Here is a 57671-nt window from a genome sequence, read left to right on the forward strand (position 1 = left end):
GGAGGATTAGCTCAGCTGGGAGAGCATCTGCCTTACAAGCAGAGGGTCGGCGGTTCGAGCCCGTCATCCTCCACCATATTTTTTCTTCGCCGGAGTAGCTCAACTGGTAGAGCAACTGACTTGTAATCAGTAGGTTGAGGGTTCAAGTCCTTTCTCCGGCACCATTTTTAGAGCCATTAGCTCAGTTGGTAGAGCATCTGACTTTTAATCAGAGGGTCGTAGGTTCGAATCCTACATGGCTCATCACTTTTTAAGTGAATAATGCATGCGGGTGTGGCGGAACTGGCAGACGCACTAGACTTAGGATCTAGCGCCGCAAGGCGTGGGGGTTCGACTCCCTTCACCCGCACCATTTAATTTAATAACCGAGCGGAAGTAGTTCAGTGGTAGAACACCACCTTGCCAAGGTGGGGGTCGCGAGTTCGAACCTCGTCTTCCGCTCCATAGATTCATTTAAGTGCCGGGGTGGCGGAACTGGCAGACGCACAGGACTTAAAATCCTGCGGTAGGTGACTACCGTACCGGTTCGATTCCGGTCCTCGGCACCACTTTTATGAAATAAATATATGCGCCCGTAGCTCAATTGGATAGAGCGTCTGACTACGGATCAGAAGGTTGTGGGTTCGACTCCTGCCGGGCGCGCCATATAGACGGGAAGTAGCTCAGCTTGGTAGAGCACTTGGTTTGGGACCAAGGGGTCGCAGGTTCGAATCCTGTCTTCCCGACCAGTATTTATTAGTATGGGGCCTTAGCTCAGCTGGGAGAGCGCCTGCCTTGCACGCAGGAGGTCAGCGGTTCGATCCCGCTAGGCTCCACCATATTATAAAAGATTTACAAACTTGGCGGCGTAGCTCAGCTGGCTAGAGCATTCGGTTCATACCCGAAAGGTCGTGGGTTCGACTCCCTCTGCCGCCATCTTAAGGACCTTTAGCTCAGTTGGTTAGAGCAGACGGCTCATAACCGTCCGGTCGCAGGTTCGAGTCCTGCAAGGTCCACCAACAATATTTCGGAGGAATACCCAAGTCTGGCTGAAGGGATCGGTCTTGAAAACCGACAGGCGGGTCAAACCGCGCGGGGGTTCGAATCCCTCTTCCTCCTCCATTTCAAAATTGTTGATGAAAGAATTAATTTCTTCATTCTACAAAACTTAATATATATTATTATCGCGGGGTGGAGCAAATCGTCACACGAAGATGACGATTAACACCGATGCAGACGAAGTCGAAGCAGGTGTCCTACTTTCTTCANGCGTAGTATTAGTAAGGATAGCAAGTATATTATTATCGCGGGGTGGAGCAGTTCGGTAGCTCGTCGGGCTCATAACCCGAAGGTCACAGGTTCAAATCCTGTCCCCGCAACCAAATGGTCCCGTGGTGTAGCGGTTAACATGCCTGCCTGTCACGCAGGAGATCGCCGGTTCGATCCCGGTCGGGACCGCCATTTATTATTTAATAAATTAGAGATTTAGGATAAGCAAGCAAATCGAGGAAGCAATCGAGCGAAAGAAGAAACGTACTAAAGTACGTGACTGACTGAACGAGTGAAGCTGACGAAAAGATGAGCAGTTTAGCGTAAATCAATTAGAGATTTAGGATAAGCAAGCAAATCGAGGAAGCAATCGAGCGAAAGAAGGAGCGTACTAAAGTACGTGACTGAATGAGTGAGTGAAGCTGACAAAGAGTTGCGCAGCTTAGCGTAAATCGAAGAAGGCTCAGTAGCTCAGTCGGTAGAGCAAAGGACTGAAAATCCTTGTGTCGGCGGTTCGATTCCGTCCTGAGCCACCATTTAATGCGGGTGTAGTTTAGTGGTAAAACCTCAGCCTTCCAAGCTGATGATGAGAGTTCGATTCTCTTCACCCGCTCCAATAATGGGCCTATAGCTCAGCTGGTTAGAGCGCACGCCTGATAAGCGTGAGGTCGATGGTTCGAGTCCATTTAGGCCCACCATTATTCCGAAGTAGCTCAGTGGTAGAGCAATCGGCTGTTAACCGATCGGTCGTAGGTTCGAGTCCTACCTTCGGAGCCATCATATGGGGAAGTACTCAAGTGGCTGAAGAGGCGCCCCTGCTAAGGGTGTAGGTCGGGCAACCGGCGCGAGGGTTCAAATCCCTCCTTCTCCGCCATATGTTTGGCCCCTTGGTCAAGCGGTTAAGACACCGCCCTTTCACGGCGGTAACACGGGTTCGAATCCCGTAGGGGTCATATTAAAAAGCATGTTTCCAATTCGGAAGCATGCTTTTTTTTTGTATATTTTTGTTTAATAACTATTTCTTTATTCTTTTCTAACTTACACAAAAGAAAATAGGATTCATTTATATCCTTTTTAATTATTTTGTAGTGGGCAATAAAAAAGCAAGGAAGTGTATAAACTTCCTTGCCTATTTTTGTTTTGCTTAGATGAAATAACCTATTAATAAGCCAATTCCAAGTAAGAAAACAAAAATTGTATTTGTAAGTGCTGTATCTTTCATTGCTAAACCAACTTCAAGAGGGTTTTCTTTCTCTCTAAAAAGTTTTATGGCATGTATTGGTTTCTTCAAACTTAATAGGACTAATAAAGCCCAAGGAGTAACATCTTGTAGAATAACTAACACAACAATCCAAAGGTAGGACACAAGAAAGAAAGATGTTAAAATAGTAATCGCATTTTTTCTTCCTACGAGGATAGCCATTGTTTTTCTGCCACCTTTTTTGTCTTCAACAATATCTCGAATATTGTTAGATAGCATAATTGCAGCTACAAGCAATGCACTTGGTATCGATAATAGGATCGCAGAGTTTGGTACAGAACCTACTTGAATGAAAGTAGATATTAGCACTATTAGCATTCCCATAACAATACCACTAAAAAGTTCTCCAAATGGGGTGTACGCTATCGGATAAGGTCCGCCAGTATATAAATATCCAATTAGCATACTGATTCCACCAACGACTAGTAACATCCAGGAAGATTCGTAGCATATATATATACCTAGTAAAGCTGCAAGTCCATATAACATTAATGCAAGTTGCAAAACAGTTTTAGGCTTTACACCATTTCGGACAATTGCTCCTCCAATCCCGATGGATTCCTCACTGTCTAATCCTCGTACAAAATCATAATATTCGTTAAACATATTGGTAGCAGCCTGTATAAAAAGACAAGCGAATAACATTGCTAAAAAAATAAGCCAGTTAATATTTGTGTAATAAAGTGCAATCATCGTTCCTAAAAATACAGGAGCAAATGAAGCTGTTAATGTATGGGGTCTTGTTAATTTCCACCAAATTCGCCAACCTCTATCGGCTTGAAGTTCATGAGACATAGGTTTTTCTCTCCTTTTAAAGAATCAACCTCAATTTTAGCATATATTCATTGCTAAATGTGTGCCGAAAACGGTAGAAAGTTGTATGATTAAGGGTAGAGTAATTTAATAGATAATGAATGCATCATAAGGTTATTTAACGGAGGTAATATTTATGCCGAACACCACCGGTCAACAGAAAACAACATTACGTTTTTATACAGAAACTATCGAAGTATCAAGATTGTCAGCTCATGCTTTTTTCGAGGCGGGAGATGAAAGCTATAAAGGAAAGCGATTTTTCTGGCAAAATAAAGAGAAGTCTTTTACATTAGTCGGTTTAGGACATGCTCATATACTTACTAATGAACTAGAAGATACTAGATATACGGATATCGCTACTAAATGGAAAGAGTTATGTGAGACTTCATTAAAAGAGAAAATTGACGTTTCTCCTATTCTATTTGGTGCTTTCTCTTTTGATCCTAAAAATAACATTTCATCTGAGTGGGATACATTCCCATCTAGTTTTTTTGCTGTTCCAACATTTCAGCTTGTAATTAAAAATGAACAAGCATTTGTTAGTGTTCATTATATTACAGAGGAAGAAGATAGTATGGAGCCGTTTGAGCGATTACGGATGGAACGTGATGCTTTGATTCATACTGCACAGGTAAAAGAACTAAAAGTTCATGAAAAACCTCATTTAATTGGACGTGAAGACCGATTAAAAAATGAATATTTGCAAGCTGTAGAGAAAGTAACAAATCAAATTCGGAACAACGAAGTTAATAAGGTAGTAATAGGTCGTTCTCTAAAGCTTACCTTTGATAAAAACTTCTCCTCTTCCACAGCAATTTATAATGCATCATTAGAGCAACCGGAAAGTTATTTATTTGGCTTAGAGAAGGATGATAAAATCTTTTTAGGAGCTACACCAGAGAGATTAGTAAAAGTAGAAAGCGGCCACGTATTATCAGCAGGACTTGCTGGTTCTGTTAGACGTGGTAAAAATTCGATGGAAGACAAACAACTAGGCGAAGGCTTATTGGCAGATAGCAAAAACCTTGGAGAACATCAATTTGTTGTTGAGATGATTCGAAAAGTGTTTAATCAATATTGTGAAGATGTTAGGATTCCATCAAGGCCAAAATTAATGAAAATTAGAGATATACAGCACTTATTTACTCCAATTGAAGGGAAAGTAAAAAAAGGAGTATCCCTATTTGAATTTGTTGAGGCGTTGCATCCTACACCTGCATTAGGTGGGGAACCTCGAAAAGAGGCAGTAGAAATTATTAGAGAAGCGGAAAAGATGAATCGTGGTTATTACGCAGCACCTATTGGATGGATCAATACAGATGGTGATGGAGAATTCGCGGTTGGTATCCGATCAGCATTAATAGAAAATGATCAGGCATATCTATTTGCAGGCGGTGGAATTGTTGCAGAGTCATCTTCTATAGAGGAATTTGAAGAAACTCGTGTGAAGTTTCGACCAATGCTTCGAACACTTGGAGGAAACATGAATGAATAACAGCAACTATTTAACAGCTTATGTAAATCATTTTGTAGAAACAGTGAAACAGTCGGGTGTTAAAGACGTTGTTATTTGTCCCGGCTCTAGATCAACTCCGTTGGCATATGGCTTTGCGAAAAGTGAAGGATTTGAGTTCTATCGTCAAATTGATGAAAGATCTGCTGCATTCTTTGCTTTAGGAATTGCAAAAGCAAAGAAATCCCCAGTCGTATTACTTTGCACATCGGGAACTGCAGCAGCGAACTTCTTTCCAGCAATTGTGGAAGCTTATTATGCACGAATCCCTTTGTTAGTTATTACAGCTGACAGACCACATGAATTAAGAGAAGTTGGTGCTCCTCAAGCGATTGATCAAATCCATTTGTTTGGAAAGCATGTGAAATGGACAGTTGACTTTCCGATACCAGAGGCAGATGAAGAAAGTTTGCCCTTTATCGAACGTCATATTCAACGGGCGATTACTACTTCAAAAGCTTTTCCGATGGGTCCCGTGCATATTAATGTTCCATTTCGTGAGCCACTACTGATTAATATGGAGCAGCAACAACCCTTAACTCAGATTAGTCAGTCCGAGGTGGGGCAGCTTGTCCCTAGTCAACAATTTATTTCTTGGTATAAAGAGCAGTTGCAAAAAGAAGACAAAGGATTATTCATTGTTGGTGATTCACTTCCAACAACCGAAGGATTTTGGGAATTTGCTAGAACAGTTCAATGGCCAGTTTTAGCAGATCCGTTATCTAATTTACGAAGTTCAGTTCCAGAGGATTGTTTGCATTTATGTATCGATCAATATGATGCGCTATTAAAGGATAATTCCTTTAAAAAATACGCGGCACCAAATATAGTCATTCGTTTTGGTGCACAGCCTGTTTCAAAACCATTGACACAATTTTTAAAGGCATGTAAACCAAACGTATTCATCGCAGTAGATGAAAGTTCTGTTTTCCGCGACTCCCTACATATTGTGACACAGCATGTGCAAGTCGGTGCAGCTACCTTATGGAATCCAATTGAAGAAAAACAAGCTTCTACTTACTTAAAAGATTGGTCAAAAGCAAATGACATTGCAACAAAACATGTACAAGCTTATTTGGAAACAGAAGAAGACGAAGGTGCACTCGCTGCCACATTGTTTGAAGTATTATCAGATGGCGATTTTTTATTTGCAAGTAGTAGCATGCCAATTCGAGATGTAGATACCTTTTACAATAAAACAACGAAGGATATTCAAATATATGCAAATAGAGGGACTAACGGGATAGACGGTGTAGTTTCTACTGCTTTAGGGGTATATGCAGCTACTAAACGTCCTGGATATTTGCTAATTGGCGATTTAGCTTTTTTACATGATGTAAATGGGTTAATCGTAAGTAGGTTCCAAAAAACGGATCTAACTGTTGTAGTGATGAACAATGATGGGGGAGGTATTTTCTCTTATTTGCCACAATCAACAGAAACAAATTATTTTGAGCACTTATTTGGAACACCTACGGGTCTTAAATTTTCACATATTGCAGCTATGTATGATGCACAATATGATGCTGTACATACAAAAGAAGACTTCCATAAGGTGTTAAGTGAGCAAAAACGAAAAGATATTCGGATTATTGAAGTATTTACAAATCGTCAAGTGAATACAGAAACACACAGAAAGCTATGGACTGCTATTTCGAAGGAGTTAGACTCAGTTTGGAATTAATAAACTTAACTATACGAAATATTAGCATGCAAATAAAACGGTATAATTCGGGAGCAAAAAATAAGGTAGTTTTTCTTCATGGGTTTACTGGCTCTAGTGATACTTGGGAAGAAGTAATTACTTGTCTGCCAACATCTATGGACATCCTTACAGTTGACCTAATAGGTCACGGTCAAACATCAAAGCCAACTGATTTTGAACGCTATTATGTGGAAGAACAAATAGAGGACTTACACAGCCTATTTAAACAAATAAATTGGACTCATTTTACACTCGTTGGCTACTCTATGGGTGGTCGTTTAGCGCTTGCGTATGCAGCTAAATATCCAGTGTATAAATTGATACTTGAAAGTAGCTCACCAGGATTAGAATCTAAGGAAGAACGAATAAAAAGAAAGCAGGCAGATGAGATACTTGCGGAAAGAATAATAAATGAAGGAATTAGATCTTTTGTTGATTATTGGGAGAGTATTCCTTTGTTTCATTCGCAAAGGTCTTTGTCTCTTGGAAAACAGATGAAAATTCGCGAAGAGAGATTAGCAGGATCCAAAACAGGTCTCTCGAATAGTTTAAGGGGATTTAGTACAGGAGTGCAGCCTTCCTATTGGAATAAGTTAAAAGAGCTGAAAAATCCAACGGTGCTGCTTACTGGAGAGTTTGATCAAAAGTTTTATGAAATAGCAAAAAAAATGCAAAAAATACTTCCAAATAGTGCACACAAGCAGGTTAATAATGTTGGACATGCAATTCATGTGGAAAAACCTGAATTGTTTGCTACAATAGTAAAGGATATTATTTTAAAGGAGGAATAAAAATGACTCGTGAATGGACAACATTACATACATATGAAGACATTAAGTATGAATTCTATAATGGAATCGCTAAAGTGACGATCAATCGTCCTGAAGTACGAAATGCGTTTCGACCAAAAACAGTTATGGAGCTTATTGATGCTTTCTCACGTGCTCGTGATGACAAAAATATTGGTGTTATTATTTTGACTGGTGAGGGTGAGCACGCGTTCTGTTCAGGTGGGGACCAAAAAGTCCGCGGACATGGCGGATACGTGGGAGAAGACGAAATTCCTCGTTTAAATGTTTTGGATTTACAGCGTTTAATTCGTGTCATTCCAAAGCCAGTAGTAGCAATGGTAGCGGGATATGCAATTGGTGGAGGTCATGTACTACACGTAGTTTGTGACTTGACTATTGCAGCTGACAATGCAAGATTTGGTCAAACAGGACCTAGAGTTGGTTCTTTTGATGCTGGTTATGGTTCTGGCTATTTAGCTCGTATTGTTGGACATAAAAAGGCTCGTGAAATTTGGTATTTATGTCGTCAATACGATGCACAGCAAGCGCTTGATATGGGCTTAGTAAACACTGTAGTCCCATATGCACAATTAGAGGATGAAACGGTTCAATGGTGTGAGGAAATGCTTGAAATGAGTCCTACTGCACTTCGTTTCTTGAAAGCTGCTATGAATGCAGATACAGATGGTCTAGCAGGTCTGCAACAAATGGCAGGAGATGCTACACTTCTTTACTACACAACAGATGAAGCAAAAGAAGGTCGCGATGCTTTTAAAGAAAAACGTAAACCTGATTTTGGTCAATTCCCTCGTTTTCCATGATTTTTTAATGGAAAAAATGTAAGCAATGAAGCTGTCCTACTTTAGGGCAGCTTTTTTCTCTAAAGGAGATGAAGGTAAAAAATGTACCCAAATTTATTATTAAAACGTGCAAGCTTGACCCCAAATCGAATCGCACTATGCTTTGGGGAGCAAGAATGGACATTTGCTCAATTGAATGAGGAGGCAACTTTATTTGCCAAACGACTACATTCTAAAGGTGTATTACCTGGAATGAGAGTAGCAATCTTAGCATCCTCTAGTGCTCAGTTAGTAATTGTTTTACATAGTTGTATGCAGCTTGGTTGTGAGCTAGTTCTGCTGAATGAACGTTTAACTGAGGAAGAATTAAGCTATCAATTACAAGATAGTAAAGCTGAATTTTTATTAGTTGATTCTTTTGACAAAAGAAATCTTTTTCATGTAAACAAGCTTTCCTTTACAGAGGTTGAAAGTGTAGAAGGAGTTTCGTTCAACTTAGAAACTGAGTGGCCAAAAGATCGCACCGTAACCATTATGTATACTTCAGGTACTACAGGCAAACCAAAAGGGGTACGACAATCGCTTGATAATCATGTAATGAGTGCTACTGGATCCGCATTAAATTTAGGTGTACAACCAAATGATTGTTGGTTATGTACAGTTCCATTATTTCATATTAGTGGCTTCTCTATTTTAATGAGATCAGTTTTGTATGGTATGACTGTCCGTCTTCATACTAAATTTGATGCAGAAAAAGCAGTAGAGGAAATCTTAGGTGGGATAGTTACGGGAATGTCTCTTGTAGCTGTAATGCTCGAAAGAATAATTACCGTACTAGAAGAGAAAGATTTATCTTTCCCAAGTACTTTTAAATCAATGCTTGTTGGTGGTGGACCAGTACCTTTAAATTATTTAGAAAGAGCAATTGAACGGAACATTCCAGTTCTTCAAACATACGGTATGACCGAAACAGCCTCTCAAACAACAACTCTTTCAAGCGAGGATGCTATTCGTAAATTAGGATCAGCCGGTAAACCATTGTTCTTTGCGGACGTCCGAATAGATGGGGAAGAAAACATCGGTGAGATTTGTATTAAAGGCCCGCATGTAACAAGAGGATATGTAGGAGCTTCAGAATCGAAAAATCCATTAGTTAATGGGTGGCTTCATACTGGAGATGTTGGATATATTGATGATGAAGGATATTTGTTTGTTTTGGATCGTCGTTCTGATTTAATCATATCTGGTGGTGAAAATATATATCCAGCAGAAGTAGAGCAGGCTCTAATAGAACATCCAGCAGTAAGAGCAGCGGGTGTTACAGGAAAACGAGATGATAAATGGGGACAAGTTCCAATAGCATTTGTAGTTTTAAAAGAGAACGTGACTGAGGACGAATTAAAAGATTTCATGAAGACGCAAATTGCTTCCTATAAACAACCGGTGGATTACTACTTTGTCGAGCATTTACCTCGAAATGCCTCGAATAAGTTAATGCGTAGAGAGCTGATGAAGCTTATCATCGATTAAATAAAAAAGGAAACAAACCCCTTGTCTTATTGAAATAGAAAAGCCCAAAGAATTTTAAAATTTCTTTGGGCTTATTATTATTGTAAAGCAGTTCTCAATGTTTCTAGATTTTTGTTCATTAATGTGAAGTAGGTTTCCTTGTTTTTAATATCTTCTTTGGATAGTACACCTAAATTGTGTAATACTAAGCTTTTAGCTCCAACTTCTTGTTGAATTACTTCCGTTAGCTTGGATGAGACATTTTGTTCAAACAATATATACGATATGTTTTTATCCTTTGCAATGTCAATTATTTCTGTAAGCTCTTTTTGAGAAGGTTCGTCTTGTGAATTAAGACCAGCAACTGCTACTTGCTCTAAATCATAGGTATTTGCAATATAACCAAATGCTGAGTGTGAAACGAAAAATGTCTTGTTCGGTGAATTTTGTGCCATTTCACTAAAATCTGCATCCAATTGTTGTAACTCTGCAATCAATTCCTCGTAATTATTTTCAAAAGCCTCTTTTTGTGAAGGAGCAGCTTCTATAAGAGAATCTTTAATAGAGAGAGCAAGATTTTGACTTATTTTTGGAGAAATCCATACATGAGGATCTACCCCGCCATGATCGTGATCTTCGTGACCCTCTTCCGTATGCTCACTTGTTTCTTCCGATCCTTCGTCATGCTCGCTATGATGGTCTTCGTCCGTTGTTTCCTCATGCTCGCTATGAGATGCATCTAATTGATCGTCCGAAACTGCATCAATCGTTGCTACCATTTTAACATTCTCGTTTGCTAAAGTTTTTTTGGCATTCTCCACAAATCCTTCTAAACCTAGTCCTATATAGAAAAATAAGTCCGCATCCGCAAGTGACATCATATCTTGTTGAGTAGGTTCAAATGTATGTTCATTGGCACCAGCAGGATATATCGAGGACACAGAGACTGCATCTCCACCAATTCTTTCAGCAAAATATTGAAGAGGATAAACGGTCGTATAAATTTGTATTTCCTCGTTCTTTTCTTGAGTTGTTGCTTCTTCGACTTTATTATTACCGCAAGCTGCTGTAAATAAAATCAGTAGAACTATAAAAAATAGTAGAAGTGTCTTTTTCATTTGGTCATCTCCTAAATAGTAATGATTACGTTTTAATATTTTTGAACTTTTTAATCTTACAAGACAATATAAATAAAAGCAAGAAAAAAAACCTTTGAAGTTATTTTTTCTTCAAAGGCCATTCATCTGGAACAGGATCAATACCACCTTCATGAAATGGGTGACATTTAGATATTCTTTTTACAGTCAAGTATCCACCCTTAATTGCTCCATGCTTTTGTACAGCTTCTACACCATAATGAGAACATGTTGGATAAAATCGGCAATTTGGTCCTGTCATAGGAGAGATAAACTTTTGATAGAAACGAAAAATTCCAATGATAATATATTTCATGACTTATTCAGCATCCTTAGGTTTTGCATTAATACCAGTTGGCTTTTCATTCATCGCTATTTTATATAAAAAGATAAATCCGAATATACTCAATATAATTGCGCAACCTAAAATCCAAAATACCATATTATTTTCACTCCAATGTACTATTCGTTATGTTTATTGTAAGTAATTGAGTGGTATATGAAAAGTGATTACAACTATTTGTCTAAGGAGAGTGTCGAAATTATGTCAGCAGCACTAAATAAAGAATTAAATAAACAAGTAGCAACTTGGTCGGTGATGTATACCAAATTACACAACTTTCATTGGTATGTAAAAGGGCCATCCTTTTTTACTTTACACGCAAAATTTGAAGAGCTTTACAATGAAGCAACGCTTAATATGGATGAAATTGCAGAGCGTCTTTTAACTCTAGGTGGTAATCCAGTTGCAACGTTAAAAGAACATTTAGAGCTTTCAGATGTAAAGGAAGCTACTAACCAGGAATCTGCCGATCAAATGGTAGAAGCAGTAGTAGCTGATTTTGATAAAATTATGAAGTCTCTAAAAAAAGGGATGGAAGAGGCAGCGAAAGATGAGGATGACATGACTGAAGATATTTTAAATGCTATTTACCAAAAAATCGAAAAACATCAATGGATGCTAAATGCATTTTTAGGTGATTCAAATAAATAAACTTTTTACTAAAGTTTCCGATATTAAACTTGTAAAAAGGAGGAATGATTATGGATATTAATTCCATTATGTCTTCACAGTTAATGGAGCTACAACAAACGGTTCAAATGAGCGTGTTGAAAAATGCTTTGAATATGGAAACAGTAGCTGCTGTAGGACTTTTAGAAAACATGCCTCAAACTTCTGCTCCACATCCTTATAAAGGGTCTGTTGTAGATATTCAAGTTTAATAAAAAAACATGTACCCAAGTGGTGCATGTTTTTTTTATTTGGAGACATACTTAACAAAAAGGATGTGTGCAAATGGATTTGAAGAAAGTGTATGTTTCAGTTTCACACCGGAAAGTTTATATTTATCCGGATGAATCTCCATGGGAATATGAAATAGTAGCGGATCGTGAAATAATTCCTGTATTTCAAAAGCTTTTTGAGCAATTAAGTGATGCAGAAATGAGTAACTTTTGGAGAGCACATATTCCAATAAGATTATATCATTTAGATAAAGAAAATGATGAGTATGATATAAGAATGAAGAAATTATATGCGCTGATTCATGAATTTAGCAATGAAGAATCAAGATCACTAATTGAGTCACTTCCATATTTTAATGAAAGTAGGAGAGTATTCGTTGAGTAGAAAAAGTGGTTATATCAAACGCAAAGGCAATGAAAATAATACGAACTATCGTAATGTGAGTTCCCTATTGAACCAATCGCCTCAACTTAAATCGAAACAAAATATTGCACAAAATAGAGAAGAAGGAAATGAACATTATAAACTAGACCAACAATCGGAATAAGAAGCGAAAAGACTTAGCAGGAAGCTAAGTCTTTTTTCATATTTATGCTAACATAGTTAAATAAGGATACACTGGGAGGGCCTATGATAAAACAAATAATATTATTGATTGCTCCAACGATTATGATTTTCCTTGGGCTTGCTGTATTAGATAATGTTTTAATCACTTTCTTTCTTTTTTATGGGTGGTTATTGTTTGTTCCTCTAATTATCAGATTTTGGGATAAAAAAAGCAGATATCGTGTAATGCTACCACTAACCAAAAAGAATATTTTAGTGGGGCTTATTAGCGGTTTAGTGTGTTTAATTTCCATCTATAGTTTTGTATCTTATTTTCCAGTTATTGATATTACACATTTGAAGAGTTTGTTGGAAAAATGGGACTTTGTAGGAGCAAAGGTTATTTTATTTGTGCTAGTGTTAGTACTAATCAATCCTATTTTAGAAGAATTTTATTGGAGAGAATTTATCTATTCTCGATTATTGGATAGAGTAGGCAATATTATGTCTATATTCATTCCCTCTTTTTTCTACAGCTTATATCATTTAATCATTGTAATAGAAATTTTTACTTTTCCTTTTAATGTGTTAGCAATACTCCCCGTTTTTTTAGCAGGCTGTATGTGGGGAATATTTCGATTTAAATTAAATTCTTTAACAGCACCAATTATCAGTCATAGTTTAGCTGATATAGGAATCATGCTCGGATATTGGTCTATTATCAATTAATTATTACGGTTAAATAGAGAACATGGATGTAAGCTCGACATACGAAACGTATGTAAATTCAGAGAATCAGTAGGTTCCCGGTACCTATCCTTTTCATCAACATTACACGTTTGCGATGAGCTTTGCACAGTACCGTTTAATAGCTTGGCATATCAACAATGAAGTATAACTAGGCGTAAAAAAAGACTTAGTAGTGAGGGAAATGATGATAATTTCTTTTAAAGATTTAAATGGAATTCAAGTGGATTTGTCTTTTGAAAAAAATACTTTCTCTATTGAAGCTCGACATGTTTTAGTGTTAGCAAAACATCAAAAAAAATCGCTATTAACAAAGCATCCAAAGAGGGGTTTAGAGTTTCCTGGAGGAAAAGTGGAAGGGAACGAATCTATACTAGAAGCTGCTATAAGAGAAACTTGGGAAGAGACAAATGTGGAGATAATAAATGTAGAATGGTTGGCAGAATACCTTGTACATGATGAGAAACCATTTTGTAAGGCAGTGTTTATTGCAGAGGTTGGGTATATTGAAGAGAAGAGACCAAATTTCGAAACTGACGGTGCTCTTTGGTTAAGTACAGATGATTTTTTACATAATAATAATTTAAGCTTTCACATGAGAGATGCTGGTATGAAGGCGATATTAGAAAAGGTGAGCGCGCTTGAAGGAAAATGGAACAATCGAGAGAATTAAAAGTTATCCATCACCAAATCCGCGTATTAAGCTATCTGAAATTACTTATTGGTCCTGCGGGTATCGGGTAAAAGGAATGCTTGCGGAGCCTATAAAAAATGGTTCTTACGAGGGTATTTTATATTGTAGGGGCGGTATGCAAAGTATAGGAATGGTAAGACCAGCCAGAATTGCACAAATTGCCTCTGAAGGTTTTGTCGTATTCGCTCCTTATTACCGTGGAAACCGAGGAGGGGAAGGAAGAGATGAATTTGCTGGCGAGGATCGGTGGGATGCAGTTTATGCAGTAGATGTTTTAAAGCAGTTTTGTCTTATAAATCGAATTCACTTATTTGCCTTTTCAAGAGGTGGTATTATGGCTCTTTGGATTGCAATTTTACGAAATGATATTACTTCCCTTGTAACATGGGCTGGTGTTTCAGATATTTTTTTAACCTATGATGAACGAACCGACATGAGACGAATGATGAAGCGTGTTATAGGAGGTACACCGACTAAAAACGTAGAAGCATACGAAAATCGTAATGCCCTTGCACATATTAATGAAATAAAAGCAGCATCGCTAATCATTCACGGTAAAAAGGATTTGAATGTATCATTTGAACATGCGAAGGTTTTAGAAGAAGCGTTATTAGGGAATGATAAGGTTGTAGAGACATGGTATTTTCACGACTTCACGCATTTCTTTCCAAGTAAAGTCAATCGACAAGTGGTGAAGGATGCTTGTATGTGGATGAAAATGCAGAAAGGGGTTTAATAGATGGGGAACATTGTCGTATCTATTGAAACAACAAGTACAAATGATAAATCTTCGTTCGCAACTAATACGAGTTTTTGGACAGATCTTTGGGATAATTATACTTCGGATTTCCAGGAAGTTGTCATTCATTGTTGGAAAGAAGAATTAGCTGCGATTGAAGAACTAAGTGCCAGAGCTATTTCGGTAATGGATGAAGGATTAATGAAGGTATTAACAATTAATCTGAATGAGGATAATCGACTCTTTTTGAGAAGTCATTCAATTGATGTAAATGGCGGTTTGAAATGGTTTGCTATGTTCTTTCACATAGACGGTGATGAACGGTTAGAGATAAGTCATTATGGATCAGAAATCATATTGTATAAGGTAGACGAAGAAGAGGCGAAGAATTTTATATCCATCTTTTCTCCTTCGGTTATAACGCATTATTATGATGATTATGCAGACTAAAAAAGAGGATGTCACCATATGAATGGGACATCCTCTTTATTCTTTGGAAAACTACATTAAGCAGCTTTGCACTTTTTTATTATGCTAAAGGTCCACCTTTTAGCGTGATATCTTCCGATACAGTTCCAAACTTTTTAAAGTTTTCACGGAACGCTTGAGCAAGCTCGCTAGCTTTTTGGTCGTATGCAGCTTTATCTTCCCATGCATTACGTGGTACTAATACTTCAGAAGGAACACCTTCTACTTGTGTAGGAATTGATAAGCCAAATACTGCGTCAGTTTCTGTTTCTACTTCATTTAGCTTACCTTCAATTGCAGCACGAACCATTGTACGTGTGTAAGAAAGCTTCATACGACTTCCAACACCGTATTCTCCACCAGTCCAGCCAGTGTTTACTAAAAATACTTGTGCACCGTGTTCATCGATTTTCTTCCCAAGCATTTCAGCATAAACAGTTGCATGCAATGGTAGGAATGGAGAACCGAAGCAAGTTGAGAAAGCTGGTTGTGGAGAAGTTATTCCACGCTCAGTACCTGCTAATTTAGACGTGAATCCACTTAGGAAGTGGTACATTGCTTGTTCTTTCGTTAATTTACTGATTGGAGGCAATACGCCGAAAGCATCAGCAGTTAAGAAAATAATTGTATTTGGGTGACCAGCTACAGATGGGTCTACTATATTTTCTATATTTTGGATTGGGTAAGCAGCACGTGTATTCTCAGTTAAAGAATTATCGGCATAATTAGCGATACGTGTTTCTGCATCTACTACGACGTTTTCTAAAACCGTTCCAAATGTAATCGCGTCAAAAATTTGAGGCTCATTTTCGCGAGTTAGGTCGATACATTTAGCGTAGCATCCACCTTCAATGTTAAATACTCCATTATCAGACCAACCGTGTTCGTCATCACCGATTAATTTACGTCCTGCATCTGCAGAAAGTGTTGTTTTTCCTGTTCCTGAAAGACCAAAGAATAATGCTACATCACCATCTTCACCAACGTTTGCAGAACAGTGCATAGGTAAAATGTTTGCTTCTGGCAGTAAATAGTTCATAATAGAGAATATAGATTTTTTCATTTCTCCAGCATATTCAGTACCACCGATTAATACAATGCGTTTTTCCATTGAAACGATAATAAATGTTTCTGATTTTGTACCGTCCACTGCTGGATTTGCTTTAAAGTTAGGTGCACTGACAATTGTGAAATCTGTTTTATGGGTTGTCAGTTCTTCTTCTGAAGGACGAATGAATAACTGATGGGCAAATAGATTGTGCCAAGCATATTCATTTATTACTTGAATTCCTATGCGTGAATCCTTATCCGCACCTGCAAATCCTTTGAACACAAATAGTTCATCTTGTGTTGCAAGGTAGTCTGTTACTTTTTTATAGAGTGACTCGAAAATTTCAGAAGAAATTGGTTGGTTTACAGGACCCCAATCGATTTTGTCTCTTGATATAGGTTCATCTACAATGTACTTATCTTGTGGAGAACGACCTGTATATTTACCTGTTTCTGCTTTCACTGCTCCTGTAGATGTTAAAACAGCCTCACCTCTTGATGTTGCTTTTTCCACAAGTTGCGGCACTGATAACTGAATGTGTACATTCTCTCCAGCTAACAATTCGTTCAGTTCACTCACAGTATCGATTGAATTCATATTGGTATACCATCCTTTTTATTGTTTTCCCTAAAAAAATAAAGGGATATAGCATTCATATGTGAATTAGTATAACACATTTAACTTAATAGTCTATACTAATGGATTGATTATTTTTTGTTTGTGAATAAATTGTCAACAAATAAATATTGACTTCTCGTTACAACTTACGTATGATGGTAAATTGAACGGATACTCTTATCCCGAGCTGGTGGAGGGGTCAGGCCCTATGAAACCCGGCAACCTGTAATTTTTTTATTGCAAAGGTGCCCAACCTGAGACAAGGTGAGATTCCTTGATTGATAAGAGTGAAAGGTGCTTATGATATTAATAGCCTTTCCTCATGTAATCAAACGTGAGTGAGAGGTTTTTTTTATAACATCGCCCTTTATCCTTGTGTGCCAAGTCCGAAACGGCTTCAAGTTTAATCTATTTGATTTGAAATGGCTTGACATGGGAATGAGTACCGTATCAATTCTTGAGAGAGATCTCGCAGGATATAGGAGGAATATTCTATGACACAACGCAGATTATTTACATCTGAATCAGTTACAGAAGGGCATCCAGATAAAATTTGTGATCAAATTTCTGATGCAATTCTAGATGCAATTCTTACGGAAGATCCAAACGCACGTGTTGCTTGTGAAACAACAGTGACTACAGGGTTAGTATTAGTTGCAGGGGAAATTACAACATCCACTTATGTTGATATTCCAAAAGTTGTACGTTCAACCATTAAAGAAATCGGCTATACTCGTGCAAAATATGGTTTTGACTCTGAAACTTCTGCAGTATTAACTTCTATAGATGAGCAATCAGCTGATATTGCTCAAGGGGTTGACCAAGCTTTAGAGGCACGTGAAGGATCTATGACAGATTCTGATATTGAAGCAATTGGAGCAGGAGACCAAGGTTTAATGTTTGGTTACGCATGTAATGAAACACCTGAACTTATGCCACTTCCAATTAGTTTAGCTCATCAGTTGGCTCGTCGTTTAGCAGACGTTCGTAAAGACGAAACTTTAGACTATTTACGTCCAGATGGTAAAACACAAGTAACTGTGGAGTATGATGAAAATAACAATCCTGTTCATATAGATACAATTGTTATTTCGACTCAGCATCACCCAGAAGTAACGTTAGAACAAATTCAAAAAGATTTAAAAGAAGTAGTTATCAATCCAATTGTTCCTGCTAATTTAATTGATGAAAATACTAAATATTTCATTAACCCAACTGGTCGTTTCGTAATTGGTGGACCACAAGGGGATGCAGGTTTAACAGGTCGTAAAATTATTGTAGATACTTACGGTGGATATGCTCGTCATGGAGGCGGTGCGTTCTCTGGTAAAGATCCAACAAAAGTAGACCGTTCTGCAGCATATGCAGCTCGTTACGTTGCAAAAAATATTGTTGCAGCAGGACTTGCAGATCGTTGTGAAGTACAACTTGCCTATGCAATTGGTGTAGCACAACCTGTATCAATCGCAGTAGACACATTTGGTACTGGGAAAGTAGAAGAGGCTAAATTAGTTTCACATATTCGTGAATTGTTTGACCTTCGTCCAGCTGGTATTATTAAAATGCTAGACCTTCGTCGTCCTATTTACAAGCAAACAGCTGCGTATGGACATTTTGGTCGTACTGACATTGATGCACCATGGGAAAGAACAGATAAAGCAGATTTGTTAAGACAAAAAGCTGGTTTATAAGAAATAATAAAGAAGAGGCTTCCTGTTATAGGATAGCCTCTTTTTTAAAGAAAATTAGTTTTATTTTTGAAGTGATTTATAATACTGCCCTTTTTCTACGTATTCACGAATAATACGTTGCACATCTTCTTTGTCTTCCTCAGATAGCTCCCGAACAACTTTTGCAGGACTACCTATGGCAAGTGAATTAGGAGGAATTTTCTTACCTTGGGTTACTAAACTTCCAGCACCGATAAATGCACCTTCACCGATCTCAGCTCCATCCAAAATAATAGAGCCCATTCCAACCAAAGCACCTTTTCGAATAGTACAGCTATGTAACGTAACTTGGTGTCCAATTGTCACTTCATCTTCAATAACAAGAGGGTTATTAGGACTTTGATGCAAACAACATAAATCTTGGATACTCACTCTTCGTCCAATAATCGTAGGAGCAACGTCCCCTCTGATTACCGTATTAAACCAAATTGTAGACTCTTGTCCGATTGTCACATCGCCTGTAATTGTGACATAATCAGCAATAAATGCAGATTCATCTATTGTTGGATATTTGCCTTTAAATGGATAAATCAATATGCTCACGCTCCTTATGTAAATAGAATATAATTAATGTTATCAAATGAAGAAAAATAATCAAATAATTGAAGTAGACATTCGGTACAAAACAAAACAAAACAAGAGGTGATGTTCATGTGGAAATGGGAAGCAGAAGAAAAACCTAAAGCAGTAATTGTCATTGTTCATAGTGCATATGAACATCATAGAAGATATGCTTGGTTAATTGAAAAGTTTAGAAGTTCTAACTGTCATATTGTAATGGGAGACTTACCAGGACATGGTGAACAGACAAGAGGAAAAAAAATACATAATGAATCTTTTGAACAATATAAAGAATATATAACGCTTGCTTTACAAGTAGCCGTTACTTATAATTTACCAATTTTTATTCTTGGCCATGGACTTGGAGCAACCCTGCTTATTAAAGTGCTACACAAATTACAAATAGAATATGCTGGTGTCATTTTAACGTCTCCTTGGTTGCAATTAAAGAAACAGCCATCTAAATGGACAAATGCACTGGCAAAATTACCAGTACAACAAAAGATTAACCATGATATTCAGCTAAAGGAATTAACGAGAAACTATGATATTTATCAACAATTTATTGATGATCCTACTTACCATACGATCGTTTCGAATGATTGGTACATAGAACTCCAATTACTTATGAAAAGTATTTTACAATCAACGGAATCAGTACCGAATGTTCCGTTATTATTAATGACTGCTGAAAGAGATAAGATTGCAGATATCACATATACTGCAGCGTGGTTTAAAAAGCAAGAGCTATCTGAGTATCAATATAAGTCATGGAAAAATTGCTTTCATGATTTGCATCAAGAACCTGAAAGGGAAGAGATTTTTGAGTATTCTCATGCCTTTATAAATAATGTTCTAAGATCCATTGGTTATATTGTATGACTATAAATAATTCAATTTAACAGTAATATAATGAGAATTTTTAGGGTTTAGAAGTGTAATATAAAATTGGTTGAGATGCTATTACAAAGGAATATACTAATCAATGAAACCTTTCGTATATTTATTACGAATAAAAGATATTTATGTTATAATTTATGATTGAATGAGAGAAAGTAAGGAGAATTTACATGCAAAACCAACATATTATACGAAACTTCATTGTTGAAACATCTTCTAGACCGGGTAATTTTGCAAAAGTAGCAACTGCAATTGGAATGGCAGAAGGAGATATTGGTGATATTACGACGTTAAAGAGCGGTGCTTTAACAACTGTTCGTGATATTTCTATCACTTTTAAATCGGAAGAACAATTACAACAAGTTATTTCTAATATTGAAGCCATTGGAAATGGTGTTAAGATACATGCTGTTACTGATGATGTACTGAAAGCTCATGAAGGCGGAAAAATCGCGATGAAGAGTCAGCTGGATGTACGATCATTAGGAGATTTACAAAGAATTTATACACCTGGTGTAGCGAGTGTTTGTATGGAAATTGTACATAATCCAGAGAAAGCAAATTATTTTACATCCATTGGAAGCTCAGTAGCTATCGTTACGGATGGTACAGCTATCTTAGGTCTAGGTAATATTGGTTCAGTAGCCGGTATGCCTGTAATGGAAGGGAAAGCCGTGTTATTAGATCAGTTTGTTGGTTTAAGTGGAATACCTATTCTATTAAATACAAGTGATCCAGATGAAATCGTTGAAACTGTAAAGCATATACATCAAGGATTTGGAGCAATATTACTAGAAGATATTGGTTCTCCTCATTGCTTCGAAATAGAAGAACGTCTTAAAGCGGAACTTCCTATTCCAGTAATGCATGATGATCAGCATGGTACTGCTGTTGTGGCACTTGCTGCAATATTATCTGCATGCAAAGCAACAGGAGTTGATCCTAAAACTGCGGTAATTGGTCAAGTTGGACTAGGTGCTGCAGGGTTGGCTATCTGTCGTATGCTAATGGCTTATGGTGTAGAAGAAGTGTACGGTTTAGATAGACAAGAAGAAGCTCAAAATCGATTGGTTAATTATGGTGGACAAACGATTGCTTCATTAGAAGAGATGATGGAGACTTGTGATATTATCATTGCAACTACTGGAGTTTCAGGATTGATTAAGCCAGAAATGGTAAGAAAGGGTCAAATAATTTTAGCTCTATCTAATCCAAATCCAGAGATCTTGCCATCTGCTGCAATAGCAGCAGGAGCAGCCTTCGCAGCAGACGGACGCTCAGTTAATAATGTTATTGGCTTCCCAGGGATATTTAAAGGAGCTTTAGATGCAGGTGCAAAGGAAATTACATACACGATGTTAATTGCAGCAGCACAAGCTATTGTGAGCCATACCAAACCTGGTGAGTTAATACCAAACCCTCTAGATCCTATGGTGCATCATTTAGTGGCTAGAGCAGTAGAAGAAGCAGCAAATAATGAAATGAATAGATAAATAAAAAGAAGATTTCAGTTTAAGACGCTGAAATCTTCTTTTTAAATTCTTCATTATAATTAGTAGCTTCACTTAAAGCTTTTTCTTCCAAAGGTATTCGAACGGATAGCATAGCAAGATTTAGAAGAGTAAAACAAAGAGCGGTCATATAAGCTTGAAACATTAGTGGTAGTAGCACAATTTCGATACAGACAACCACATAATTTGGATGTTTGATAAAAAGATATGGACCCTTAGAAACAACACGGGCTCCAGGCAAAATAATGATTTTCGTATTCCAAAAAGTACCTAAAGTTGTTAAACACCAAATACGTAAACCTTGTACAAATAAAAAAATTAGAAGAAATAAAGGGAATAGAGGAGAAATGCCTCGCTCAAAAATTAGAACTTCAGCAATCAAGCTAACAAAAAAGCTGACGTGAAGAGCTACCATATATGGATAATGAGCAGCACCTACTTCATATGCACCTTGTGCAAGCATCTTTTTTTCATTTTGTTTAGCTATAAATACTTCCGTTATTCTTTGAATGATTACTAGTGAAATAATAATGTAAAATAACAGCATGTTGTTAATCACTCCAATTTAGTAAGACTGCTTCCCCACAAAAACCAGGTCCAAGAGCTACTAATAATCCCATTTCATCCTTCTGATGATCTTTTAACATAAATTGCTCTAAGACATAAAGCACAGTAGGAGAAGACATGTTACCGTGTTTTTTTAATACATCACGTGAAATAGCTGTTTGATTTTCCTCGAGTTGAAGTGTTTCCTCGTATGCATGCAATACCTTTTTTCCACCAGGATGAGCAACAAAGTTCTTAAGCTGGTCTACTGAAATTTGTTGTTCCTCCATAAATTCATGAATGAATGGACCGAGCCAGCTTGAAATGATAGAAGGTATACTCTTTGAGAAAACAACATGTAATCCATTATTTTTAATATCCCATCCCATTACATTTTCGGAATCAGGCATCCACTTAGAGGCAGTATATATAATAGAAGGTACTCGTTTCTGCGTGTTCAATAATGCTTCATCACCACAAACTAATACACAAGCAGCCCCGTCAGCAAAAAGAGAAGCACCTATTAGATTACTTTTAGAATAATCATTAGGCTGAAAAGTGAGGCTACATAATTCCACACAAACAACTAGCACTTTTGCTTTAGGATGAGCTTTACAATAATCAAATGCTCTACTAACTCCTGCAGCTCCACCAGCACAACCTAGCCCCCATATCGGAATCCGTTTAGTTCGGTCAGAAAATGGAAGATGATTCATCACTCGAGCGTCGATACTTGGGGTAGATATGCCAGTACTACTTACAAATATGATTGCATCTATTTCATCTGGCTTAAGAGAATCTTTTAAAAAAGAAGTATTACTTAGGCAAGATTGGATTACTTCAACACTATATTTTGTCGCTAGCTCAATATAAAGATTATTTCTTTCTTCAAAGGTGTGCTCTTTCTGATGCCATTCTAACGGTACACAAAAATAGCGGGTATCTATGTCTCCATTTTCAAAAACTTTTAATAATCTATCTAATTGTGCAATTTTATCTTGAAACAATTCTTTTGTTAATTGTTCAATATTGGATTGCTCCAAAGCATATGGAGGATTATATGTACTAATAGAAGCGATTTTAGGCATGGGATTCTCCTTTATAAATTGATCAGAAAAAAACTATTAACAATATTCTTTCCGTACGCCTAGGCTTTTTCTAATTAGTTTCTCCATGCTCTTTCAAAATATGCAAAGTAATGACAAAGAATTTAAGATGTTTTCATCTTTTCTATAGCGATGATAAAAGGTGGGTTATTTTGTTGATTTAAAAACTGATAGCATAGCACATGGACGTAGGATTGAGGTAATTGTTTAACATAATTTGTAATTGCATCTTTTTCTTCTTTACCACCAGCATGTCCGTGATAAACAACTAATACAATTAAACCTCCTATTTTCAACAATTCTAAGAGAGATTCCACAGCTAGAATTGTAGAGTTTCCTTTTGTCACGATATGATGATTGCTGCCAGGTAAGTATCCGAGATTGAAAATGGCAGCTGAAACTTCCTTTTGAACATAGGTTGAAACATGTTCATGACCATCTAATATTAAAGTAGTTCTGGACTTTAAATTTGCTTCGACTAATTTCTGCTCTGTTGACTTTAAAGCCTCAGATTGTACATCAAATGCATAAACATGCCCAGTTTCTCCTACCAATTCTGCTAAATATAAAGTGTCATGCCCGTTTCCTGCAGTTGCATCTACTACGTAATCTCCGGGCTTAATGACAGATGCCAATAAATCTTTTGCAAATGGTAAAACTCTTTTTAATTTCATTTCATAACACCAGTCTCTTGATAATATTTTCCCTGATAACTTTCACGCTTAGCTAATTCTGCATCTATTCCATTTAAAACATCCCATTTGTTTACGCTCCACATCGGTCCAATCATTAAGTCAATAGGACCGTCACCAGTGATTCGCTGTACTACCATTTTAGGAGGTAAAATTTCTAATTGATCTGCTACTAGTTGAATATACGCATCTCGTTCCATAAATTCTAGTTTGCCTTTTTCGTATTGTTTCACCATAGGTGTTCCTTTAAGTAAATGTAATAAATGAATTTTTATACCTTGGACATCAAGCTTAGATACTGCTTTAGCAGTTTCCATCATCATATCTCTATCTTCCAAAGGTAATCCATTGATGATATGGGTACATATTTGAATGCCGTGTTTTCTTAATTTATTTACCCCTTCTACATAAGTTGGATAATCGTGAGCTCGATTGACTAAATTAGCGGTTCTTTCATGTACAGTTTGAAGACCAAGTTCTATCCATAAAAAAGTGCGTTTATTTAGTTCAGCTAGATATTCGACAACATCATCAGGTAAGCAGTCTGGTCTTGTTGCAATGGAAATCCCAACAACGCCTTCTAAGGCAAGGGCAGCTTCAAATTTTTCTTTTAAAACAGGCAATGGTGCGTGGGTATTTGTATATGCTTGAAAATAAGCAATGTATTTTCCAGCTTTCCATTTTTCGTGCATTTTAGCTTTTATTTTTTCAAACTGCACAGGAATAGAATCGACTTTATTGCCTGCAAAGTCACCACTACCTGCAACGCTACAAAATGTACAGCCGCCATATGCAACAGTGCCATCTCTATTTGGACAATCAAACCCTGCATCTAAAGCTACTTTGAAAATTTTCTGGTTAAATGTATTTCGTAAATAGCGATTCCATGTATAATATCTTTTCCCATCAGAAGGAAAAGGAAATTGATATTCGGTCATTTAGACTCCTCCTTAAAGGATTATTTTATCATGTCTTTGGTAAGTTTGTTGCAACATCTTGAAGTGCCATCTGAAAAGGAATACAATGTTCAGAGTGCAAGGAGAAATGAGGTGTTATTATTGCCAAAAGTAGTGTGGCTTTTAATTGTTGGAATGTTTATTAATACGACTGGAAATTCTTTTTTGTGGCCATTACATACGATTTATATGCATGATCATTTGGGGCAATCTTTAACTGTTGCTGGATTTGTTCTTATGATAAATGCTGGAACCGGTGTTATTGGTAATCTATTAGGAGGATACTTGTTTGATCGTATTGGTGGATATAAATCTATCGTTTTCGGTATTATATTATCCATTATTCCTTTAATACTATTAACATTTTGGCACGGTTGGCCAGAATATATTTGGTTCGTAGCCATTTTAGGTTTTAGTGGAGGTATTATATTTCCAAGCATGTATGCATTGGTTGGAAGTGTATGGCCAGAAGGGGGAAGAAAAGCGTTTAACGCAATTTATCTGGCTCAAAATTTAGGGGTCGCTATAGGACCGGCAATAGCGGGTTTAGTAGCAGATCGTAATATAAATAATATCTTTCTAGCTAATTTGCTAACATATGTATTATTTTTATTTATCGCTCTATTCTTTTATCGTAATATGTCAGCATCATCTAATAAGCATGTAGCTGTTTTGAATGAACAAAAGAAAATCAATCAAAAAGCGCCTTTTTATGCAATGATGATTATAACTGTTGGTTATATGTTAACATGGATTGTTTATGTTCAATGGACTTCGACGATTTCTACATATGTGCTCGATTTAGGTATAACATTAAAACAATATAGCTTATTATGGACAATAAATGGTGCGCTTATTATTGCGGGTCAACCTCTTATTAAACCAATTATTAAGAGATTGGAAAACAAGATTAAAGCACAAATGATTTTAGGAATAGTTATTTTCATGGGATCATTTGTAGTAGTTGCATTTGCTGAAAGCTACGCTATGTTTATTACTGCTATGGTTATATTGACTATTGGAGAAATGTTCGTTTGGCCAGCCGTACCAACACTTGCTGATAAGTTAGCTCCGAAAGGTAGAGAAGGTTTTTATCAAGGAATTGTTAATAGTATGGCGACAATAGGTAGAATGATAGGACCTTTTATCGGAGGTATTTTGGTAGAAGCTTATGGCACACCAGCGATGATTCTAATTCTAACGAGCTTGATGGTCTTTGCGATAGTTACAAGTCTACTTTATGATCTTCCTCTTAAAAAGGTAGCGGATAATGAATAAAGAAAAACACCGTTTCTACGGTGTTTCAGATTGTAGACAAACTCAAAGAAATTTGAAATTGTCTACAGTCTTTTTTTATTTACAATACATAGTAAGAAATCGTCGATTTCCGTTTCAGGCGCTCCGCTTTCCACGGGCACTGCCTCAGCCTTCTCCCTTGCTCCTGCGCAAGCTCGTCGCAGAAAAAACGTTGCTCCTGCGCAAGCTCGTCGCAAAAATTAATTTCGCTACGCTCAGTCCGGGTGCTTCGGCTCGTGCTGTTCCCGTAGGAGTCTTCGCGCCTTCTACTCCAATCGACTAGTGTTGGCTAATTTAAAAAGTGTTGAGTTTCTAAATCTTCTAAGACGTTAATTGTCCTTTCTTAACACAGTGTACAGAAAGTAAAAATCGTACGAAGTTGATCCAACGATACTTTTGGGAATGGTATGTGGAGGAAGCGGAACATCTACGACATCATGTGGAAGTGAAAGAGTCGCTCCTATGTCGCTCGCCCATCCTTTACGGCGTCTCATTCTTCGCGCTCCTGCGGCGTGTAAGGCGACATCCTGGAAACATTCGAAGAAATAGAGTTTGAAACAATTTATAGGATTATTGATTAAGGATATACATATAATAGAAACTTCTTTATTCATTGAATAGAATACACGGGCAATCGCGCCTTGCCAGCCGCATGACGTGCCGTATGAGACAGAAGTATGCGCTTGCGCATACAGCGGCTCATGCGGACGTGCGGCCAGCGCGAATGCCAATAGATAAGTAGTATTCCCTTTTGACAAAAGTTAAATTAATCTTCTAATTACAGAGTAGAACTCGTATGTGCGCTTGCCGCATGCTATCCATGAGCCTCCGCAGGAAGAGTCGCTCCTTCATTTAAAGTATTATTTTTTAACAATCTAATAATAGAATCTACATTTTTTATCTAGAGGATACACTGGCAATCGCGCCTTACCAGCCGCATGACGTGCCGTATGAGACAGAAGTATGTGCTTGCGCATACAGCGGCTCATGCGGACGTGCGGCCAGCGCGAATGCCAATAGATAAGTAGTATTCCCTTTTGACAAAAGTTAAATTAATCTTCTAATTACAGAGTAGAACTCGTATGTGCACTTGCCGCATGCTATCCATGAGCCTCCGCAGGATGAGTCCCTCCTTCATTGAAAGTATTATTTTTTAACAATCTAATAATAGAATCTACATTTTTTATCAAGAGGATACACTGGCCAGCGCGAATGCCACTAGATAAGTAGTATTCCTAATTAAGCTTAGGTGGAAAAGGGTTATGCATTTACAAGATGACTCTCTTCTTTTTCAATAGTGAGATTTAGATAATCAAGCAAGGGAATTGATTAATTGTCTAACTTTTGAGATTATAAGACAGAAGTTGTTTCCAAGAAGGAGGGGAAAAAATGGATAGTTTATTGGGAAAATTGTCAGTATCAGTGCTAGCACAAATATTAGAGAATGCATTCCAGTGGTTTGTTGTGGTCGATAAAGATTCAAACATACTTTATATGAATGAAGATTATTGCCGGTTTCTTGAAGTTACGAAAGAAAATGCAATTGGACAGCATGTTGCGGAAGTAATTGAAAATACAAAGATGCATGAAGTTATCAAGTCAGGGGTTGCAGATATAGCATCACCTCATTACATAAAAGGAACGTACATGCTGGCGAACCGTGTTCCACTTGTTGTCGATGGTGAAATTGTCGGTGCATTCGGTAGTGTTATATTTCGAGATATGTCGGATTGGAAAAAGCTAAGCTCGCACGTTCGTACAACGATGGAACGTATACAGTTAAATAAAGAAGATAACAGTTATAAAGAGTACCATTTAGTAGATATTAAAGGCACTTCTGTCGCAATACGTAAAATAAAAGAAACAATTGAAATGATAGCTCCGAGTGATTTGCCGGTTTTAATCGAAGGAGAAAGTGGTACGGGAAAAGAAATGTTTGCACATAGTATTCATCAGCTTTCTGATCGATCAGATGAACTTTTTGTTAAGGTGAATTGTGCTGCAGTTCCTCCAGAACTATTAGAGGAGGAATTATTCGGTAAGCTCGATGTGATTACAGGACATTTACGAAAAGGAAGATATCAGCAAGCAGATAAAGGGACACTCTTTATAGATGAAATCAGCGCCCTTCCTGTAACACTGCAAGCAAAGCTTTTACGGGCAATGCAAGACAAAGAAGTAGTATGTATGCACTCTGAGAAGGGGGAACAAGTAAACGTTCGAATTTTGGCAGCATCTAATGTGTCCCTATCTAATTTAGTGGAGGAAAAGAAGTTTCGAGAAGATTTATTTTATCGAATCCAAGCAATTACTCTATCCATCCCACCACTTCGAGAGCGTATGGAAGACTTCACAGAGCTATTGAACCACTTCTTGCAAAAATTTGTTGTTCAGGCAGGACGTCGTAAAGTAGTTTTAGCTACGAAGACAAGAGAAATACTACAATCCTATCATTGGCCAGGAAACGTTACCGAATTGCAAAATGTTCTTCAAGCTGCAGTATATTTAGCAGAGGATGATATTATTTTACCTAACGCCTTACCAGCGCAAGTAAAGAAAAGGAATGCTTTATCTTTTCAAACTTCAGGTAAGCTAGCAAATATTTTACTAGATGTAGAAAAAAATGTGATTCGAGATTTACTAGAAGAAGAGCCTAATAAAGCGGTGATTGCTGAGCAATTAGGTATTAGCCGTTCCACACTTTATGAAAAAATAAAAAAATACAACTTATGACCTAAATTCCGACTTATCGGATTATATTCCGATTTACCGGAAAAAAATTTGTGTTGTAAAATGTGATTATAATTTATTTTAATGCGAAAGTTGTCCAGTTTTTCAGAATTATTATGTGATAAATTGACTAATAGTTGTCACAAATGGTATTGCGTGAAAATTTAGAATCTGTTTTAATTACATGTGAAAGCGCTTTTATTTCGCATCAAAAATGTAAGGAGGAAATGCAAATGAAGCCGATTTATTCTTCTGCAGAGGAAGCGGTAAAAGAAATACAAGATGGTGCAACATTGATGGTTGGAGGTTTCGGCTTAGTCGGAATTCCAGAAAAATTAATTCTTGCATTAGTTGAGAAAGGTGTTAAGGATTTAACGGTCATTTCTAACAATTGTGGAGTGGACGATTGGGGTTTAGGACTTTTATTAAATAATAAGCAAATTAAAAAAATGATAGGTTCATATGTTGGTGAGAACAAAGAATTTGAACGTCAAGTGCTAGCGGGGGAAATTGAAGTTGAGTTAACCCCTCAAGGAACACTTGCAGAAAAAATAAGAGCTGGTGGAGCAGGAATTCCAGCATTTTTCACACCGGCTGGAGTTGGTACTACAATAGCTGATGGAAAAGAAATTCGTATTTATGATGGAAAAGAATATGTTTTGGAAGAATCACTACGTGCAGACTTTTCTCTCATTCGAGCTTCAAAAGCAGATAAATTTGGAAATCTTATCTATAACAAAACGGCTCAAAACTTCAATCCTATGATGGCCGCAGCAGGAAAGATTACTATTGCAGAAGTTGAAGAAATCGTGGAAACAGGAGATTTAGACCCTGCCATTATTCATACACCAAGCATTTATGTACAAGGCCTGTTACAAGCCAATCAAGAAAAACGGATTGAACGATTAATGACACGTTCATAGATGGGAGAGATTTCAAGTGACAAAATTATCAAGTAGAGAACTAATTGCTATTCGAGCAGAGAAGGAAATAGAAGATGGAAATTATGTGAATTTAGGTATTGGAATACCTACATTAGTTGCCAATTATATTTCTCCAAATAAAACAGTAGTATTACAATCAGAAAACGGACTACTTGGGATTGGACCTTATCCGACTCAAGAGGAAGTGGATCCAGACCTAATCAATGCAGGTAAAGAAACCGTTACGACTATTCCTGGTTCTGCTTTCTTTTCAAGTGCAGAATCATTTGCAATGATACGTGGTGGCCATGTGGATGTTGCAATCCTAGGTGGAATGGAGGTTTCTGAAAAAGGAGACCTTGCAAACTGGATGATTCCTGGGAAGATGATTAAAGGGATGGGCGGTGCTATGGATTTAGTGCATGGTGCCAAAAAAACGATTGTAATCATGGATCATGTTGCAAAAGATGGTTCTCCAAAAATTAAAAAAGAGTGCTCTCTTCCGTTAACAGGAAAGGGAGTAGTCGACAAAATTATTACAGACCGTGCCACTATAGAAGTGACACCGGAAGGACTTGTACTTAAAGAGGTGTACGAGGGGTACACCGTACAAGATATTATTGACTCAACAGAAGCTTCTTTAAATGTTGATAATGTAAAAGAAAATGTTGAGTTTTAATACTTCTTTATAAAACAATTCGGGGGGATTTGTTCATGGAAGCATTAAGTATGATTGGCCTTATAGGAGGCCTGGCTTTACTTATTATCTTGACGATGAAGGGTGTAAATATATTAATCGCTGGTCCTATATCAGCATTATTAGTTGCGTTGACGAGTGGAATGCCACTGTTTCCGCAATTGGCTGCTGAAGGGGAAGCAAATTTTGTAACAAGTTACATGACAGGTTTTACAGGATTTATTATGTCTTGGTATTTAATGTTCTTACTAGGAGCTGTCTTTGGGAAAGTTATGGAGGATAGCGGTGCGGCAGATTCCGTTTCAAAATGGATCGTCGATAAATTAGGAATGAAGTATGCAGTATTAGCTATCGTAATTGCCTGTGCAATCCTTACATATGGAGGCGTAAGTTTGTTCGTTGTTGCGTTCTCTGTATATCCAATGGCAATCTCATTGTTTAAGCAAGCAGACTTACCGCGTCGTTTTATACCAGCAACATTAGCGCTAGGCTCAGTTACGTTTACGATGACATCTGCAGGTTCACCTGAAATTCAAAACTGGATTCCAATTCAATTTTTAGGTACAGACGCTTATGCTGGTTGGGAAGTAAGTATTATTGTAGCAGCATTCATGGCGATTTTTGGGTATTGGTGGCTAAAACGTATTATTCAGAAAGCTGTTAATAAAGGGGAAAGGTTTGAGGATCGTGAAAATGATCCCACATTTGATACGACAAGAAGTCTGCCTAATCCATTCTTAGCAATGCTTCCGTTAGCTGTAGTATTAGTGATCTCATTTATTTACCATGATAAGCTAGCGCAATCTGCATTGATCATAGCGTTACTTGGAGGAGTTATTGCTACTTACTTCGTAGGTAGGAAATATTCGAAAAATTTCTGGGAAGCGTTTTCGGCAGGAACTGTTGGGGCAATTATTGCAATCGGTAATACAGCTGCAGTTGTTGGTTTCGGTGGAGTTGCGAAAAATGTTCCAGCATTTACAACTGCTGTTGAAGCAATGACGAATATTCCTGGTTCGCCTTTAATCGGTGCAGCTATTGCGGTATCCGTAATTGCTGGTATGACTGGTTCTTCCTCTGGCGGCCAATCTATAGCATTACCATTATTGGCGCCACATTATATGGATATGGGTGTAAATGCTGAAGCGTTGCACAGGGTAGTAGCAATTTCTTCTGGTGCACTTGACTCATTGCCACACAATGGATATGTAGTAACTACTATTCAATCAATCTGTGGAGAAAAACATAGTGCCGCATATTGGTCCGTAGCAGCAACCACTGTAGTGGTACCAGCGATTGGAACAGCTATTGCAATTATATTATTCTCTCTAGGTCTAGGTATATAATTTTTCAGTCCAATGAGCTTAATGGCTGATTTTGGAGGTAAAACGTATGGTAAAAGATAGAGTACTTCTCATCACTGGAGCTGCACAAGGAATTGGGTTTCAAATTGCGCAGGAATTTTATCAGGCTGGTGCGAAGGTAGTATTAACTGATATTAATGAAGAGAAGGTTAAAGATGCTGCTGCTTCACTAGGTAGTGACGCTCTTGGTATTAAATGTGATGTGACAATCGAGGAAGATATTATTAATTCTATTGATTTAACTGTAAAAGAGTTTGGACAAATAGATATATTAATAAACAATGCAGGAATGCAGCATGTTTCTATGTTAGAAGATTTTCCTACAGAACGCTTTGAATTATTAGTGAAAATTATGCTAACTGCTCCGTTCATGGCGACTAAGCATGTTCTTCCTCATATGCGAAAAAGAGGGTTCGGAAGAATTCTCAATATGGCATCTATTAATGGTTTAGTAGGTTTTGCTGGTAAAGCAGCTTATAACTCTGCTAAGCATGGTATAATTGGCCTAACAAAGGTTGCTGCATTAGAAACAGCAGCAGATGGCATTACGGTAAACGCGATCTGTCCAGGATATGTTGATACACCTTTAGTGAGAAACCAATTCCAAGACTTAGCAAATACACGTAATGTTCCTTTAGAGTCAGTACTGGAAGAAGTTATTTATCCATTAGTACCACAAAAAAGATTGTTAGATGTAAAAGAAATTGCTGATTTAGCATTGTTTTTAGCAAGTGATGCTGCAAAAGGTATGACGGGTCAAGCAGTTGTATTAGACGGTGGATATACTACTCAATAAAAACTTGCTATTTAAACGTATTTCCTCTAAAATACGAAGTAATAGCAAGACGCAGATAAGGATTAGTAAATAGATTGTATTTCTATAGAGAGCTAACGGTTGGTGAAAGTTAGTGGAATGCCCTATTGAACTCGCCTTTGAGTCTGTATGAGTGAACTGTCAGTAGCTTATACCGTTTTCCGCGTTAAGGAATCAAGTTGAGTGATGTTTTTCACTAATTTGGGTGGTACCGCGTGAGGTTAATCTCTCGTCCCTTAGTTTTTTTAAGGGGCGAGTTTTTTTATTTTGAGGAGGAATTACAATGAGCTTTAATCATCAAGCAATTGAAAAAAAGTGGCAGAATTATTGGCAACAGAACAAGACATATAAGATGACTGATGATCCATCAAAACCTAAATTTTATGCACTTGATATGTTCCCTTATCCTTCTGGGGTTGGCCTACACGTTGGGCATCCACTTGGTTATATCGCTACAGATATTTTAAGTGCATTTAAACGTAAGCAAGGATATAACGTTCTTCATCCAATGGGATGGGATGCTTTTGGACTTCCTGCAGAGCAATATGCAATCGATACAGGTAATGACCCAGCAGAATTTACTGCAAAAAATATTGCTACATTCAAACGTCAAATGACGGACTTAGGTTTTTCATTTGATTGGGATAGAGAAGTCAACACAACGGATCCTTCTTATTATAAATGGACGCAATGGATTTTCATTCAACTATATAAAAAAGGCCTAGCATATGTAGATGAAGTGCCAGTAAACTGGTGTCCTGCATTAGGAACTGTTTTGGCAAATGAAGAAGTAATCGATGGAGTTTCCGAACGTGGAGGGCACCCTGTTGAACGCCGTCCAATGCGTCAATGGGTGCTTCGTATAACTGCTTATGCAGATAGACTTTTAGAGGATTTAGATGATCTTGATTGGCCAGAAAGTTTAAAAGAAATGCAACGTAATTGGATTGGACGTTCAGAGGGTGCTGAGCTAACATTTGAAATAGACGGCACAAACGAATCATTCCGTGCTTTTACAACTCGTCCTGATACTATTTTTGGAGCCACTTATGCTGTTTTAGCACCAGAGCACAAGCTTGTGGATACAATTACGACAGCAGAACAACAAGAAGCAGTGCAAGCCTACAAAGATCAAGTAAAATTAAAAAGTGATTTAGAGCGTACAGATCTTGCAAAACATAAAACAGGTGTTTTTACCGGTGCCTACGCGATTAATCCGATTAGCGGCGAAAAAATGCCGATCTGGATTGCAGACTATGTATTGGCAACTTATGGAACAGGGGCTATTATGGCAGTTCCTGCACATGATGAGCGTGATTTTGAGTTCGCCAAACAATTTGATCTGCCAATCGTCGAAGTTGTGTCTGGTGGAGAGATTGAAAAAGAGGCTTATACAGCAGATGGAACGCTTATTAACTCTGACTTCTTAAATGGTTTAAACAAACAAGAAGCGATTGCGAAAGCGATTGAATGGTTTGAAGCAAACGGTAAAGGTGAAAAGAAAATTACGTATCGTCTTCGTGACTGGTTATTTAGTCGCCAACGTTATTGGGGGGAACCAATTCCTATCATCCATTGGGAAGATGGTACTTCTACTCCAGTAGATGAATCTGAATTACCTTTGATGCTTCCAGTAACAACAGATATTAAGCCAAGTGGTACAGGTGAATCTCCATTAGCGAATATTACGGAATGGGTAAATGTTGTAGATCCAGTAACAGGTAAAAAAGGTCGTCGGGAGACAAATACAATGCCTCAGTGGGCAGGTAGCTGTTGGTACTACTTACGCTATATTGATCCAAACAATGACGAAGCACTTGTGGATCCAGAATTAGCAAAACGTTGGCTTCCGGTTGACATTTACGTAGGTGGAGCAGAACATGCAGTACTGCATTTGTTGTACGCTAGATTCTGGCATAAGTTCCTTTATGATATTGGTGTAGTGACAACAAAAGAACCTTTCCAAAAACTATTTAACCAAGGCATGATCTTAGGTGAAGGTAACGAAAAAATGTCTAAGTCAAAAGGGAATGTTGTAAACCCCGATGATATCGTGATAAGTCATGGTGCAGATTCCCTTCGTCTTTATGAAATGTTCATGGGACCTCTTGATTCTTCAAAACCATGGTCTACAAACGGGTTAGATGGTTCACGAAGATTCCTAGATCGTATATGGAGATTGTTAGTTGATGAAGATGGTAAATTGAGCTCTAAAGTTACAGACACTTCTTCTGACAATATGGAAAAAGCCTATCACCAAACAGTGAAAAAAGTAACGGAAGATTTTGAAGCAATGCATTATAATACGGCCATTTCACAAATGATGGTATTTATTAACGAAGGATATAAAGCCGAAAAAATTTCAAAAGAATATGTAGAAGGATTTATAAAGCTTATTTCTCCAATCGTTCCGCATATTGCTGAGGAACTTTGGAGTATTCTAGGACACGATGATACGATCGTTTACGAATCATGGCCAACTTTCGATGAATCTAAATTAGTAGACAATGAAGTAGAAATTCCTGTTCAAATTAAAGGGAAAGTTCGTGCAAAATTACTTGTTGCAAAAGATGCAACAAAAGATGAGCTTGAAGCATTGGCTCTTGCTTCTGAACAAGTGCAACAATGGTTGGAAGGGCAACAAGTGAAGAAGATCATTGCAATCCCAGGTAAAATGGTGAATATCGTTATTTAATAAACAACGAAAAAGCTGTTCCACTCTCGTCTAGATAGTGGAACAGTTTTTTTGTATAACAATAATATTAAATCATCGTACGGCATTTCTACAAAACTAAATTAACAAGCTCTCATCATATAAAAAGTGACACAGTCGCTTTTCCCTCCCAGAATGTAGACAAACTCAATTATGGGTGCATAGAGTTGTGTATTAGATTCGGCAAGGACCACCACTTCGCTTTCCGTGGTCTTGGCTTCAGCCTCCTAGGCCAACACGATGTTGGTCATGCAATCGTTGCCGCAAAAGTTCTTTTGCGACGAGCTTTGCGCAGGAGCAGGATGCGGTGAACTTAGATTGCCTTCCCCTCGCTGCGGGGTCTTCGGCTAACGTTATTCCCGCAGGAGTGTCGCCTTTTTCAACGATTTTCTATAAATACTAACTGAAAAAAATGTAAGTGATAAAAACTTGCTGTATTAATGTCATGATTGTTTTCTCATTGAAAAGCGGTTAATAGTTGATTTTCGTTTCAGGCGGCGACTCCAGCCGGAATAGCAAATGTTTTCTGCACCGAAAGCAAAGCGGCAGGTGCATGAGCGAAAAGACCCTGGACTGAGCGTAGTGAGGGAAGCGGCTGAAGCCATGCCGGCGGAAAGCGTCCGTCCTGAACGGAAATCTATCGCACTTTTTAAAAGAAGCTAAAAAGAAAGAGGCTGCCCTTAAAAGTCATTCTTTATGACTTTCAGGACAGCAGTTTTTTTATTGAATAATATCCAGAAAACCCTGTATCATTTGATTACCTTGTATTGTCCCAATTGATTCGGGATGAAACTGAAGTCCATATAAGGGATAATCTCTATGCTTGATTGCCATAATTTCATTATCATCCGTTGCACGTGCAAGCACTTCTAATTCTTCGCTTAATGTTTGCTCATCAATTACAAGAGAATGATAACGCATGACCGAAATTGGTTCTTTAAATGGCTGGAATAACGAATCAGCGGAATGCTCAACAATCGATAATTTCCCATGCATAATATTTTTCGCTTGAATAATCTTTGCTCCAAATGCAACTCCAATGGATTGGTGACCTAGACATATTCCGAGAATTGGATATCTATTGTGTAGCTGTTGAACCAGTTCAATCGATATCCCTGCTTCCGAAGGGCTACCAGGGCCAGGAGATATAATTATCGCTTCTGGATGTAGTTCTTCAATTTGTTTGATAGTAATAGCGTCATTCCGAACAACCATAACTTCTTTGCCGAGCATACTTACTTGTTGATATAAGTTATACGTAAATGAATCATAATTATCTATTAATAGGATCATCGTTGCACCTCCAAAAGAGCTTTTGCTTTATTCAGGGTTTCTTCGTATTCGCTTTTTGGAATAGAATCAAAAACTATCCCTGCTCCAGCTTGAACATGTGCGACGTGATCCTTTACAACCATAGTGCGAATAGCAAGTGCCAAATCCATATTGCCTGTTATGGATACATAGCCTACTGCACCTGCATATACACCACGTTTAGATGTCTCAAGTTGATTTATAATCTGCATCGCTCTAATTTTAGGCGCACCAGAGACGGTTCCAGCTGGCAAGCATGCTGATAATACATCTAATACATGTGTGTCCTTTTTTAGTAGACCAGTTACTTCCGAAACGATGTGCATCACGTATTTATAGTATTCTATCTTCATATATTTTTCGATTGAGACTGAACCAATTTCTGAGATGCGTCCAATATCATTACGTCCTAAATCTACAAGCATCCGATGTTCTGCAACTTCTTTTTCGTCGTTTAATAGATCCTTCGCAATTTGTTCATCCTCTTGTATGGATTGACCACGGGGTTTCGTTCCAGCTATTGGATTTGTAGTCACTAATCCATTTTGTACTTTTACAAGGCTTTCTGGTGAAGTTCCGAGTATAATATAATGCTCAAAGTCTAAATAAAACATATATGGAGATGGATTGGATGTACGTAGCTTACGATATAATGCAAATGGATTTCCTTCATAGGGAGAAGAAAATCGTTGGGACAATACAACCTGAAAAATATCGCCTTTTATAATATGTTCTTTTGCTTTTTGAACCATCTCTATAAATGTCTGCTCATCTATCATGGGCTGAAATGCAAGCTTTGCTTCATTTTCCTTGGATGAAATGGGAGCTTTTTTTAAATCTGAGTAGATAGCTTCAATTGCTTCCGTCATTTTGTTATGGGTACGACCATTGTGGAATAAATCGATTGCAGCTATTGTAGCAGTTTGCTTTAAATGATCATAAATCACAAATGTATCGTAAAACATTAAATGAATATCTGGCATTTCTAAGTCATCGTGGAGAAACTCTCCAATTTTTTCACTGTAAAAAGCTGTCTCATATCCAAAATAGCCGATTGCACCGCCAAAAAATGAAAAAGGATATGTTTCTTTGTGAATAGGCATCATCGATTTTAGTTTTTCGATGATGGATTCTGTTCCTTTTTCCTGGCTACCACTTTCATAAAGGAGTGAATATCCAGATTGATTTCCGGTTATTTCTGCAATGGGATTACATGCGATAAATGAATATCTACCACTTTCTTCATGTTTTGCGGATGACTCAAATAACGTTTTTTTCTTTCCATTTAAAGCATGATAAATGGATATAGGGGTCATCATATCCCCTTGGATTTCTTTCAATTCGTAACTTCTCGTCTCAACTGTCATAGCTCTACTCTCCTTTTCTCAACTAAACACAAAAAGGCCCTCCATCACAAAGGACGGAGAGCCGTGGTGCCACCTTTTTTGATTACTATTGTAATCCACTTAACTGCAAGTAATATATTGCAAGTCCTGTAACGTAGACATACGCCAAAGCCTACTAATTGTTCAGCTTTGGAGCTCAGAAGCCCATTCACTAAATGTCATGCACTGATTTGCACCAACCATCAGCTCTCTAGAGCATTTCATAAAGTTACTATTCTTCCTCAATGCTTGTTACAAAACATTGTATAATAAATAGTTTCATAATTCAATCGATTTCGCAGCACTCATTCCAGCTATTTTTCCAGTCACGAGTGCTGAAGTAATATTATAGCCACCTGTATAGCCATGAATATCAAGTATTTCTCCGCAAAAATACAGACCAGCTTTTTTCTTCGAAGCCATTGTTTTAGGTTCGATTTCTTTAATTGAAACACCGCCTCCCGTTACAAATGCTTTATCAAGGGGCTGTGTTCCATATACATTTACCGTAAATTGTTTCAACAAATGAGCAAATGAGCGAACCTTTTCGTGTGAAAGATTTTGCCCATCTTCACTTTCTTGAATACCAGCTTGTTGTAATAAGAACAATAGCCATCTTTCTGGTACAAGTCCTTTCCACACATTTTTTAAAGCTTTTTTTGGTTCCTCTTTAATAGAAGAGAGGAGAGATTGAAAAGTTTGTTCCTCGTTTTTGTCGGGTAGACTATCTATACGAATTTGGACAAGCTCACCACCATTTTTCTTTTGCTCTTTTACAACGAACTGGCTGCAACGTAGTATAGCAGGACCACTTAATCCAAAATGAGTGAAAAGCATGTCCATTTGATGAGTAATAATTGCTTTACCTTTTTTATTTAAAACTGAAACTGCAACATCTCGTAATGCAAGCCCTTGAAGTTCTTTTGATTTTATAAATGACTCATTGGATAGTAAAGGAACCTCTGTAGGATATAGATCAGTAACCGTATGTCCAGCCTTTTCTGCCCATGGATATCCATCACCCGTAGAGCCAGTTTGTGGTACTGCCTTTCCACCGACTGCAACAACTATAGCGCCGGCGGTAATTTCTTCACCAGTTTCAAGACGAACTCCAATAATTTTCTCATCATTCATTAATAATTTGGCAACTGGTGCGTTTAATTTAATTTCAACTTTTAACCGTTTTAATTCGTCCAGAAGAGCATTCACTACATCCATTGCTTTATTGGATACTGGAAACATTCTTCCATGATCTTCTTCTTTTAGTTGTACCCCAAGATTTTCGAAAAAGGCAATAATATCTTCATTATTAAAAATAGAAAAAGGGCTATATAAAAATCTTCCGTTTCCAGGAATATTTTTGACGATTTCTTCTTGAGGAAGTCGATTGGTCACATTACAACGACCGCCTCCTGATATTGCTAGCTTTTTGCCAAGCTTATTACCCTTTTCTATTAATAATACCTGTTTATTTTCTGCTCCAGCAGCAGCTGCTGCCATTAGGCCAGAGGGACCCCCGCCGATTACAATAACGTCATACATAATAAGTTCACACTTTCATTTTTTTCTTTAGTATACATCATTGTGGTTTTGTTTCGACAGATGTAAACTGTAAGATAGACATTTCTTAGGATTGGACGGTTTTTATGGCTTCGAATTTATTAAAAGGGACGATGATTTTAACAATTGGTCTCTTATTATCTAGAATATTAGGCGTTCTCTATGTAATTCCTTTTTATCAATTAATTGGGGAAGAGTATGTAGTACTCTATCAGTATGCATATGTTCCTTATTCAATTATGTTGGCAATAGCAGTATCGGGAGTACCTATTGCAGTTTCAAAATTTGTTTCGAAATATAATGCACTAGGGGATTACGCAACAGGACGAAAATTAGTCCAATCAAGTATGCTGCTTATGTGTGTTACAGGTGTACTAGGATTTCTTCTTCTTTATATAATGGCGGAACCTATCGCTCAACTTGTCATAAAAGACAAAGATGCTATCTTCTCCATTGAGGATGTTGCATCCGTTATTAGATATGTAAGTTTTGCGGTGATAGTTGTACCTGTTATGAGTTTAATTAGAGGCTTTTTTCAAGGGTATCAACATATGACCCCAACTGCTGTATCTCAGTTATTTGAGCAAGTTGTACGTATTTTGTTCGTTCTAACTGGTGCTTTCGTTGTCATGAATGTATTTAAAGGCTCGGAGAAAACTGCTGTTTCTTTTGCAGTTTTTGCAGCATTTTTAGGAGCGATCGCTAGCTTAGTTGTGCTGTATTGGTATTGGAAAAAGTTAAAACCAGAATATAATGCACTTCTAGAAAATAGCGGAAATTTAACATCAGATGTATCGTTAAAAAATATTTATAAAGAAATCTTAGTCTATACGGTTCCATTTGCTTTAGTAGGGGTAATCAATCCACTCTTTCAATTTATCGATATGATAACTTTTAACCGTGCAATGACAATGATTGGGAAAGCATCAGTTTCTGATACATATTTAGGTATGTTGAACTTCACAACACATAAGCTTGTGATGATACCAGTAATGTTGGCTACAGGCTTTTCGATGACGCTCATTCCTCTTATTACTAGTTTTTATGCGAAACAAGATTTTATGAATGTTAGAAAATCTTTAGATCAGGCATTTCAAATTTTATTATTTTTAACTTTGCCGGCTGCATTAGGAATTTCAGTTTTAGCAGATGAATTTTATACAGTATTTTATGAGACAAGCGATGTAGGGGCTACAGTGCTTGCGCATTATGCACCTGTTGCGATACTGTTTGCTCTTTATCCAGTAACTACTTCTATTTTACAAGGGATCGATCGCCAAAAATTAATTATCCTCAATTTATTAATCGGAATTTTAACAAAGCTCGTATTAAATACCCCGTTTATTAAAATGTTTGAAACGGATGGTGCTATTTTGGCCACTTCTGCTGGTTACATTGTTGCTATTGCTTTAAATATGGTTGCTATAGGAAAAACATTGCATTATCAATCTACAATGGTAATTAGACGTATTTTCCTTATATCTATATTAACGGCAATTATGTTATGTATAGTATCCATCGTAAAATGGGGAATTGGGCAAGTATTTACGATTGATGGAAAAATAGAATCATTATTAGTTATCTTTGTTTGTGCTTCCATTGGAGCAGTTTTTTATGGATATGTCACGCTAAGATTAGGACTTGCACAAAAGCTTTTCGGCGAGAGAATTACACGTTTTACGAAAAAAATTGGTTTTTAGGAGTATGACATGCGATTAGATAAATTTCTAGCACATATGGGATTTGGTACGAGGAAAGAAGTAAAAGAATTAATTAAATCTAAAGCTATCCAAGTAAATGATGTCATAGTAAAAGATAGCTCTTTGCATGTGAAGGAACATGTAGATAAAGTTTCTGTTTATGGAGAAGAAATTGAGTATAAAGAATTTATCTACTTAATGCTAAATAAGCCTGCAGGAGTCGTATCTGCCACAGAAGATACGAGAGATCGAACTGTGATTGACTTATTAGAGGATGATGTACGTCATTTTCAGCCATACCCAGTTGGTAGACTAGATAAGGATACTGTAGGGTTGCTATTATTAACAAATGACGGTGCTTTAACGCATCGTCTACTTTCTCCGAATAAGAATGTACCAAAATTATATTATGCAGAGGTTGAAGGCATAGTTGACGAGAGTGACGTACAGGCTTTTTTAGAAGGAGTAATATTAGATGATGGCTATAAAACAAAGCCGGGAATTTTGACAATTTTAAGTAGAGGACCAGTGTCCGAAGTAGAATTAACAATAACAGAAGGCAAATTTCATCAAGTAAAAAGAATGTTCGAATCCGTTGGAAAAAAAGTAGTTTTTCTTAAAAGGCTTTCAATGGGACAATTAATATTAGATGAATCTCTTAAACAAGGAGATTATAGAGAACTTACTGAAGAAGAGTTAGAGGGGTTACAGCAAAAGAATGACCAAGCTTAGGCTAGGTCATTCTTTTCATATGGGGAAATCTAAGATGTCATTTTAACGCGTTTGTTCGTCGTGGTCCATTTGCCTCTTGTTGGGCTTATGACTAAGTCATTAAAGGCAAGTACATTCAAATCTCGTTGAATCGTGCGAGGAGTGATGCCAAATTCATCGACTAAATCTTGTGTAGTAACAGTTCCGTGATCACGGATGAACATATACATATCTTTAATTCGATTGAGCATCCGATCAGTAGTTGGTTTCATAAGTAACCACTCCTTCATCATCATATCTCGTGGCAAGACTAGCGGACGACATGGGTGAAAAGCAACAAATTAATTGCAATTTACAGCCCCTTTACTATATTGGTAGTCAGTCATATATTTTCTGACAATTTAATTATAGTAGATTTTCGAGAAAATTTCTATAAAAAACAGCTAATTTACAAAAACTTCATATAAAGATTTATTAAAATGAATGAAAAAATAGATGTCCAAGCGAAAAAATTGATAGCAAACAAGTAGAAAAAATATAAAAAAAGGTTCGTTAGTACATGAAATATTAGAATTAAAAAAATCATCGAAAAAGAAGACTGAAAATGCCTTCTTTTTTGTGTTTTATACGCTGAAAAAAGTGTAGAATAACGTTAGAAGGATTGTGTAGGAGGGTTTATATTGAATTGGTTAGAACTTGCGGAACAAAAAAGAACTGAGATGATTGAAGAGCTTCAAAAATTAATTCAAATTCCTAGTGTTCTTGATGAAAAAGCTGCTACGGAAGAAATGCCTTTTGGGCCGAAACCTCTAGAAGCACTTAATCATATGTTAAGTGAAGGAAAAAATGAGGGTCTAGTTACTAAAAATATTGATAATATGGCCGGTCATATTGAAATGGGAGATGGAGAGGAAACTTTAGGTATTCTCTGTCACGTTGATGTGGTCCCAGTTGGAGAAGGCTGGACTTATCCTCCTTTTGAAGGCGTCGTAGCAGATGATAAAATTTACGGTCGTGGTGCAATAGATGATAAAGGTCCGACTATTGCAGCTTGGATGGCAATGAAGTTAGTAAAAGAATCTGGAATCCCTTTACATAAAAAAGTAAGACTAATCATTGGGACGGATGAAGAGAGCGGCTTTCGATGTGTAGAACGTTATTTTGAAAAAGAACCGATGCCTGAAATAGGCTTTGCACCTGATGCAGATTTCCCAATTATTAATGCAGAAAAAGGAATTGCAAACCTAATTTTTACGCAAACTGGATCAACTGAAACGGAAACTATTCAATTTTTTCAAGCAGGAAAGCGGACAAATATGGTTCCGGACGAAGCCTTTGCCCTTATTTTTGGTGGACTTCATTCCATAAAACAAAAGTTTAGTGAATTTTCTACTGAACATGGTTTTAATGGAGAAGTAACGCAAGAAGGTCCAATGGTTAAAGTGTTGGTAAGAGGAAAATCTGCACATGCTATGGAGCCAGATGAAGGGGTAAATGCAGCAATTTTACTTGCGAAGTTTTTACAAGTCGTTCCATTAACTCCTCACTCGAAAGCATTTGTAGACTTTTTAGTTATTGGCTTTGGTGATGACAGTAGAGGGCATGCATTATCTCTTAACTTTTCGGATGATGTATCAGGAGATACAACATTAAATCCGGGTGTTATTCATTATGCCCCAGCACAAGGGTCTTGTACACAAGTTAGTATGAGATATTCAGTTACTTACCCTTTTGAAGAAAAACTGAGTACATGTAGAGAGACTCTTCAAAATTTAGGGATCACGCTTGATCTTGGCTCTAATTCTAAGCCTCATTATGTCGATAAAGAAGATATACTTATTAAATCATTACAAAAAGTATATGAAAGACAAACGGGAGAAGAGGCAAAGCTCTTATCTATAGGTGGAGGTACTTATGCTAGGGTTCTGAAAAATGGGGTTGCATTTGGAATGCTATTCCCTGGAAGAAAGGACGTAGCGCACCAAGTAGATGAATATGTAGACATAGAAGATTTAGTTAAGGCAACAGCGATTTATGCAGATGCAATTGTAGAACTTGCAGGAAAAAATACTACAGAGGTGAAAATTGATGACTAAAATATTATGGAATGATCAAATCGTTAACGAAGAAGAAGTAAAAATAGGCTATGAGGATCGTGGATACCAATTTGGTGATGGTATTTATGAAGTAATTAAAATTTATAACGGAGATGTATTTACTGCTAAAGAACATATTGACCGATTGTATGCAAGCGCTGATAAAATTCAGTTAGTCATCCCTTATACAAAAGATGTACTTCATAAAATGCTCTATGATTTAATCGAAACGAATGAAGTCCAAAACGGACATATTTATTTGCAAGTTACTCGAGGTACTAGCGCTAGACAGCATAACTTTCCGACTCCAGATGTCGATTCTGTACTAACAGCATATACAAAAGAAACAAGTCGTCCTCACGCTCAACTTGAAAACGGAGTAAAAGCGTGTTTTGTTGAGGATATTCGTTGGCTTCGTTGTGATATAAAATCGCTGAACCTTTTAGGAAATGTATTAGCAAAACAAGAAGCTGTAAGCAAAGATTGCTATGAAGCTATTCAACATCGTGGGGAAGTAATAACCGAAGGGTCTTCATCCAATATATATGGCATTAAAGATGGTGTGCTTTATACACATCCAGTTAGTAATCTTATATTAAATGGAATAACAAGAAAAGTGATTTTAGATTGCTGTGAAGAAGTAGGGCTCCCGGTAGTAGAAGAAGCATTTACAAAAGCACAAGCTTTGGAAATGGATGAAATTATTATGTCTTCTACAAATGCTGAAGTAATGCCAATTGTTTCTGTCGACGAAAAACCAATTGGAAATGGTAAACGTGGAGAATGGACTCAAAAATTACAACAAGCTTTTGAGAAAAAAATCCCTTCATCTATTGGCGTATGAACACACATTACTTTATAGGTATTAAAATTCCACCAACGCTCGCAAAAGATATCATAGAAGCAAGAGATAAAACTAATTTACATGAGACGCATAAAACGTTGCCATTTAAAGAGGATTTGCACATTACTTTATTTTATATTGGGGCAATGGCGAGCGAACAAATAGAACATATCATCCAGTCGTTACAAAATATCGACTGGAGTTCTTTTAATCTAACAACGAATGGGCTCGCTCATTTTGGAAGCAATCGAACACCGAGAGTAGTTTATACTGACTTAGAAGAAAGTGACTCATTAAAGAGGTTACAAAAAGAAGTTGTGAAAACCTTGAGTGATTGTATAAAAACAGAACATACGAAGGATTTTAATGCTCATATTACGATTGCTAAAAAATGGGCGTCTAAGGGGTTACTGTCTATAGAAGATTTTCACTTGCCTAAATCGACATTTGAAGTAAGTTGTTTTAGTGTATTTAAGATAAACCCGAATAGTAAACCTCGTTATGAGGAGATTGCTTCTATTAGATGCAAAGGAGGGTAAGTGAATGGCTCAGTTAGTAAAACTACAGGACTATATTTCAAGATATCAAGTTGATTTAAAACGATATCCCACTCAATTTGTTCGATTAAAAAAACAGCAATGGGAACGTACAAAAGCTGAATGGGAAAGTGGATCATTTGACACCTCATGGATAGAAAAAGACGATGAGGTGGAAATACCTGAAAAGAAATCTATTTTCTCTAAGCTTTTCAACCGTAAACAGAACGAAGTTATAGAGGATTCTGTTTGGGAAGAATCAGAGTTGCAGGAAGAAGAGGTGATTCCGGAAGAATCTACGATGCTTAATTTTCAACCTAATATCGTTTACAATCCAAAATCAAAAGAAGAATTAAAGCGTCTGTATTTAAATCAGCTTTTTCATTTTCAACTGAAGTGGGCAAGCTCGACTTTACGAGAAAAATCTTATGTTGATCCAAAATTTATGCGAGATACTTTACTACGAACGCTTACTTTACAGCTACCTGATAATTATTTTTTATTTTATTATCCTATTTTAAAACTTAAAAAAGCTCCAGTTGAATTAGAAATCATATTAATATTACCTACAGAGATTATATGCCTTGTTGTTTTAGAAAGAAAAGAATTGGATGCTTTTATAGGAAGTAGCGATCGTTTTTGGATTCAAAAAAGCGGTAAGGAAGAAAAGAAGGTATTGAGTCCAATGGTAGGATTAAATCGAATGGAATCTATTTTAATGCAAATAATTAAAAAAGAAGAAATCGATTTGCCAATTAGGAAAGTAGTGCTTTCAAGAAATGGGTATATTGATTATCCAGGGACTTCTTTCAACACTCAATTTGTAGATACACGAAAGTTTCCGGAGTGGTTTAGATCATTAAAATCTTCTCCTTCCCCAATGAAGCATATGCAATTTAAAGCTGCACAAGCAATACTTGACTTAGCTCAAACAACGTCCTATTCAAGATCTGGTTGGGAAGTAGACAGTGAGGAAAGTGATGAGTAACGTAGTTTTTATTGTGAATGAACATGCTGGTCGTGGACGAGCAAAAAAAATATGGGCATCATGGAAAGAGAAAATTGATTTTCCTTATACTAGTTACGTGACTGAATATAGAGGACATGCTACGAATATAGCAAGAGATTGTGCACTATATAATGATGAAGATTTGTTAATTGTAGCTATCGGCGGAGACGGTACTGTTCACGAAATTATTTCAGGAGTTACGCATTATAATCACGTTCGAGTCGGAGTTATTTCTGCAGGTAGTGGAAATGATTTTGGTCGGACTTTTTCTGTTTTCAAAACCGTAGAACAGTTACGGAATTCTGCAAAGAACTACTATACATATGAAAAATTAGACTTTGGTATCTTATCCACGAAAGAAAAAGATTTTGGTTTTGTAAATAATGCAGGTTTTGGTTTTGATGCAAAAGTAGTTTATTCCGTAAATAATTCTTCATGGAAAAAGTGGTTAAATGTCTTGGGGTTAGGGAAAATAGCGTATATACTATATTTGGTTAAAGAGCTTATAACATTTACAAGATTTTCATTCACTTTACATACGGAGAAAGATGAGTTAAAGTTTGATGATGTTTGGTTCCTTGTTGTATGCAATCAGCCTTATTTTGGTGGAGGAATGAAAATATCTCCTAGTTCTCACCCAAATGATCAATTAATAGAAATGACAATCGTAAATAAATTAGCAAAATGGAAGCTTCTCTTTATTTTCGGTACGGTGTTTTTTGGGAAACATACAAAGTTTAAAGAAGTGAAACAGTTTCAAGCTAAAAATTTTAAGATTACGATGCATGATCAAGTATTTGGTCACGTGGATGGAGAATTCTCTTGCCTAACAGACCATAATCATCGTTATACTTTTTCGGTTCAATCAAAAGCTTGGAATTTAGCGAAACCAATAGTTAAAGGAGTTAAAAATAATGAGGTTAAGACATAAACCATGGGCAGAAGATTTTATCAATGCTCATCCTGAAATTATTATACAAAATCCGGAGGAATTGAAAGGCAAATGGGACTCTGAATTTAAAAATGCTCATCCCCTTCACATCGAGGTAGGAACGGGGAAAGGGCAATTTATAACAGGAATGGCCAAGCAAAATCCGGATATCAATTATATTGGAATAGAGCTATATGATAAAGTAATCGTTTCGGCACTTGAAAATGCGATAGCAGCACAGCCATTGCCAAATTTACGATTGCTAAAGGTAAACGGCGCAGATTTGGCAAAGTATTTTGAGAAAAATGATGTAGACCGTGTTTATTTGAATTTCTCTGATCCTTGGCCAAAAGTTAGACATGAGAAGAGACGTTTAACTCATGAAGGATTTTTGAAATTATACGAATCTATTTTAGTAGATAACGCCGAGATTCATTTTAAAACTGATAATCGAGGATTATTTGAATACTCTTTAGTAAGTATGTCTGCGTATGGTATGTTAATAAAAGATGTCTCACTAGATCTACATGTGAATATGCCAGAAGACAATATAATGACCGAGTATGAAGAAAAGTTTTCTGCAAAGGGACAACCAATCTATCGGGTAGAAGCAAAATACGTATAAATGTTTAAGTGTTGACGATATCGATTAGGGGGAGATGGAGAATGGATACGCTTCAATTTCACAATATGACATTAACTTGGCTTAAAGGCGGTACTACGTTTATGGATGGGGGAGCCATGTTCGGTGTTGTACCAAAGCCATTATGGGAAAAGAAATATCCAGTAAACGAATTAAATCAAATAGAGTTACCGTCAGATCCGCTATTTATCCAATACAATGGGCACAATATCTTAATGGAGGCGGGGCTTGGCTACGGTAAGTTTACAGAAAAACAAATAAGAAACTACGGTATAACTGATCAATCTCAAGTGGAGGACAACCTCGTTCAACTTGGTGTGTTACCAGAAGATATTGACATTATTATCATGACACATCTCCATTTTGATCATGCTTGTGGCCTAACAAAGTGGGAGAATGAGGAGCTAGTTTCAAGTTTTCCTAATGCGAAAATTTTCGTTTCAGATGTTGAGTGGAATGAAATGAGAAATCCAAATATCCGTTCACGAAATACTTACTGGAAAGAAAACTGGGAGCCAATTGAAGGACAGGTTATTTCATTTTCAGGTTCATTAGAAGTAGTGGATGGGATAGAGATAATCCATACGGGCGGACATAGTGATGGGCATAGTATTGTTTTATTGAAACAAAACGGAGAAACGATTATTCATATGGCTGATTTAATGCCAACCCATGCACACCAAAATCCATTGTGGGTGTTAGCGTACGACGATTATCCGATGACTTCCGTTTTTGCAAAAGAAAAATGGGTGAACGAAGCACTTAGTAATAATTATTGGTTTAGTTTTTACCATGATGCTTTTTATCGTATGATCAAATGGACAGCGGATGGAAAAGAAATAGTGGAAAAAGTGGAGAGATCCCGATAAAAAAATTGTCATCAGAATCTATAAAAGTATTACTTGAAGTCAATCACTTTAGGATAACTGGAGACAGACAACATTACTGGGTTATTTTAAGAAGAGGAGGTTTGTGACTAGCGTTGTCACGAGCCTCCTCTTCTTAAATCTATCGTTTATGCAGGCCATCAGACGATTAAAAAAAGGAGTGGCATGTGACTGAGTCACGTCTCACTCCTTAAATAGCAGTAGTTTAATAGTTGTATAGAAGCCTAAAACAAATCTAGTGGTACTATACTTTTACTAACTCCACAACTGTTCCTGTTTTAGTATCTGCAGAAAATTCAAATTGCTCGAGCTCGCCATTTCGAACACGAGAAATACCACCTTTATATACATTCGTATGGATTGCCTCATTAGCGAAAGGCTCTGGGCTCATATAAATCCATGAACCATCTATTGGACCTTCTTGTTTAAATGAATTTTTTATTTCTCTTAAAACAAGCTCTGGTGATCGATTAATATTCAATTTATTAGTTGCCTGACTAGCAATCATCCCTATTACAATTCCTGATCCAAGACCCATCATATAGTCACGAAGTTTCAATGTTCTACTCCTCCTAACGTCTTTTTTTTAGTGTATCATATATTTTCAATCAAATAAATTTTTCGAATGTCGAAGTTTTTAAGTAGTAAACGATTCAAGCATTTATTACAATAGAAGAGGAATGTAAATTTTATTATTTAAATTTGACCAAAGCTTTAGGAGGCTTTTACAAATGAATGAAGAAACGCGCTCGCTTTTTAAAACTCTAACAGAATTACCAGGAGCACCAGGAAATGAACATGCAGTACGTTCTTTTATGCGAAGTGAACTTTCCAAGTATTCAGATGAAATCGTGCAAGATAATTTAGGAGGCATTTTCGGATTAAAAAAAGGGGACGAAAATGGTCCGAAAATTTTAGTTGCTGGACATATGGACGAAGTTGGCTTTATGGTATCAGGTATCACAGATAATGGAATGATTCGATTTCAACCATTAGGCGGTTGGTGGAGTCAAGTATTACTTGCACAACGCGTAGATATCGTAACGAAAGATAGAACAATTCCAGGAGTCATTGGATCTATTCCGCCTCATCTATTAAGTGATGAAATGAGAAACAAACCAATGGACGTTAAAAATATGTTAATTGATGTTGGTGCAGACGATCAAGAAGATGTGAAGCGTATGGGAATAAGACCAGGAGATCAAATAGTCCCTGTTTGTTCGTTCACACCGATGGCGAATGATAAAAAAATCATGGCTAAAGCTTGGGATAATCGATATGGTTGTGGACTTGCAATTGAGCTATTAAAAGAAGTACAAAATGAGCAATTGCCTAATATGCTTTATTCTGGTGCAAATGTTATGGAAGAAGTTGGTTTGCGTGGTGCACAAGCATCAGCAAATATGATTCAGCCAGATTTATTCTTTGCATTAGACGCTAGTCCTGCAAATGATGCTTCAGGTAATAAAAATGAGTTTGGGCAACTTGGAAAAGGAGCTCTTTTACGTATTTTTGACCGTACAATGGTAACACACCGCGGTATGAGAGAATTTGTATTAGATACGGCGGAAACAAATAAAATTCCTTACCAATATTTCATCTCACAAGGTGGTACAGATGCTGGACGAGTGCATACTTCCAACGAAGGTATACCTAGTGCAGTAATAGGAATCTGCTCTCGTTATATCCATACTTCTGCTTCAATTATTCATACCGATGACTACGCAGCAGCTAAGGAACTTATAACTAAATTAGTGAAAGCATGTGACCGAACAACTTTAGAAACAATTAAAGCAAACGTATAATAAAATAAAAAGAAGGAGCCGAAAAATTAATTTCGGCTCCTGATTTTTTAATTGTTGAAAATTAAAATTATCATCTAGTTNTTAATTCTATATAAAATAAGGAAAATATGAAAGGATTGCAATAAAAAAACTAACTAGTGTAAATAGCAATAGACCTAATGTGATTGGTGATATGTTAAATCGAAATGGTTTAACACCATCATTATCTAATCTATTCCAACCTTTTATGTGTGCATTTAATTCATTAGTTGTTTGGTTCGTATATAATTGAAACAACCAAACAGATCCGAATATTACAAGACTACCTAAAAAAAGTGTATCGATCAATGCCCATCCAATAATAACTGAAGCGAGCGAGAGTATGATTGCTTCTATAGATACCGTAAGAAGTACAACATAACCTTTTTTCAAAAAAATACACCACCTAAAATTGTTTACACTTCATACGAATAAAACTTCCAAAAGTTTCAATAATTCTTTATTTTGGATAATATAACTCAAATTACTATTTATGAATAAGTCGAAATAGCACTTGAGGTATGAGTGCTATTTTTCAGATGAATCTGTCAACATCACGAGAACCTTTACTAGTTAGGAGAGAATATGTTTGAAAATATTAATAGGAACCAATAATAGAGCTAAAACCAAAGCAGTCATAACTATATCAACTAAATATTATCCAAATGCCGAATTTGAAAATAAGGATGTCCCTTCACTTGTATCCAATCAACCAATGAGTGATGAGGAAACAAGACGAGGTGCTATTAATCGTGCAAAACACTTAATGGTGGAGAATGTTGACGCTGAATTTGGAATAGGATTAGAAGGTGGCGTAAAAGAGATAGATGGGACGATGTATGTCTGCAATTGGGGTGCCCTTGTAACAAAAGATGGGAGAGTTTTTTCTGCAACAGGGGCAGGTGTACCTCTTCCAAATGAAATTGCTGTTTTGCTAAAGGCAGGTTCGGAACTTGGTCCTGTAATGGACGTCTTTACTAATAAGAATGATATTCGTCATGATGAAGGGGCAATCGGTGTATTTACGAATGGTCTTGTGTCTAGAAGCGACATGTTTGAGCATATTATGTTATTACTTATAGGTCAATTCGAACTTTCTAAGAAGCTCTAAATAAGAATGAACTTGCCTCTTAGATTTCTAATTCTTCTATAAAGAAAATGGAAAGTATCCTGTAGTTGCAAGTGACTGAAATCATCTATAAAATATATAGCAGTTATGCTTTGAATGGAGGAAAGTAAATGGCTCGAAATTGGATGCGGTTATGTATCGCGTCACTAGCTGTCTTGTTATTAGTTGGCTGTTCTTCAGTTGAAGAACAAGCGGAAGATGGCATGGAAAATGCAAAAGAAGTGTTTCAAGGGGATGCGGAAAAGCCCAACAAAACAGTAGATAATTTGAAAATATTTTTGCCTAGTGGATTTTCTATTGAAGATGACTCTGATCAAACGAACATTATTTTATCTAAAGGCAATGATTCCTATATTTTATTTGTTAATCCCAATGAGCTTCCTGGAAGTCAATTATATTATGATTTAATGATGGATAATAAAAATTTAAAAATAGTTGAAAAAGATACATTTGAACAAAACGGAAGGTTTGGTTTTGCTGCAATTATTGAGAGTAGTGAAGAAAACTTTGAACTTATAGCAAGTATAGGCGGCATAAAGCTTACTACTATATCAAAACAACAAGATATCGCTTCTAATATAGAGAAAATGATGATGATTGTAAGGTCTATTTCAACTGACTAAGGAGGAAAGAAAAATGAAAAACCTAACTTCAGTGGAAGAATTCAATCAACTAATACAAGAAAGTAAGGTAGTGTTTAAATTTACTGCTGGCTGGTGTCCAGACTGTCATTTCATAGATCCATTTATGGATGAAGTAGAAGAAAAGTTTTCAGACTTTCAATTTGTTTCTGTGGATCGTGATAAATTTATTGATCTCTGTATTCAATTAGATGTTTTTGGAATTCCAAGCTTTATCGTATATGATAAAGGGGAAGAACAAGGACGTTTTGTTAGCAAAGATCGTAAAACAAGAGAAGAAATCGAATCATTTCTTCAAACAATCTAACAACAACAGAGCGGTTCACAATTAGTGGACCGTTTTATTTATGAGAAAGTAGGAATACGCATGAAAGCACAAGAACTAATACAGCTTATGAAAACAAAGTTATCGGAAGATACATTTCTTTACGAATTTAATAGAGAAACGAATAAACTTAGATTAACTCATAAAGCACTTAATAAGGGTATAGATATTTCTATCCCACCAATTTTAGCGAAGGTTGAAACAAAAAAAGAATTGGCCGTTGAAGAAGTTGTGTATACCATTCATCAAACTTTTCAAGCGATGGAAAAAGAAATTTCTGGGGATATTGATCCTTCTTCTTCCGTATACCCGGTCATTCGTTCCTCCTCTTTCCCTGAAAAATCAAATGAAGGCAATCGATTTGTTACGAAAGAACATACAGCAGAAACAAGAATTTATTATGCATTAGATCTTGGAAAAACTTATCGGCTACTAGATGAGAAAATGCTGCAGAGTTGGGGTATACGGGAAACTGAAATACGTGAAAGAGCTCTATTTCAAGTACGAAATTTAGTAAATAATTTTAAAAAAGATGAAGTAGCAGGAAATGTATTTTACTTTTTTAATAATAACGATGGCTATGATGCAAGTAGAATACTCAATGAGTCTCTTTTAAAAGACATGAAAAAGTTAATTGTTGGAGATATGACTATTTCTGTACCCCATCAAGATGTTATGATAATTGGTGATATAAGAAATGAGACGGGGTATGATGTTTTGGCACAAATGACGATGCACTTTTTTACAGTTGGAACTGTACCAATTACCTCTTTATCATTTATATATGAAAATGGAGATTTAGAGCCAATATTTATTATGGCAAAAAATCGAGTAGCGAAGGAGAAAGAAGAAAAATGAATGTTTTTTACAACCTTAATGGAGTTGGAGATGTATTGTTGCTTCAATTAACATCAGAAAAAATTGAAAAAGTAGTTACAGAATCCAAAGGTGATGTAACACTTATTAAAAATGCGAATACTAATGAGGTTTTAGCAATTAATATTTTCGAATTCAGTAAATATGCTGACATTCAGGAAAATGGAAATATAACTTTAACGGAAGAATTTGTAGCCAAACTAGAACAAGCTCTCGAATCGAATGAAGTAGATTATAAACTAAATGTAGACCTTTCACCAAAGTTTGTAGTAGGTTATGTAGAATCATTAGAACAACATCCAAACGCAGATAAATTAAAGGTTTGCCAAGTAAACATCGGTGGTAGCACGTTGCAAATTGTTTGTGGAGCACCGAACGTGGATGCGGGACAAAAAGTAGTTGTTGCAAAAGTAGGGGCTGTAATGCCATCTGGTATGGTTATTAAAGATGCAGAATTACGAGGAGTGGCGTCTAGTGGAATGCTATGTTCAGCAAGAGAACTAGATTTACCAAACGCTCCAGAAGTAAAAGGGATTCTCATCTTGGATGAACAATCAGAAATTGGAAGCTCATTTTTTCAATAAATAAGAGAAAATACACCTAATATGGTGTACTTAAGACTGTTGGCAAACGCTCGCACCGAAAAGCGGTTACAACACAGTCTAAGGAGAAATTTACCAAAAATGATTTTATCTACAATCAGAAGTACACCTATTATGGTGTACTTCTTTTCAAATTCATTTCAAATTCTTTAAAATAAGGACGCTAAGCGTTTTTATTGGTAAAATAAATGTATCTATTAGAAAGAGTTGATGAAATTGAATTGGTTAAAAAAACTATTTGCTAAAAATGAAGAAGAATATAGAGACATCGAACAATTGGTAGAACAGGATAGACCAGATTCTATCTCTAAATCGAAAACACCTTTTCGTTTTCCACTAATACCAGATGAAGAAAAAGATCAATTTCTATTTGGAGAGCCAAAAGAAGAACAAAATGTAGAACCAGTGATGAAAAAACATATAACAGAACAAGAAACTTATAGACCTCTTCATACACAAGAGCTGTGGCAACAAAGAAAACTACAACCTGTCGTCGTACACAGAGCTCCTAAAAAGGAAATTCCAGTTATACCACGAACTCCTAAAAAAGAAATAATAGAAGAGACCATTACTGAAACACGGAAAAAGGCGTTTACACCTACAGATGTTCCTTCACCAGTTTTTGGATTTTCGAAAAGACGTGGAAATAAAACGGAAGAGTCGATGGAATATAAAGATGCTGAGCAGAAAGCATCATATAAAGAAATAACAGTTTATCCTACACAAGTACCTTCACCAGTTTTTGGATTCTCCAATAGACGTGGAAATAAAGCGGAAGAGTCAATGGACCATATAAAAACTGACGAGGAGTCACCATATAAAGAAGAAACAGTTTCTTCTACTCAAGTGACTTCCCCAGATGTTGTTTTTACGAAAAAACTGGAAACTAAAATAGATGCAAGTACACCAATACAAGCTGAGCAAGAAATAGTTACGAAAGAAATTGCGGTAACTGTTGTTCCTCAGGAAGTAGAGGTTCTTGAAGTTGAAATAGATCCTATAGTTACAGAACCTATTGTTGAAGCAGAAGCAGAAGCTGAAGTAGAGGTTAAACATGAAATAATGGACAACCCAGTAGAGTCAGTTGAAGAAACAAAAATAGTACCGAAAGAAAACATTCGACCATTTAATGTACTAATGCTTAAATCAGATAAGGAAAAAATGAATAAGCTAATAAAAGAACCGACTAAGAATGCTCCAGAAGTCAAAGCGGTGACTTTACAACCGATTCAAAGTAAAATTGATTTAAACACGCAATCTCAACCAGAGCATTCCAATTATGCAAGACCCGATCTTAGCTATTTATTACCTCCAGAAATGAAAAATGAAGATAGAGAGTGGATGGAGGAACAAGCATTCACACTTATAGAAGCATTATCCCATTTCCAAGTTTCAGGTGAAATTGTTCAAATGGTTCAAGGTCCTGCAGTAACTCAATTTGAGATAACAGTAGGTCATGGGACAAAAGTAAGTAAAATTCGTAATTTAGCGGATGATCTAAAACTTGCGCTTGCTGCAAAAGATATACGTATCCAAGCACCAATTCCAGGGAAAAGTTCAATTGGAATCGAAATCCCTAATAGAAAATCAAGAGCTGTACGATTATCAGAAGTGATTAATACAAATGTGTTTCTGGAATCAGATTCTCCTCTTGAAGCAGCATTAGGGTTAGATCTTACGGGAAAACCAGTAACGCTTGATTTGCGAAAAATGCCTCATGGCTTAATTGCAGGTGCAACAGGATCTGGTAAGTCAGTATTTATTAATTCGTTACTCGTAAGTCTTTTATATAAAGCAACTCCAGATGAAGTGAAACTTCTATTAATTGATCCCAAAATGGTAGAACTCGCGCCGTTTAATCATATTCCTCATCTTGTTAGCCCAGTTATTACAGATGTGAAAGCAGCAACTGCCGCATTGAAGTGGGCGGTAGAGGAGATGGAAAGACGCTACCAATTATTTGCCCATATTGGTGTAAGAGATATTAGTAGATACAATACATTGGCAACAGAAAAGAGACAATTTGCTCAGAAATTGCCTTATATCGTCATCGTAATAGATGAACTTGCAGATTTGATGATGATGGCCCCTACTGAAGTGGAAGATGCAATCTGTCGAATCGCCCAGAAAGCGAGAGCGTGTGGTATTCACTTAGTATTAGCGACCCAACGACCATCGGTAGATGTTATTACGGGGCTTATCAAAGCAAACATTCCAACCCGAATTGCTTTTTCTGTTTCTTCACAAATTGACTCTAGAACTATATTAGATCAACAAGGAGCAGAAAGATTACTAGGGAAAGGGGATATGCTTTACCAAGGAAATGGCATGTCCAGTCCAGTACGAATTCAAGGGACATTCGTAACGGATGATGAAATTGAAAATATCATTGATTATGCAAGAACTCAAGGAACTCCTGAGTACATGTTTGAGCAAGAAGAATTGCTTCAAAAGGCAGAGAATGTAACAGAACAGGATGAACTTTTTGAAGAAGCATGTCGATTTGTTGTAGAACAAGGTTCTGCATCTACCTCTTTATTACAAAGAAAGTTCCATTTAGGCTATAACAGAGCAGCTAGATTAATAGATGCTATGTATGAAAATGGATATATTACGGAGCAAAAGGGAAGTAAAGCGAGAGAAGTGTTACTAACTAACGAGAGTCTAGAACAAATATTTAGTTAATATAGTTTATTAATATAACCGATTAAATAATGATATAATTGGGAATACGTCTACTAAGACGAAGTATACTATTGATAACTGATTTATGTATATAAGTGGGGATAATCCCAGGAGGTTTACAACGTATGACAAAATATCATTTTACAGGCATTAAAGGGTCTGGAATGAGCCCGTTGGCACAAATATTACATGATGTAGGTAATGAAGTACAAGGCTCTGATATAGAGAAGTATTTTTTTACGGAAAAACCATTACACGAACGAGATATAAATGTTTTGTTATTTGATGAAGATAATATTAAAGAAGGCATGACCGTTATTGCAGGTAACGCATTCCCAGATAACCATCCAGAGATAGTGAAGGCAAAAGAGCTTGGTTTAGAAGTAATTCGATATCATGATTTTTTAGGTGACTATATGGGTCAATTTACTTCCATAGCTGTTACAGGTGCACATGGTAAGACATCAACAACAGGATTACTTTCACATGTGTTAAGTGGTTATAAACCAACATCTTATTTAATTGGTGATGGAACAGGAAAAGGGATGAA

At 36.8% G+C, this 57671-nt stretch carries 57 protein-coding genes, 20 tRNA genes, 1 riboswitch and 2 other annotated features (1 of these 80 running past the window's edge); of the genes, 60 read left to right on the plus strand and 17 right to left on the minus strand.

Annotation, left to right across the window (positions count from 1 at the left end):
* The 20 genes from AN959_RS18175 to AN959_RS18270 all read left to right on the plus strand — a co-directional run bounded on the left by AN959_RS18175 (nt 1) and on the right by AN959_RS18270 (nt 2201).
* A tRNA-Val gene (locus tag AN959_RS18175) sits at nt 1-76 on the plus strand.
* Nucleotides 77-88: 12 nt separating this feature from the next.
* Nucleotides 89-164: transfer RNA gene (locus AN959_RS18180), tRNA-Thr, on the plus strand.
* Nucleotides 165-170: 6 nt separating this feature from the next.
* Nucleotides 171-243: transfer RNA gene (locus AN959_RS18185), tRNA-Lys, on the plus strand.
* A 24-nt stretch (nt 244-267) separates the two neighbouring features.
* Nucleotides 268-352: transfer RNA gene (locus AN959_RS18190), tRNA-Leu, on the plus strand.
* A 17-nt stretch (nt 353-369) separates the two neighbouring features.
* A tRNA-Gly gene (locus AN959_RS18195) sits at nt 370-444 on the plus strand.
* A 15-nt stretch (nt 445-459) separates the two neighbouring features.
* A tRNA-Leu gene (locus AN959_RS18200) sits at nt 460-548 on the plus strand.
* Between the two features lie 20 nt (nt 549-568).
* A tRNA-Arg gene (locus AN959_RS18205) sits at nt 569-645 on the plus strand.
* A 6-nt stretch (nt 646-651) separates the two neighbouring features.
* A tRNA-Pro gene (locus tag AN959_RS18210) sits at nt 652-728 on the plus strand.
* Between the two features lie 14 nt (nt 729-742).
* Nucleotides 743-818: transfer RNA gene (locus AN959_RS18215), tRNA-Ala, on the plus strand.
* Nucleotides 819-841: 23 nt separating this feature from the next.
* Nucleotides 842-915 (plus strand) — tRNA-Met (locus tag AN959_RS18220).
* Between the two features lie 6 nt (nt 916-921).
* Nucleotides 922-998, plus strand: a tRNA-Ile gene (locus tag AN959_RS18225).
* Between the two features lie 10 nt (nt 999-1008).
* A tRNA-Ser gene (locus AN959_RS18230) sits at nt 1009-1101 on the plus strand.
* A 183-nt stretch (nt 1102-1284) separates the two neighbouring features.
* Nucleotides 1285-1361: transfer RNA gene (locus tag AN959_RS18235), tRNA-Met, on the plus strand.
* A 3-nt stretch (nt 1362-1364) separates the two neighbouring features.
* A tRNA-Asp gene (locus AN959_RS18240) sits at nt 1365-1440 on the plus strand.
* Nucleotides 1441-1708: 268 nt separating this feature from the next.
* Nucleotides 1709-1784 (plus strand) — tRNA-Phe (locus AN959_RS18245).
* Nucleotides 1785-1790: 6 nt separating this feature from the next.
* A tRNA-Gly gene (locus AN959_RS18250) sits at nt 1791-1864 on the plus strand.
* A gap of 5 nt (nt 1865-1869) precedes the next feature.
* Nucleotides 1870-1946 (plus strand) — tRNA-Ile (locus tag AN959_RS18255).
* 4 nt (nt 1947-1950) lie between these two features.
* Nucleotides 1951-2025, plus strand: a tRNA-Asn gene (locus tag AN959_RS18260).
* Nucleotides 2026-2031: 6 nt separating this feature from the next.
* Nucleotides 2032-2122 (plus strand) — tRNA-Ser (locus AN959_RS18265).
* Between the two features lie 7 nt (nt 2123-2129).
* Nucleotides 2130-2201 (plus strand) — tRNA-Glu (locus AN959_RS18270).
* Between the two features lie 191 nt (nt 2202-2392).
* On the opposite strand, the gene AN959_RS18275 is transcribed toward AN959_RS18270, so the two are convergent.
* A complete protein-coding gene (locus AN959_RS18275; RefSeq protein ID WP_056832866.1) occupies nt 2393-3304 on the minus strand; it encodes a 1,4-dihydroxy-2-naphthoate polyprenyltransferase in 912 nt (303 codons plus the stop codon).
* Nucleotides 3305-3458: 154 nt separating this feature from the next.
* Between AN959_RS18275 and AN959_RS18280 the strand changes: the two genes are divergently transcribed.
* The 5 genes from AN959_RS18280 to AN959_RS18300 all read left to right on the plus strand — a co-directional run bounded on the left by AN959_RS18280 (nt 3459) and on the right by AN959_RS18300 (nt 9664).
* Nucleotides 3459-4820, plus strand: coding sequence for an isochorismate synthase MenF (locus AN959_RS18280; protein ID WP_056832867.1), 1362 nt, complete (start codon nt 3459-3461; stop codon nt 4818-4820).
* Nucleotides 4813-6522, plus strand: a complete 1710-nt coding sequence (gene menD / locus AN959_RS18285; protein WP_056832869.1) for a 2-succinyl-5-enolpyruvyl-6-hydroxy-3-cyclohexene-1-carboxylic-acid synthase — start codon at nt 4813-4815, stop codon at nt 6520-6522. Before AN959_RS18280 ends, menD begins: the two co-directional genes overlap by 8 nt.
* Nucleotides 6513-7334 (plus strand): 2-succinyl-6-hydroxy-2,4-cyclohexadiene-1-carboxylate synthase, encoded by an 822-nt coding sequence (gene menH, locus AN959_RS18290; RefSeq protein WP_053588544.1) that lies wholly within the window; start codon nt 6513-6515, stop codon nt 7332-7334. The genes menD and menH overlap by 10 nt, the downstream gene beginning before the upstream one ends.
* Before the next feature lie 2 nt (nt 7335-7336).
* On the plus strand, nt 7337-8155 hold the full coding sequence (gene menB / locus AN959_RS18295; protein ID WP_053588545.1) for a 1,4-dihydroxy-2-naphthoyl-CoA synthase: 819 nt from the start codon (nt 7337-7339) through the stop codon (nt 8153-8155).
* Between the two features lie 81 nt (nt 8156-8236).
* Nucleotides 8237-9664 (plus strand): o-succinylbenzoate--CoA ligase, encoded by a 1428-nt coding sequence (locus AN959_RS18300; RefSeq protein ID WP_056832871.1) that lies wholly within the window; start codon nt 8237-8239, stop codon nt 9662-9664.
* Between the two features lie 77 nt (nt 9665-9741).
* On the opposite strand, the gene AN959_RS18305 is transcribed toward AN959_RS18300, so the two are convergent.
* The 3 genes from AN959_RS18305 to AN959_RS21925 all read right to left on the minus strand — a co-directional run bounded on the left by AN959_RS18305 (nt 9742) and on the right by AN959_RS21925 (nt 11221).
* Nucleotides 9742-10761: a metal ABC transporter solute-binding protein, Zn/Mn family gene (locus AN959_RS18305; RefSeq protein ID WP_056832873.1), complete on the minus strand. Its 1020-nt coding sequence runs from the start codon at nt 10759-10761 to the stop codon at nt 9742-9744.
* A 100-nt stretch (nt 10762-10861) separates the two neighbouring features.
* Nucleotides 10862-11095, minus strand: a complete 234-nt coding sequence (gene yidD / locus AN959_RS18310; protein WP_056832875.1) for a membrane protein insertion efficiency factor YidD — start codon at nt 11093-11095, stop codon at nt 10862-10864.
* A 3-nt stretch (nt 11096-11098) separates the two neighbouring features.
* Nucleotides 11099-11221, minus strand: coding sequence for a hypothetical protein (locus AN959_RS21925; RefSeq protein ID WP_256363937.1), 123 nt, complete (start codon nt 11219-11221; stop codon nt 11099-11101).
* 102 nt (nt 11222-11323) lie between these two features.
* Here AN959_RS21925 and AN959_RS18315 point away from each other — a divergent pair, with 102 nt between their 5' ends.
* The 8 genes from AN959_RS18315 to AN959_RS18345 all read left to right on the plus strand — a co-directional run bounded on the left by AN959_RS18315 (nt 11324) and on the right by AN959_RS18345 (nt 15201).
* The gene (locus tag AN959_RS18315) at nt 11324-11773 is read left to right on the plus strand and encodes a Dps family protein (protein WP_053588549.1); all 450 of its coding nucleotides are present in this window, start codon (nt 11324-11326) and stop codon (nt 11771-11773) included.
* Nucleotides 11774-11823: 50 nt separating this feature from the next.
* Entirely contained in the window at nt 11824-12003 is a 180-nt protein-coding gene (locus tag AN959_RS18320) for a YjfB family protein (RefSeq protein WP_053588550.1), read from the plus strand.
* Nucleotides 12004-12076: 73 nt separating this feature from the next.
* Nucleotides 12077-12409: a transposase gene (locus tag AN959_RS18325; protein WP_231687515.1), complete on the plus strand. Its 333-nt coding sequence runs from the start codon at nt 12077-12079 to the stop codon at nt 12407-12409.
* Nucleotides 12402-12572, plus strand: a complete 171-nt coding sequence (locus AN959_RS21160) for a hypothetical protein (RefSeq protein WP_156316728.1) — start codon at nt 12402-12404, stop codon at nt 12570-12572. Before AN959_RS18325 ends, AN959_RS21160 begins: the two co-directional genes overlap by 8 nt.
* Nucleotides 12573-12655: 83 nt before the next feature.
* Nucleotides 12656-13300, plus strand: a complete 645-nt coding sequence (locus AN959_RS18330) for a CPBP family intramembrane glutamic endopeptidase (RefSeq protein WP_253278945.1) — start codon at nt 12656-12658, stop codon at nt 13298-13300.
* 202 nt (nt 13301-13502) lie between these two features.
* Complete coding sequence (locus AN959_RS18335) at nt 13503-13991, plus strand: NUDIX domain-containing protein (RefSeq protein ID WP_371256579.1); 489 nt, start codon at nt 13503-13505, stop codon at nt 13989-13991.
* Nucleotides 13960-14748, plus strand: coding sequence for a S9 family peptidase (locus AN959_RS18340; RefSeq protein WP_056832877.1), 789 nt, complete (start codon nt 13960-13962; stop codon nt 14746-14748). The genes AN959_RS18335 and AN959_RS18340 overlap by 32 nt, the downstream gene beginning before the upstream one ends.
* 3 nt (nt 14749-14751) lie before the next feature.
* Nucleotides 14752-15201 (plus strand): hypothetical protein, encoded by a 450-nt coding sequence (locus AN959_RS18345; protein WP_056832879.1) that lies wholly within the window; start codon nt 14752-14754, stop codon nt 15199-15201.
* Between the two features lie 79 nt (nt 15202-15280).
* Here the strand turns inward: AN959_RS18345 and pckA are convergent, their stop codons facing one another.
* Complete coding sequence (pckA, locus tag AN959_RS18350; protein WP_056832881.1) at nt 15281-16867, minus strand: phosphoenolpyruvate carboxykinase (ATP); 1587 nt, start codon at nt 16865-16867, stop codon at nt 15281-15283.
* Between the two features lie 195 nt (nt 16868-17062).
* A riboswitch (SAM riboswitch) is annotated at nt 17063-17176 on the plus strand.
* Between the two features lie 206 nt (nt 17177-17382).
* Between pckA and metK the strand changes: the two genes are divergently transcribed.
* The gene (gene metK, locus AN959_RS18355; RefSeq protein ID WP_053588554.1) at nt 17383-18579 is read left to right on the plus strand and encodes a methionine adenosyltransferase; all 1197 of its coding nucleotides are present in this window, start codon (nt 17383-17385) and stop codon (nt 18577-18579) included.
* A gap of 60 nt (nt 18580-18639) precedes the next feature.
* Here metK and AN959_RS18360 read toward each other — a convergent pair whose 3' ends face one another.
* The gene (locus AN959_RS18360) at nt 18640-19152 is read right to left on the minus strand and encodes a gamma carbonic anhydrase family protein (RefSeq protein ID WP_053588555.1); all 513 of its coding nucleotides are present in this window, start codon (nt 19150-19152) and stop codon (nt 18640-18642) included.
* 117 nt (nt 19153-19269) lie between these two features.
* On the opposite strand from AN959_RS18360, the gene AN959_RS18365 reads away from it, so the two are divergent.
* Both AN959_RS18365 and AN959_RS18370 read left to right on the plus strand, forming a co-directional pair.
* Complete coding sequence (locus tag AN959_RS18365; RefSeq protein WP_056832883.1) at nt 19270-20061, plus strand: alpha/beta hydrolase; 792 nt, start codon at nt 19270-19272, stop codon at nt 20059-20061.
* Between the two features lie 188 nt (nt 20062-20249).
* Nucleotides 20250-21572: an NAD-dependent malic enzyme gene (locus AN959_RS18370; RefSeq protein WP_053588557.1), complete on the plus strand. Its 1323-nt coding sequence runs from the start codon at nt 20250-20252 to the stop codon at nt 21570-21572.
* 19 nt (nt 21573-21591) lie between these two features.
* Here AN959_RS18370 and AN959_RS18375 read toward each other — a convergent pair whose 3' ends face one another.
* The 4 genes from AN959_RS18375 to AN959_RS18390 form a co-directional block, all read right to left on the minus strand.
* The gene (locus AN959_RS18375) at nt 21592-22137 is read right to left on the minus strand and encodes an isoprenylcysteine carboxyl methyltransferase family protein (RefSeq protein ID WP_371256580.1); all 546 of its coding nucleotides are present in this window, start codon (nt 22135-22137) and stop codon (nt 21592-21594) included.
* Between the two features lie 4 nt (nt 22138-22141).
* Nucleotides 22142-23224: a type III polyketide synthase gene (locus tag AN959_RS18380; RefSeq protein WP_056832886.1), complete on the minus strand. Its 1083-nt coding sequence runs from the start codon at nt 23222-23224 to the stop codon at nt 22142-22144.
* A 122-nt stretch (nt 23225-23346) separates the two neighbouring features.
* Nucleotides 23347-23916 (minus strand): class I SAM-dependent methyltransferase, encoded by a 570-nt coding sequence (locus AN959_RS18385; RefSeq protein ID WP_053588559.1) that lies wholly within the window; start codon nt 23914-23916, stop codon nt 23347-23349.
* Nucleotides 23913-24872, minus strand: a complete 960-nt coding sequence (locus tag AN959_RS18390; RefSeq protein ID WP_056832887.1) for a TIGR01212 family radical SAM protein — start codon at nt 24870-24872, stop codon at nt 23913-23915. Before AN959_RS18390 ends, AN959_RS18385 begins: the two co-directional genes overlap by 4 nt.
* Before the next feature lie 120 nt (nt 24873-24992).
* Here AN959_RS18390 and AN959_RS18395 point away from each other — a divergent pair, with 120 nt between their 5' ends.
* The gene (locus AN959_RS18395) at nt 24993-26168 is read left to right on the plus strand and encodes an MFS transporter (RefSeq protein ID WP_056833072.1); all 1176 of its coding nucleotides are present in this window, start codon (nt 24993-24995) and stop codon (nt 26166-26168) included.
* A gap of 347 nt (nt 26169-26515) precedes the next feature.
* Here the strand turns inward: AN959_RS18395 and AN959_RS21165 are convergent, their stop codons facing one another.
* Complete coding sequence (locus AN959_RS21165) at nt 26516-26680, minus strand: hypothetical protein (protein ID WP_156350833.1); 165 nt, start codon at nt 26678-26680, stop codon at nt 26516-26518.
* Nucleotides 26681-27575: 895 nt separating this feature from the next.
* Between AN959_RS21165 and AN959_RS18405 the strand changes: the two genes are divergently transcribed.
* The 6 genes from AN959_RS18405 to leuS all read left to right on the plus strand — a co-directional run bounded on the left by AN959_RS18405 (nt 27576) and on the right by leuS (nt 35409).
* Nucleotides 27576-28919 carry a sigma-54-dependent Fis family transcriptional regulator gene (locus tag AN959_RS18405; protein ID WP_056832892.1) on the plus strand — a complete coding sequence of 448 codons (1344 nt, stop codon included), beginning with the start codon at nt 27576-27578 and terminating at the stop codon, nt 28917-28919.
* Nucleotides 28920-29149: 230 nt separating this feature from the next.
* Nucleotides 29150-29839 carry a CoA transferase subunit A gene (locus AN959_RS18410; RefSeq protein ID WP_056832894.1) on the plus strand — a complete coding sequence of 230 codons (690 nt, stop codon included), beginning with the start codon at nt 29150-29152 and terminating at the stop codon, nt 29837-29839.
* Between the two features lie 16 nt (nt 29840-29855).
* Complete coding sequence (locus tag AN959_RS18415; RefSeq protein ID WP_056832897.1) at nt 29856-30518, plus strand: 3-oxoacid CoA-transferase subunit B; 663 nt, start codon at nt 29856-29858, stop codon at nt 30516-30518.
* Nucleotides 30519-30553: 35 nt separating this feature from the next.
* Complete coding sequence (locus AN959_RS18420) at nt 30554-31882, plus strand: GntP family permease (RefSeq protein WP_056832899.1); 1329 nt, start codon at nt 30554-30556, stop codon at nt 31880-31882.
* A gap of 46 nt (nt 31883-31928) precedes the next feature.
* Complete coding sequence (locus tag AN959_RS18425; RefSeq protein ID WP_056832901.1) at nt 31929-32696, plus strand: 3-hydroxybutyrate dehydrogenase; 768 nt, start codon at nt 31929-31931, stop codon at nt 32694-32696.
* Between the two features lie 43 nt (nt 32697-32739).
* Nucleotides 32740-32954: a binding site (T-box leader), on the plus strand.
* Nucleotides 32955-32997: 43 nt separating this feature from the next.
* On the plus strand, nt 32998-35409 hold the full coding sequence (leuS, locus tag AN959_RS18430) for a leucine--tRNA ligase (RefSeq protein WP_056832903.1): 2412 nt from the start codon (nt 32998-33000) through the stop codon (nt 35407-35409).
* 738 nt (nt 35410-36147) lie between these two features.
* Here the strand turns inward: leuS and AN959_RS18435 are convergent.
* From AN959_RS18435 to AN959_RS18445, 3 genes are all read right to left on the minus strand, one after another.
* Complete coding sequence (locus tag AN959_RS18435; protein ID WP_056832905.1) at nt 36148-36720, minus strand: aminodeoxychorismate/anthranilate synthase component II; 573 nt, start codon at nt 36718-36720, stop codon at nt 36148-36150.
* On the minus strand, nt 36717-38105 hold the full coding sequence (trpE, locus tag AN959_RS18440) for an anthranilate synthase component I (RefSeq protein ID WP_056832907.1): 1389 nt from the start codon (nt 38103-38105) through the stop codon (nt 36717-36719). The genes AN959_RS18435 and trpE overlap by 4 nt, the downstream gene beginning before the upstream one ends.
* Before the next feature lie 46 nt (nt 38106-38151).
* Nucleotides 38152-38378, minus strand: a binding site (T-box leader).
* A 24-nt stretch (nt 38379-38402) separates the two neighbouring features.
* The gene (locus AN959_RS18445; RefSeq protein ID WP_056832911.1) at nt 38403-39665 is read right to left on the minus strand and encodes an NAD(P)/FAD-dependent oxidoreductase; all 1263 of its coding nucleotides are present in this window, start codon (nt 39663-39665) and stop codon (nt 38403-38405) included.
* Between the two features lie 104 nt (nt 39666-39769).
* On the opposite strand from AN959_RS18445, the gene AN959_RS18450 reads away from it, so the two are divergent.
* Nucleotides 39770-41383, plus strand: coding sequence for a polysaccharide biosynthesis protein (locus AN959_RS18450; RefSeq protein WP_056832912.1), 1614 nt, complete (start codon nt 39770-39772; stop codon nt 41381-41383).
* A gap of 9 nt (nt 41384-41392) precedes the next feature.
* A complete protein-coding gene (locus AN959_RS18455; RefSeq protein WP_056832914.1) occupies nt 41393-42115 on the plus strand; it encodes a pseudouridine synthase in 723 nt (240 codons plus the stop codon).
* A gap of 29 nt (nt 42116-42144) precedes the next feature.
* Here the strand turns inward: AN959_RS18455 and AN959_RS18460 are convergent, their stop codons facing one another.
* Entirely contained in the window at nt 42145-42366 is a 222-nt protein-coding gene (locus AN959_RS18460) for a DeoR family transcriptional regulator (RefSeq protein WP_053588572.1), read from the minus strand.
* Nucleotides 42367-42774: 408 nt separating this feature from the next.
* Between AN959_RS18460 and pepV the strand changes: the two genes are divergently transcribed.
* Genes pepV through AN959_RS18495 form a run of 7 tightly spaced genes read left to right on the plus strand, consistent with a single transcriptional unit; the run spans nt 42775 to nt 49022 of the window.
* Nucleotides 42775-44190 carry a dipeptidase PepV gene (pepV, locus tag AN959_RS18465; protein WP_056832916.1) on the plus strand — a complete coding sequence of 472 codons (1416 nt, stop codon included), beginning with the start codon at nt 42775-42777 and terminating at the stop codon, nt 44188-44190.
* Nucleotides 44183-45034, plus strand: a complete 852-nt coding sequence (dat, locus tag AN959_RS18470; RefSeq protein ID WP_056832918.1) for a D-amino-acid transaminase — start codon at nt 44183-44185, stop codon at nt 45032-45034. The genes pepV and dat overlap by 8 nt, the downstream gene beginning before the upstream one ends.
* Nucleotides 45031-45573, plus strand: a complete 543-nt coding sequence (gene thpR, locus AN959_RS18475; protein WP_056832920.1) for an RNA 2',3'-cyclic phosphodiesterase — start codon at nt 45031-45033, stop codon at nt 45571-45573. Before dat ends, thpR begins: the two co-directional genes overlap by 4 nt.
* Nucleotides 45574-45577: 4 nt before the next feature.
* On the plus strand, nt 45578-46558 hold the full coding sequence (locus AN959_RS18480) for a nuclease-related domain-containing protein (protein ID WP_056832922.1): 981 nt from the start codon (nt 45578-45580) through the stop codon (nt 46556-46558).
* The gene (locus tag AN959_RS18485; protein ID WP_056832924.1) at nt 46551-47510 is read left to right on the plus strand and encodes a diacylglycerol kinase family protein; all 960 of its coding nucleotides are present in this window, start codon (nt 46551-46553) and stop codon (nt 47508-47510) included. Before AN959_RS18480 ends, AN959_RS18485 begins: the two co-directional genes overlap by 8 nt.
* The gene (trmB, locus tag AN959_RS18490) at nt 47494-48135 is read left to right on the plus strand and encodes a tRNA (guanosine(46)-N7)-methyltransferase TrmB (protein WP_056832927.1); all 642 of its coding nucleotides are present in this window, start codon (nt 47494-47496) and stop codon (nt 48133-48135) included. The genes AN959_RS18485 and trmB overlap by 17 nt, the downstream gene beginning before the upstream one ends.
* 41 nt (nt 48136-48176) lie before the next feature.
* Nucleotides 48177-49022: an MBL fold metallo-hydrolase gene (locus AN959_RS18495; RefSeq protein ID WP_056832929.1), complete on the plus strand. Its 846-nt coding sequence runs from the start codon at nt 48177-48179 to the stop codon at nt 49020-49022.
* Between the two features lie 262 nt (nt 49023-49284).
* Here AN959_RS18495 and AN959_RS18500 read toward each other — a convergent pair whose 3' ends face one another.
* Nucleotides 49285-49599: a hypothetical protein gene (locus tag AN959_RS18500; protein WP_056832930.1), complete on the minus strand. Its 315-nt coding sequence runs from the start codon at nt 49597-49599 to the stop codon at nt 49285-49287.
* 172 nt (nt 49600-49771) lie between these two features.
* Here AN959_RS18500 and AN959_RS18505 point away from each other — a divergent pair, with 172 nt between their 5' ends.
* On the plus strand, nt 49772-50845 hold the full coding sequence (locus AN959_RS18505; protein WP_056832932.1) for a M42 family metallopeptidase: 1074 nt from the start codon (nt 49772-49774) through the stop codon (nt 50843-50845).
* 87 nt (nt 50846-50932) lie between these two features.
* Here the strand turns inward: AN959_RS18505 and AN959_RS18510 are convergent, their stop codons facing one another.
* A complete protein-coding gene (locus tag AN959_RS18510) occupies nt 50933-51256 on the minus strand; it encodes a hypothetical protein (RefSeq protein ID WP_053588582.1) in 324 nt (107 codons plus the stop codon).
* Between the two features lie 196 nt (nt 51257-51452).
* On the opposite strand from AN959_RS18510, the gene AN959_RS18515 reads away from it, so the two are divergent.
* From AN959_RS18515 to murC, 7 genes are all read left to right on the plus strand, one after another.
* Nucleotides 51453-51974 (plus strand): DUF84 family protein, encoded by a 522-nt coding sequence (locus AN959_RS18515; RefSeq protein ID WP_056832934.1) that lies wholly within the window; start codon nt 51453-51455, stop codon nt 51972-51974.
* A gap of 128 nt (nt 51975-52102) precedes the next feature.
* Entirely contained in the window at nt 52103-52615 is a 513-nt protein-coding gene (locus tag AN959_RS18520) for a hypothetical protein (protein WP_053588584.1), read from the plus strand.
* 13 nt (nt 52616-52628) lie between these two features.
* The gene (locus tag AN959_RS18525; protein ID WP_053588585.1) at nt 52629-52940 is read left to right on the plus strand and encodes a thioredoxin family protein; all 312 of its coding nucleotides are present in this window, start codon (nt 52629-52631) and stop codon (nt 52938-52940) included.
* A 60-nt stretch (nt 52941-53000) separates the two neighbouring features.
* Nucleotides 53001-53816: a DUF1444 family protein gene (locus AN959_RS18530; protein WP_056832936.1), complete on the plus strand. Its 816-nt coding sequence runs from the start codon at nt 53001-53003 to the stop codon at nt 53814-53816.
* On the plus strand, nt 53813-54418 hold the full coding sequence (gene ytpR / locus AN959_RS18535) for a YtpR family tRNA-binding protein (protein WP_056832938.1): 606 nt from the start codon (nt 53813-53815) through the stop codon (nt 54416-54418). The genes AN959_RS18530 and ytpR overlap by 4 nt, the downstream gene beginning before the upstream one ends.
* Nucleotides 54419-54652: 234 nt before the next feature.
* Nucleotides 54653-57121, plus strand: a complete 2469-nt coding sequence (locus AN959_RS18540) for a DNA translocase FtsK (protein WP_056832940.1) — start codon at nt 54653-54655, stop codon at nt 57119-57121.
* 125 nt (nt 57122-57246) lie between these two features.
* On the plus strand, nt 57247-57671 hold the beginning of the coding sequence (gene murC / locus AN959_RS18545) for a UDP-N-acetylmuramate--L-alanine ligase (RefSeq protein ID WP_056832943.1). It continues 880 nt past the right edge of the window; 425 of the gene's 1305 nt are visible here — the first part of the coding sequence; its start codon is at nt 57247-57249; its stop codon lies off the right edge, out of view.

This window comes from Psychrobacillus sp. FJAT-21963 (assembly GCF_001420585.1).
In the GTDB taxonomy this organism is placed as follows: Bacteria; Bacillota; Bacilli; order Bacillales_A; family Planococcaceae; genus Psychrobacillus.

Excerpts from the sequence above, each read along its gene's own strand:
- AN959_RS18275 (WP_056832866.1), bottom strand. The coding sequence starts at position 3,304 with ATGTCTCATGAACTTCAAGCCGATAGAGGTTGGCGAATTTGGTGGAAA.
- AN959_RS18300 (WP_056832871.1), top strand. The coding sequence starts at position 8,237 with ATGTACCCAAATTTATTATTAAAACGTGCAAGCTTGACCCCAAATCGA.
- AN959_RS18390 (WP_056832887.1), bottom strand. The coding sequence starts at position 24,872 with ATGACCGAATATCAATTTCCTTTTCCTTCTGATGGGAAAAGATATTAT.
- AN959_RS18375 (WP_371256580.1), bottom strand. The coding sequence starts at position 22,137 with ATGCTGTTATTTTACATTATTATTTCACTAGTAATCATTCAAAGAATA.
- AN959_RS18525 (WP_053588585.1), top strand. The coding sequence starts at position 52,629 with ATGAAAAACCTAACTTCAGTGGAAGAATTCAATCAACTAATACAAGAA.
- AN959_RS21925 (WP_256363937.1), bottom strand. The coding sequence starts at position 11,221 with ATGGTATTTTGGATTTTAGGTTGCGCAATTATATTGAGTATATTCGGA.
- AN959_RS18280 (WP_056832867.1), top strand. The coding sequence starts at position 3,459 with ATGCCGAACACCACCGGTCAACAGAAAACAACATTACGTTTTTATACA.
- AN959_RS18420 (WP_056832899.1), top strand. The coding sequence starts at position 30,554 with ATGGAAGCATTAAGTATGATTGGCCTTATAGGAGGCCTGGCTTTACTT.
- AN959_RS18405 (WP_056832892.1), top strand. The coding sequence starts at position 27,576 with ATGGATAGTTTATTGGGAAAATTGTCAGTATCAGTGCTAGCACAAATA.
- AN959_RS18450 (WP_056832912.1), top strand. The coding sequence starts at position 39,770 with ATGGCTTCGAATTTATTAAAAGGGACGATGATTTTAACAATTGGTCTC.
- ytpR (WP_056832938.1), top strand. The coding sequence starts at position 53,813 with ATGAATGTTTTTTACAACCTTAATGGAGTTGGAGATGTATTGTTGCTT.
- AN959_RS18385 (WP_053588559.1), bottom strand. The coding sequence starts at position 23,916 with ATGAAATTAAAAAGAGTTTTACCATTTGCAAAAGATTTATTGGCATCT.
- AN959_RS21165 (WP_156350833.1), bottom strand. The coding sequence starts at position 26,680 with ATGAGACGCCGTAAAGGATGGGCGAGCGACATAGGAGCGACTCTTTCA.
- trpE (WP_056832907.1), bottom strand. The coding sequence starts at position 38,105 with ATGACAGTTGAGACGAGAAGTTACGAATTGAAAGAAATCCAAGGGGAT.
- pckA (WP_056832881.1), bottom strand. The coding sequence starts at position 16,867 with ATGAATTCAATCGATACTGTGAGTGAACTGAACGAATTGTTAGCTGGA.
- AN959_RS18305 (WP_056832873.1), bottom strand. The coding sequence starts at position 10,761 with ATGAAAAAGACACTTCTACTATTTTTTATAGTTCTACTGATTTTATTT.
- AN959_RS18455 (WP_056832914.1), top strand. The coding sequence starts at position 41,393 with ATGCGATTAGATAAATTTCTAGCACATATGGGATTTGGTACGAGGAAA.
- AN959_RS18370 (WP_053588557.1), top strand. The coding sequence starts at position 20,250 with ATGCAAAACCAACATATTATACGAAACTTCATTGTTGAAACATCTTCT.
- AN959_RS18485 (WP_056832924.1), top strand. The coding sequence starts at position 46,551 with ATGAGTAACGTAGTTTTTATTGTGAATGAACATGCTGGTCGTGGACGA.
- trmB (WP_056832927.1), top strand. The coding sequence starts at position 47,494 with ATGAGGTTAAGACATAAACCATGGGCAGAAGATTTTATCAATGCTCAT.
- AN959_RS18480 (WP_056832922.1), top strand. The coding sequence starts at position 45,578 with ATGGCTCAGTTAGTAAAACTACAGGACTATATTTCAAGATATCAAGTT.
- leuS (WP_056832903.1), top strand. The coding sequence starts at position 32,998 with ATGAGCTTTAATCATCAAGCAATTGAAAAAAAGTGGCAGAATTATTGG.
- thpR (WP_056832920.1), top strand. The coding sequence starts at position 45,031 with ATGAACACACATTACTTTATAGGTATTAAAATTCCACCAACGCTCGCA.
- yidD (WP_056832875.1), bottom strand. The coding sequence starts at position 11,095 with ATGAAATATATTATCATTGGAATTTTTCGTTTCTATCAAAAGTTTATC.
- AN959_RS18460 (WP_053588572.1), bottom strand. The coding sequence starts at position 42,366 with ATGAAACCAACTACTGATCGGATGCTCAATCGAATTAAAGATATGTAT.
- AN959_RS18425 (WP_056832901.1), top strand. The coding sequence starts at position 31,929 with ATGGTAAAAGATAGAGTACTTCTCATCACTGGAGCTGCACAAGGAATT.
- AN959_RS18520 (WP_053588584.1), top strand. The coding sequence starts at position 52,103 with ATGGCTCGAAATTGGATGCGGTTATGTATCGCGTCACTAGCTGTCTTG.
- menB (WP_053588545.1), top strand. The coding sequence starts at position 7,337 with ATGACTCGTGAATGGACAACATTACATACATATGAAGACATTAAGTAT.
- AN959_RS18325 (WP_231687515.1), top strand. The coding sequence starts at position 12,077 with ATGGATTTGAAGAAAGTGTATGTTTCAGTTTCACACCGGAAAGTTTAT.
- AN959_RS18435 (WP_056832905.1), bottom strand. The coding sequence starts at position 36,720 with ATGATCCTATTAATAGATAATTATGATTCATTTACGTATAACTTATAT.
- metK (WP_053588554.1), top strand. The coding sequence starts at position 17,383 with ATGACACAACGCAGATTATTTACATCTGAATCAGTTACAGAAGGGCAT.
- AN959_RS18495 (WP_056832929.1), top strand. The coding sequence starts at position 48,177 with ATGGATACGCTTCAATTTCACAATATGACATTAACTTGGCTTAAAGGC.
- AN959_RS18315 (WP_053588549.1), top strand. The coding sequence starts at position 11,324 with ATGTCAGCAGCACTAAATAAAGAATTAAATAAACAAGTAGCAACTTGG.
- AN959_RS18345 (WP_056832879.1), top strand. The coding sequence starts at position 14,752 with ATGGGGAACATTGTCGTATCTATTGAAACAACAAGTACAAATGATAAA.
- AN959_RS18505 (WP_056832932.1), top strand. The coding sequence starts at position 49,772 with ATGAATGAAGAAACGCGCTCGCTTTTTAAAACTCTAACAGAATTACCA.
- AN959_RS18530 (WP_056832936.1), top strand. The coding sequence starts at position 53,001 with ATGAAAGCACAAGAACTAATACAGCTTATGAAAACAAAGTTATCGGAA.
- AN959_RS18335 (WP_371256579.1), top strand. The coding sequence starts at position 13,503 with ATGATGATAATTTCTTTTAAAGATTTAAATGGAATTCAAGTGGATTTG.
- AN959_RS18320 (WP_053588550.1), top strand. The coding sequence starts at position 11,824 with ATGGATATTAATTCCATTATGTCTTCACAGTTAATGGAGCTACAACAA.
- AN959_RS18330 (WP_253278945.1), top strand. The coding sequence starts at position 12,656 with ATGATAAAACAAATAATATTATTGATTGCTCCAACGATTATGATTTTC.
- dat (WP_056832918.1), top strand. The coding sequence starts at position 44,183 with ATGACTAAAATATTATGGAATGATCAAATCGTTAACGAAGAAGAAGTA.
- menD (WP_056832869.1), top strand. The coding sequence starts at position 4,813 with ATGAATAACAGCAACTATTTAACAGCTTATGTAAATCATTTTGTAGAA.
- AN959_RS18380 (WP_056832886.1), bottom strand. The coding sequence starts at position 23,224 with ATGCCTAAAATCGCTTCTATTAGTACATATAATCCTCCATATGCTTTG.
- AN959_RS18445 (WP_056832911.1), bottom strand. The coding sequence starts at position 39,665 with ATGTATGACGTTATTGTAATCGGCGGGGGTCCCTCTGGCCTAATGGCA.
- AN959_RS18365 (WP_056832883.1), top strand. The coding sequence starts at position 19,270 with ATGTGGAAATGGGAAGCAGAAGAAAAACCTAAAGCAGTAATTGTCATT.
- AN959_RS18410 (WP_056832894.1), top strand. The coding sequence starts at position 29,150 with ATGAAGCCGATTTATTCTTCTGCAGAGGAAGCGGTAAAAGAAATACAA.